We start from the raw sequence: 43,770 nt of genomic DNA on the forward strand, positions 1-43,770 counted from the left end.
CTACCTTCAAGCTTGTATGTGTCAACAAATCAGTTATGTTCATTGGATGGAAGATATTATGAGATGTTGACATTTTCACCTTTGATAGGACTACTATATCTAACTATGTAAAGTTTTGTAACGACATTCAACATTTCTGCATAAATTGTAAAAGTCAGGAAAAATTAATTCCATAAAAAATGATTGCTTAATAGCAAAACAACAGAATAATCTTAAGTTAAGATGATGATTAAAGTCCCAACAAATTTCTAGGCGGTTATTCATGGCACAACTCACAGGATTGACATTTGGAGGTAATACCTGGACACCGAAATTTGCCCAGGAAATTGACCAAGAAAAATGTATAGGATGTGGCAGATGCTTTAAGATATGTGGCCACAATGTACTGGAATTAAGAGCTCTCAATGAAGAAGGAGAATTTGTAGATGATGAAGATGATGATGAAATTGAGCGGAAAGTAATGGTTGTTTCTCACCCAGAAAACTGTATTGGTTGTGAGGCTTGTTCCAGAATATGTCCTAAGAATTGCTACACCCATACTGTATTAGACAATTAAGGTTTTTGGGTTTTGCTTAATGTTGTTTTGGTCATAAAGGTTACTCTGTAAATAAAGCGCGAAGCAAGGTAGTAAGAGGGGAATATTACATCATTGCTGTAACAAGCCACAAGTTTACAGTAAACAGAATTGTAAATCGTTAATTGTTATGATTTGCTAACCAATTCATACTTGCAGGGAAATTAGTCTGATGAATATTCAGATTAGGAGTGTGATTTTGGAGTGCCTGATTTGTGCATTAGAACACATTGACTCATAAAAGTTTCAATAAAATCTTAAGTCTTTGGGGGAAGGATATGAAAATATCTGGAAAATTCCCCCAATTTTTGTCAGGCTGAGATAGAAAGTTAATAAGTGAAAACAAAAAAATCCTTGCCTGTGGGAATGTAGCAACCAGTAGCCAGGAACATGCCAACAATCATAGAAAGGCAAAACCATGAAATTACATTATCTTCTTTGGCTATGGTCATACATCAAAACCTCAGGATGCAATTAATCAGGAGTAAGTAGTGAGGGGTAGGAAAGAGAGAAACTTTTTCCCATACATAGAACCTGATGCCCATGCACTGTTTTTTACATGTCCCAGAAAATTACACCTTTAATGTTAACTGAAAGAGCAGGTAGCCTATATGCAAAAAGTTCCTGTTTCACTGTGGACTTTGGTTGCTGGAATAGTAGTAACAGTAATCAGTATTTGGTTCGGACAAAATCACAATTTATTACCAGTACAAGCATCTGAGCAAGCTGCGGTGGTAGACAGATTTTTCAATGTTATGTTTACCATTGCCATAGCTCTATTTCTGGTAGTAGAAGGAACTATTCTGATTTTTTTATTCAAGTACCGTCGCCGTCAGGGTGATAATACCGATGGAGTACCCTTAGAAGGTAACGTTCCCTTAGAAATTTTTTGGACAGCAATCCCCGCAATGATTGTGATTGCTTTAGGTATCTACAGTGTAGATGTTTACAATCAAATCGGAGGATTTGAACCTGGGAGTCATTTCCATAGTGCTCCTCATGTTAACCATGTCAGTGGAACGGCTCTGGCCGCTACCCTCGATGACACTTTAACACCTGTAGCTACTCCAAACATTGGCATTGGTGGATCTCCCCACCTAGAGAATCAACCAGCAGACTTAGTGGTTGATGTCCAAGGAATGCAGTACGCTTGGATATTTAACTATCCCAATAGCGGAATTACCACTGGAGAATTACACATTCCCGTTGGTGCTGATGTGCAACTGAATCTTTCGGCCCTGGATGTAATTCATTCATTTTGGGTTCCACAATTTCGACTGAAACAAGATGCTATTCCCGGTATGGCTACCGAACTGCGATTTGTCCCTACTAAACCAGGTACATATCCAGTAATTTGTACAGAATTGTGTGGTGGCTATCACGGTTCCATGCGGACAGAGGTAATTGTGCATACTCCAGAAGATTTTGATAGCTGGTTAGCACAAAGCCAGATTGCTCAAAAGCAAGACCTTAATTCACTGGTTGCAGTCAATCCCACTGACTTATCAACATCAGAATTTCTTGCTCCCTATGTTCATGATTTGGGCATAAATGCAGCAACCCTCCTGCAACTTCCAAAACAGTCAAAGTAGTTTGTAACTCAATATTCGTAATGACAAGTAGAATTTCCCTTTACAAATTGCAAATTACAAATTACCCAAAATAGCTTATGACACAAGTAGAATTTCCCTCCAACGGTTCATCCGCAGCCAATCCAGTGGAATTAACCCAAGAGAGTCATCCCCCGGCGTGGAAATGGTACGACTACTTTACATTTAATGTTGACCACAAAGTGATTGGTATCCAATACTTAGTGACAGCATTTGTCTTCTATCTCATTGGTGGACTGATGGCGGTGGCTCTCCGTGTGGAACTAGCAACACCAGACTCAGATTTCCTCGATCCTAATTTGTATAACGCTTTCATGACCAACCACGGGACAATTATGATCTTCCTGTGGATTGTCCCTAGTGCTATTGGGGGATTTGGCAACTATCTGATTCCTTTGATGATTGGCGCTAGGGATATGGCTTTCCCAAAACTAAATGCCATCGCTTTTTGGTTAAACCCACCAGCTGGACTACTGCTTTTAGCTAGTTTTATTTTTGGTGGTTCCCAGTCGGGTTGGACAGCTTATCCACCATTGAGCTTAATTACAGCACCAATAGCTCAAAGCTTTTGGATACTAGCCATCGTTTTGGTGGGAACTTCTTCAATTTTGGGCTCGGTGAACTTTATTATTACCATCCTGATGATGAAGGTTCCCACCATGAAATGGGACCAATTACCCTTGTTTTGTTGGGCTATTTTAGCTACTTCTGTCCTGGCTTTACTGTCCACACCAGTGTTAGCTGCGGGGTTGGTGCTGTTGTTGTTTGACATCAATTTTGGCACATCTTTCTTTAAACCAGATGCAGGCGGTAACGTGGTGATTTACCAACATTTATTCTGGTTCTATTCCCACCCTGCGGTATATCTGATGATTTTGCCTATCTTCGGCATTATGTCAGAAGTAGTACCAGTTCACGCGCGTAAGCCAATTTTTGGTTATAAAGCCATCGCCTACTCTAGTTTAGCTATCTGCGTTGTCGGTTTATTCGTCTGGGTTCACCATATGTTTACTAGTGGTACACCTGGTTGGATGCGGATATTCTTCACCATTTCCACCCTCATCGTCGCCGTACCCACTGGCGTTAAGATTTTCGCCTGGGTTGCTACCCTTTGGGGTGGTAAGATTCGCTTCACCAGTGCCATGCTATTTGCCATTGGTTTGTTATCAATGTTTGTCATGGGTGGCTTGAGTGGCGTAACCTTGGGAACTGCTCCCTTTGATGTCCACGTTCACGACACATATTATGTAGTGGCACATTTCCACTACGTTCTGTTTGGTGGTTCTGTATTTGGTATCTACGCTGCTATTTATCACTGGTTCCCCAAAATGACCGGACGCAAGCTCAATGAAACCTGGGGACGCATTCACTTTGCCCTCACCTTCATCGGTACTAACTTAACTTTCTTACCTATGCACCAGTTAGGTTTACAAGGTATGCCCCGCAGAGTAGCCATGTATGATCCTCAATTTGTTAACCTCAATCAAATTTGTACCTTTGGAGCATTTGTTTTAGGACTTTCAGTTATTCCCTTCACTATTAACATTGTGCAAAGTTGGCGTAAAGGAGAATTAGCCGGTGACAATCCTTGGCAAGCTTTGAGTTTAGAGTGGACAACTAGTTCACCACCTCTAATTGAAAACTGGGATGTATTACCTGTTGTGAACCATGGCCCTTACGAGTACGGTCATAGTGAATTACAACCTGTTGGTACGCCAGAAATTAGCACTTAAGTCAAACAAGTTTAGATTTCTGTTTTTAGAGGGTAAAAACATGACCATAGCTACCACAGCTAAACATCACGAACAACATCACGCAGATTTACGCATCTGGGGATTGTTGACGTTTCTCTGTTCTGAATCATTAATGTTTGGCGGCTTTTTTGCCACTTATTTGTTCTTTCGAGGCATTACAGAAGTTTGGCCTCCAGAAGGAACAGAAGTAGAACTGTTTTTACCCACGATTAACACCATTATTCTGCTATCTAGTAGTTTCGTCATTCATTTAGGTGATGTGGCGATTAAGAAGAATAATGTCAAGGAAATGCGGTTTTGGTATTTTGTTACTGCACTGATGGGGGCAATCTTTTTAGTGGGTCAGGTTTATGAATACATGAATTTAGGGTATGGCCTGACTACTAACGTTTTCTCCAACTGCTTTTATATCATGACTGGTTTCCACGGTTTGCATGTATTTGTGGGGCTGTTATTGATTTTAGGTGTACTGTGGCGATCGCGTCGTCCCGGTCATTATTCTGCCACTAAACATACTGGTATTGCCATGGCAGAAATGTATTGGCACTTCGTAGACATTATCTGGATTGTTCTGTTCACTTTAGTGTACATTTTGACCCTGTTTTAAGGAATCAAGGAGTGGGAATGTTGTCATACATCTTTTACCCCACTCCTTATATTTCTTAATTACGAATTAAGAGTTACAAATTACGAATTATTATGGTTGAACGCAATGGATTTTCATGGTTTCCAGTTCCAGAAGATGTCAAAAATTTATTAATCTTGGCAGTAGAAAACTGGGAAAATACCGCAGCAGCAGAAAAATATATTCACCAAGCCTTAACTAAAGCCGGGGTAAATACAGATATTTTAGTATCAGCATATAGATTTTTTTATTATAAGAATAATTATCCCCTAGCGCTACAAACGGCAATTAAAGTTTTAGATAGGATTAAAGAAGTAGAAAAATTTCCAGATGATTGGGAACAACTCCAGCCCATATTATTACAACGGCAAGAGGAACCACAAATCAGATTGTACTTGAATGCTTATGCCGCCTCTGGATTGGTATTAGCAAAATTAGGGGAAATTGAGCAGGCTAAAGAAATCACTAGTAAAGTCAAACAAATTGACAAACACAATGATTTTGGAGCGGCAATCCTACTGGATATTTTGACACATCGACCCGAGGAAGACGATTAATCAATTCACTATCAAGCATCAACGGCCATGAATAATTTTCCTATTTACCAACCCATTTCGTTATCTGAAAATTCTACCTCCATTGCCCCTGTGCTACCCGCCATACCTATACCTTCTGCACCTAGTATTCTTCCTAATTTTACCCCTCCTAAATTAGTTTTAACCGAGTCTTACAAACTGATGATTTAATCATGAGCAAAGGTCAGGATTGGCTAGTCACTGGAGACGGTAAATATCAGCCTTGTAAATCCCTAAGAACATGGGATTTATTGAAAGAAAATTATCGACTATATCGGTTTTTAACTGAGGTAGAAGATGTCCTCCACGGAGTAGAAGATGAATCCAGTCGTCTACCAGAAATTCGTATGCTTGTCAGACGCTTGATTGTAAATTCCTACTGGGTACAAACTCAATACTTACAACCTTGTGCTCAAAAGGGAAACTCTGTTTTACTCCTATACGATGAATTGGGTTTTCCATTAACTGTGCAAACGGTAACATTTGCACCGGGAAGTCGTTCAACTATTCATAATCATGGAACCTGGGGAGTTGTCGCCGTGTTAAAAGGTCAAGAAAAAAACACTTTTTGGCGACGTATCCACAGCCCTGATTTTCTGGACCAAGTTGCACCTACAGGAGAAATAACTTTATTTCCAGGAGATATTATCAGCTTGACTCCTGATGCAATTCATAGCGTAGAAGCCATAGGTGAAGAACCAACTGTGACTTTTAATGTTTATGGAGAAACTGACCCGGATGAGAGGTTTGAATTTGACTTAGTTACCCATAAGGCTAAAAAGTTTTGATGAGGGGAATGAAGAAGAAAAATGACCATTGAGTAAATTGGGAGTAAGTGCAATGGCTAGAGTGATTTTTTACGAGAAACCTGGTTGTAAAGGTGGTGTTAAGCAAAAAGTCTTGCTAACAGCCGCTGGTCATGAAGTTGTAGTGTATGACCTTCTGAAAGAACCTTGGACTGTTGAGCGCTTGCGGTCATTTTTTGGCCATCGCCCTGTAGCTGAATGGTTTAATCGTTCTGCTCCTAAAATCAAATCTGGTGAGGTAGTTCCAGAAACAATTGATGCACAAACAGCCTTAGAACTAATGCTGCAAGACCCGCTTTTAATTCGCCGTCCTTTATTAGAAGTAGACACTCGGCGTGAGGTAGGTTTTGATGTGGAAACAATAGATGCTTGGATTGGCTTAAAGCCTGTGGATGAATCTTTAAAAGTACTAAGCGAAGGCTTGAGAAGTCAGAATTTACAAGGCTGCGCCCAAGGTCATGGCCATGACCACCATCATCATCAAGGTAGCTGTAACCACTAGAACACAGTAGTATTTTCCTTCACAATTAGCGAAACCCTGATTTAACTTGGTGTTGCTGTAAATCTCAGTTCTACTGCAATTGTTTCAGCAATGCCTTTTTATTATATCTGTTACTTGTGATGGAATCTTGCTAATTCAATGGTTAGATATATTGTTCATTAGTATTTATTGCATTAGTGAGAAGTAATTATACGCATCAAGTTTTAAGGTGAGTTTAGGGTGATTGACACCTCATTAATCAACTCAAAAATTCCAGGATTTACAATAATGTCCATAGAACAACTCACCTTAAACCAAGTAAACCGTGATCTGAAGAATTGTATTCAAAACTGCTTGGATTGCCATAGTATTTGCTTAAATACTGTAACATATTGCCTCAAAGAAGGTGGTGGTCATGCTGAACCCAATCATATCCGGCTCATGCTTGATTGCGCCGAAATTTGCAGTACCAGTGCTAATTTCATGCTCCGAACCTCAGATTTACACACTCGCACCTGCGATGTTTGCGCTCAACTGTGTGAACTTTGTGCCAATGACTGCGACACCATAGGTAGTGATGGTCAGATGAAAGCTTGCGCTGATATGTGCCGTCGTTGTGCTGAATCTTGTCGAAGATTAGCAATGACAACAGCTTAAATGATTGTAGGATAGAGTTAATCAATCATTGTTTCCAGACAAATCTTCAAACATTGGTGTGCTGAGATAACGTTCTCCAAAAGAAGGCTGAATCATGACGATTAATTTATCAGCATTTTCTCGACGTTTACCTACTTGAATTGCAGCACATAAAGCAGCCCCAGAGGATATACCAGATAATAGTCCTTCTTCTTTGGCTAAACGCCGCCCGTAACTCATCGCCTGTTCATCACTGATTTTGATTACTTCATCAATTAATTCCAGACGCAGAACATCTGGGATAAATCCAGCGCCAATACCTTGAATTTTATGAGGCCCGGCTGCACCACCGGAAAGGATAGGACTATTACTTGGTTCCACCGCGATGGCTTGACAACTCCCCTTATATTGTTTTATGACCTCTGCAATACCAGTAATCGTCCCACCAGTCCCCACCCCAGCAACAACAATATCTACTTTTCCATCGGTATCCAACCAAATTTCTTCGGCGGTGGTTTCCCTGTGAATTTTAGGATTGGCTGGGTTGCCAAACTGTTGCAGCATCAAAGCATTGGGGGTATTGGCCACGATAGCTTCAGCTCGATTAATTGCTCCCCGCATTCCCTGTGGCCCCGGTGTTAATTCTAAAGTTGCACCGTAGGCCCTGAGCATAGAGCGTCGTTCTTGGCTCATTGTCTCTGGCATTGTCAAAATTAAACCATAGCCACGGGCTGCTGCTACCATTGCTAAAGCAATGCCTGTATTCCCGGAAGTTGGTTCCACTAAAATAGTTTTTCCTGGCTGAATTAAACCTTCGGCTTCCGCAGCAAGTACCATACTCATGCCAATCCGGTCTTTAACTGACGCTGCTGGGTTCATGCTTTCGAGTTTGACAACTATCCTAGCTGCTACTCCTTCGGTTTGAGGAATTTTATTCAACTGTACTAACGGAGTTCTGCCAATAAGTTCTGTCACATCCTTAGCAATTCTCATAAATTAACTCCTATTTTTCCTGTAAATGTCGATACTATCTACTTTTACGAAATTAAAAAATTGTTTACCTAAATAATTTAGTTAATGCAATTTTCTCATCTATCCTTAACCCATAATGTTTCTGAATTACCATAATCTAGTTCAATAGCTTAAATTTACAGTTTTTGTCTCAGGTAAATTTATTTATCTGTTGTTTACTCAACCACAACCATTGTTAATGTCATTTTTAATAATTTATATTTGGTATAGTAAGCTGCATTTTCTATAAAAAATAATAGATTGTTCTGTTAGTTTAGTATATACTCCCCACATCATCCATTTTATTGAGTACAAGCTTTAAGGGTTAAAAACTAAAATAAAAACTGCCCTCCACCATTGCTCCACAAAGCTTTGACCTTGAGTGCAGAAACACTAATACCCTACCTGAAAAACACTAGTACCCTACCTAAAAAACACTAGTACCCATACTCCAAATAATTTATGTAAGTCTTATGAGATATAAGTTCTAGGCTTTGAGTACAAATTTAATAATTTTAATAATTCTAATTCAGTTAGGTTAAACTCGGATCAACAGGAAGAACTGCTATAAATTTTGTAGGATTTACGCAGAGATTCCCCTCTACCCCCCGAAGTTCCTAGGGTTTTACCCAAAGAACAAGGGGGGACTTCTTAACTCTTGTACTGCTAAAAGTTGTCAAATTTTCAGGTTAGTAAGATGTTAGTCCTAAGTTGATAGTTATAGCTTTTCTAGACCGCTTTTGTGGAAAAATGGATAATGTTTGAATATTTGGCCCTGGAGCTGAATAGTAAGCAATGGTTAATCTTTAGTATCAAACCTGTTATCAATCGAGAATCAAAAAGTAGTTAGGTAAACAGCAACAGAGGTTTCTCTGGGTGCATCATACCTAATGAAGGAGAGCAAATATGAAAGTTAAACTTATAAATGTTCTCGCAGTTTGTTTAGTAACCTTAGTAGTTTTTTCTCCAGTTTTAGTGGTATTTAGCATTGTTTGGGGAAGACATTTAGAGTTCGTTAAAATGCAGAATTTAGTTTGCGAAATCCACAAAGATGCTCTAAATAATTCTGCCTTAATTCTCCAACAAACAGATACAACTTTATCTCCAAATCAGACAATTCAGGAGAAATCTGACCGCAATCTTGTGAACCGATTATTAATTGCTGCCGAAGAATATAAACTTGTTACCATTTTACAATGGTTTGTCTTAATCACCCCAATTTTTGTCGGATTAGGGATTATTGTGTACGACAGATATCTTGTTTATCGTGCTGCAATATTAAAAGAACGAGTTGAAATGTTAGAAAGGCTTTGGCAGCAAAGTATCGAGTAATGAGCACTGCAAATTATACTCATCAACAAAGAAAATCATCATGACAGAACAACGCCAGATCCAATATTTCGATTTGATTGACCAGTTACTTAGATGTCCTAATGGTCAAGAACCAGAAGTTTTAGAAGCTCAACCAGAATTGATTGATGCTGGCTTCGTGGAGACAATGCTGCAAGTAGCCGCTAGTTTTGCACATGGAGGTAATCAAGATGGCGCTCAGTTTTTATTTTTTGTGGCTCGTGAATTAGCAAAGCAACTGGGCTTATATCCTGAACTTCCAAATTCTGATGTTGCAAGTAAGGAGTAAATATGCTGCTAACTGAAACCGACGCCGGACAAATTGCGTTAGAGTTCCTCATGGCAGATTGGAACATCTCAGAAGATCACAGAGAATGGTTTTTTGTCTTCAACTCTCGGCTGATTGGCCAAAGTTGGTACATTGTGGAATTGGGTGTAGAAGGATTTCCTGACCGTTGGTTTATTCAAGTCTATGATACAGGAATGTGTGACCCCAACTATACATTTGTTTCACCTATTCCTGCTTCAGAAGGATTTTTGGATTTTGTAGATGTGCCAGAAATGGTAGCTGAGGTTTTAGTGGCAGAGCGCAAAACTCGTTAATAATTAGGATGCAAAGTTCACAATGTACGTTAATTCAAAATGCAAATTTTGAGTTTCAAATTTAAAACTTTCTATGGAACAGAGAAACTTTCACTAATTGAAATAGCCCCGGTTAAATATGAGGTAATGCTCAAGTAAAGCAAACCTCATTTTTTAATAATAAAAACAAAAAAATCATTTAATTTGTCAGGCTTAAATAACAAATATATGTTATATTAAATAGCGTGATGAACGCTACAGAAATATCAGTTAAAATGATTGCTGAACATATCCTAGCTAAAGAATTCACACGAGTTGTCACTCACTATTACCCAAAACTTGGGGAGTTACTAGACGGATGCCATGTGAAAGTCATCACCTGTTTCTGGGGACGACCAGCTAGACGTTTGCAATATATAGCGATTTATTGCTCGGAAGAAATACTTCCTCATGTGCAAGCCCAAAAAAATGTACTCAGGGAATTAGCAGAAAATATGGGGCTAGTTCAAGTGGTCTGTATGAACGCGAAGCGATTGCTACGGGATCCCATGTCAAAGCTCAAGCATACCAATCCGCGCCTATGGTTGGAATTGCAATGGGTGACAACTTAAAATAGCCATCGCCACCAATGAAAACCGGAATTTTTTGCAATTACGAAAATCATCATCACAATAGCAGTCGCACAATCTTTGAACAAGTCGCTCTAGTACAGCAGGCGGAAACATTAGGTTTTGAGTCAGCTTGGGTGAGTGAACATCATTTCAATGAGTTCAATCTCAGCTCCTCTATGTTGCTGTTGATGGCACACCTAGCAGGGCTGACCTCAACTATTCAATTAGGTACGGCGGCGGTGTTACTGCCATTCCATAACCCAATTCGGACAGCAGAAGATATCGCCACCTTGGATAATTTGTGTAATGGCAGATTGTTATTTGGGGTTGGCAAAGGAGGGCCTTTTCCCCAACATAATAAGCATTTTGGCACACCAATGGCTGAATCTCGCGCCAAAATGTTAGAAGCCATCGCCTTGATTCAAAAGCTCTTATATGAAACTGATGTGTCATTTAAAGGGCAGTATTATCAATGTGATTGCTTGTCAATTTATCCCCAGCCTTTGCAAAATCAAATTCCAGTTTACATAGCCAGCGGTCATGATCAAAGCATAGAATTTGCAGCCCAAAATTCCTTCGGCTTAATGGGGGGACCTCCATTCTCCTTAGAGAGATTGAAAACTACCGTGGCTAAATATCGGGCTTTGAATGCTAGTGGCTCAGAAAAACTTGTATTGGCACGTTTCTTTTATCTTGGTAAAACCAACCATGAAGCAGTGAGTGAGGCATTGCCATTCATTCGCAAATTCAGTAAAAAAATGCAAGCTAACTCAGCTTACATAATGCAGAATAGCTCGAACTCCAATCAAAAGCCATTTGATCGGACAAATATTTGTTTCGATGAAGATTATTTGATTGAGAACTCAATTATTGGTGATGTGAGGACTTGTCGCGACAAAATCAAAAAATTTCAAGACGAGTTAAATCTCGCTACATTAGCACTCAAACCCTCATCTTTTGTTTTGCAAAAAAACTTAGATAGTTTGCAGCGCTACAACGAAGAGGTTCGGAATTATGTCTAAACTACACCTGCTTCCTCCTGATGACTTACCACCCACTGAGGTCACAAAACAGGATGGAATCCTGCATCTGGAGTTCGAGCGATCCACTGGGAGATACTTTTTTCAGGCTTGCGATCGCATTACCCAAGTCCTCTTATCTAAGTGTCAATGGTATCTCACTAAAAATAGCACAACCTTGATGCTAATTATTGATTGCCCTGACATAGTATCTTACTGGCACATAGTGAGTAACATTCCCCAGTTAGGGAATAGACTAGAGAGGTTTACGACTAACGCCAAAATCCGGGTTTATCCTCCATTTGGCAAAGGTACGCCATTTGAAATCAGCGTCAATGAAATTTCGGCTTATCGGGATTGGCTGTAATAGCAAACCCTAATGTCATGTTACCCTTTCCCGCCTTCGGGAAAGGAATTAAAACAGAAATATCTCTGGGAAAATTGCCGTTAAATTGTGCCTAGAAAGCATCAGCTTCATAAAATAGCCTTCATTCCCAATTTTCCCCGAATATCCCCAACTTGTAAATCCCAATATTGGTCCCATTTTTGAGCGATAAACTTATCTGGAGTTTGGCAACCTAAATTGTAACCACGACAAATTTCAGACATTAAATATTTCAAATTATGTGGTTCATAAAGGCTAATCATCACGATACCAAAACTGACAATCATAGCACTGATAGGAATAGGTGTTTGAGCCATAAAAAACGCTTGTAGTGCAATTTCACCAATTGCATCAGTATCAAACCCCGCCACCACATGATAAATATCATGAGTAGTTCTCCAGAGCATCTTGAGGTAGGAGATATCATCAACCACAGGAACTTTCTTGTAGAAATAGGGATTAAAGTCTTGGGACTTAATTTTATGAGCATAAACATGACCTAAAGTACCTTCTGGAAGTTGGCCTAAATCATCCAGATTAAAAGCAGCAGGAAGCCAACGTTCTTTAAACAAATTGCGTACTTCAGGAATTTTTTTCAGTTCATTAACCGCCAACTGTGCCATTTCAGTTTGATCAAGTGCGTCTTCAAAATCAAATACTGCATCAGTGCCACCAGCGTCAATTTTTAAGGTACTAGAGGCGAGAAATTGAATAATGTAAGTCAGGAGTCCTTTGTCGGTGTCACAATTAATTACATTGACCATGGTGATTCTCTGCGTTGCAATATAGTTTTGCTAATTAAAACCTAAAGTGCATTATTTAACCATTGTTTAACATTTATGCCTTCCCAGAAAAAGAACAATATGCACTACTTATTTTTGATAAAAAAAAATCATTTTTTCATGGATCTTAAGAGGGATTGCATAACCTAGTAACTTGTTGTTTATTGAAAGGTTAAATCTGAATAAAAACACTAAAAAATAAAATCAATGGATGAATTAGATACTTAATCAATTAGTAAAAACACGAAAAAACACAGACATATTCCTTTATCTGTGTTCATGTGAATTTAAATTTTATTACTGATATAATTTAGGCAGGTCACTTCAAGAAATTAAAAAGAAGCTGGAATTGACAATTGCGCTACTTTTAGAGATAGCCAACCATACCAACTTTCTAAACCCCTACCAGTAATAGCGGAAACTTGAAAAATTTGAATTAGGGGATTTACCTGTAGGGCATAATCTATACATTTTTGCACATCAAACTGCACGTAAGGCAGCAAATCAATTTTAGTAATAATCATGATGTCACTAGCCCGAAACATATGGGGATATTTAATAGGCTTATCTTCTCCCTCAGTTACAGACAGAATTACCACCTTAGCTTGTTCTCCCAAATCAAACAAAGCCGGACAAACCAAATTACCGACATTTTCAATCATCACCACCGAATTAAGGGGCGGGTTCAATTGCTGTAAACTCCTATCAATCATAGAAGCTTCTAAATGGCAACCAGTGCCTGTATTAATTTGCACAACCTTACAGCCAGTTTCCTTAATTTTTTGGGCATCATTAACTGTTTCTTGGTCTCCTTCAATCACACTAATAGGTAACTGACTGTTTAAATCATTAATAGTCCGGGTTAAAAGAGTTGTTTTTCCCGAACCAGGAGAACTCATTAAATTTAACGCTAAAATATTTCGTCCTTTAAACCAGCCTCGATTTTGGGCTGCTATCAAATTATTTTTCGCTAAAATATCCTCTTCTAAAGATATGGTTGTACGATGGATTTTAGCGTGAACATGAGACACTTCATAATGATTATCATCATGACCATGGGTAATTGCAGTACCATCAGCTAAAGAGTGAGTGTGCTCATGGTGATTATATTCAAGTTTACCTCTGTCTAAATTGGTAATTGTGCTGTCAGCATCATCATAACAACCGCAGGTTACACACATAATTACTCTATTTCTATTTCTTTAATTTTCAGTTCTTCACCAGCTATGAAGTCCAATTGCACACTACCACAGCTACATATACCAAAAGGTTTATCTAAAGGTATTTCTGCACTGCATTCACGACATCGTGCTAAACCAGGAATTTCTCTAATTTCTAATATTGCTCCCACTAAAACTGTACCCTGAGTACAGATATCAAAACAAAATTTGATAGCTTCAGGCAAAATCGCTGAAAGTTTGCCAATTTCTAACACTACACGTTGAACTTTTCCCCCTTGGGCTTGTTCACTAACAATAGCTACAATATTTTGTGTAATTCCTAGTTCGTGCATAGTTATTATGAACATTACTTCTGGTAGTAACCCCGACCATGTGCTGTCCACAGTCTGTAATTGCAACTTTAGTAATATTTCTCCCTTAAGCTGTACTTCACATCCTCGGTATTCAACTCACCCAAAAGCCCAAATGTGGAAAACTTTATTAACTGCATTGTTAAGGATAATTAGTATAAGCTAGCAAAAGTAGGTAATATCAAGACTTTGGTTTATTGCCAAAAAAATTAACAGATTCTAGGTAATTGTTCACCTACTAACATATCCAGAATTCTTTCAGTACCAAAACCTGTGTGTAGTAACACAATACCCGGAGGTGAATCGATAACCTCCCCAATTATACAAGCATCTTTCCCCGCTGCATGTGACTTCATGGCTGATAAAACATTTTCTGCATGGTCACGTGCTACCACTACCACTAATTTACCTTCATTTGCAAAATACAAGGGATCTAACCCCAGTATTTCACAAATTCCTTGGACTTCTGGGCGCACAGGGATAGATTGTTCGTGGACACGAATACCTACATGAGAACTCTGGGCGAATTCATTTAAAACCGTAGCTAAACCGCCTCGTGTAGCATCGCGCATGGCGTGAACTTCAGGACATATACTGAGGATATTAGCAACTAAACTGTGCAACGGTTGACAGTCACTTTGTATATTAGTTTCCAATGCTAACTCTCCACGGGCAATTAAAATTGCTGCTCCATGATTTCCCAATTCGCCATTAATAATTACTACATCTCCCACCTGGATATTATAAGCTGAAACGTTAATCCCTGGAGAAATTACGCCAATACCTGTAGTATTAATAAACAGTTTATCAGCAGCACCACGATGAACAACTTTAGTATCACCTGTAATAATTTGTACATCAGCTTTTTGCGCGGATAGTTTTATACTATTAACAACACGCCGCAAAGTATCCACAGCTAAACCTTCTTCTAAAATAACACTACAAGAGAGATATAAAGGTTTAGCACCACTGACAGCTAAATCATTAACAGTACCATTAACTGCTAATTCACCAATATCACTACCTGGAAAAAATAAAGGGTCTACAACATAAGAGTCTGTAGTAAATGCTAATCTGTCTCCCTGTTGTATGAGACTAGCTAAATTTAAACTCGCTTGGTCTTCCAATGGTGAGAGAATTGGATTATCAAAATTATTCACAAAAATATCTTGAATCAAATCGCGCATAGCTTTACCGCCGCTACCGTGGGCCAGGGTAATATGAGTATCTCTGAGTTTACTAGCCCTGGTTTGTGCGACTTTTTTAAAAAGAGGATTTTGTGTTTTGTGGTGGGAATAAAAAGTCATATTTAAATGAATTGGTAATAATTACAGCACTTTTCAAATAAATAAAGTAGAAACCTTAATATCATAAATCTTGTGGCGTGGCCATCCTGGCCGTCCTTCTGTACCTACTCAGATAAAATGCGCTGTAATATTTCCACTGGCTATTTCTACGGTGATGAATGGCATATATTTTTTCTCCTAATTTGTCTGAGGAAAGTTAGGCATTACTTAGTTTTATTTAGATGAGGCTAGTTCTTGGGCTTTTTTACTAGTTGTAGAATGTCTGCCATATTTGTAATAGGCTGCACATGCACCTTCTGAAGAAACCATGCAGGTTCCTATAGGTGTTTCCGGTGTGCAAGCTGTAGCAAATACTTGACATTGCCAAGGTTTTAACACTCCTTTGAGAATTTCTCCACACTGACAGGCCTTATGGTCAGCTACTTTTAAATTAGGGAGAGTAAATTTCAATTCAGCATCAAATTGAGCATATTCAGGACGGATTTTTAAACCTGAATTAGGTATTTCACCCAAACCACGCCAATCAAAGTTTTCTCGCACTGTAAAAACTTGGTTTATGGCTTGCAATGCTACTGTGTTTCCACCAGGCTCTACTAATCTAGTATATTGATTTTCCACTTCGCAGCGATTTTCTATGAGCTGCTGTAATAGCATCCAAATTGATTGAAGTATATCTAAGGGTTCAAAACCAGAAACCACTATGGGCTTATGATATTTTTGGCAAATAAATTTATATGGTTCTGTACCAATTACCATACTGACATGACCAGGCCCAATAAATCCATCTAGTGGTAAATCGGGATTTTGTAGTAGGGTTTGGAGGGCGGGTATCACCAAGACGTGGTTAGAAAACATACTAAAGTTAGTGATGTTTTCCGCCGCTGCTTGCAAAATGGTCAAAGCGGTACTGGGGGCGGTGGTTTCAAAACCCAAGGCGAAAAAAACAATTTCTTTGTCTGGGTTCTCTCTAGCAATTTGCAAACTATCCAATGGAGAGTAAACCATGCGAATATCTGCACTTGTGGCTTTGGCTTGCAAAAGGCTGGTGTGAGAACCGGGAACTCGCATCGCGTCCCCAAACGTGGCTAAGATAACGTTATGATTTTGGGATATAGCGATGGCATCGTCTAATTTTCCCTTTGGCATGACGCACACTGGACACCCAGGGCCGTGTATCAGTTCTACATTGTGGGGGAGGATTTCTTCGATACCGTATCGAAATATGGAATGGGTATGTCCGCCGCATACTTCCATAATTTTCAGGGGTTTTTTGAGCTGGTGACAAAGCTTGGTGATTTGGTTGCTTAGAGCTAGCGCTTTTTCAGGTACTCGAAATTCGTCAACATATTTCATGGCGGGATTTTGGCTGGGTCTTAAGGTTTTTTGTCAGGAACAGCAAAGAGCGCAAAGTTCACGAAGCCAGAAAAAAGTTTTCTTTATTCATTTTTTCTTTGGACTGTTGCTAGTTCTTTGAGTAGTTGTAATGTTTCCACTGCTTGTTGTTCGTTAATACGATTCATGGCGAAGCCGACGTGTACTAGTACCCAATTTCCAATACATTTTTCTGGGGGATATTCTTCGTTAACTATACAAGCAATATTTACTTGGCGTTTAACTCCAGCAATGTTAACTATAGCTAGTTTATGGTTAATGTCGCTGATTTCTATGATTTGACCGGGGATACCTAAACACATTTTTGTTTTTTTTTCGTAACAAAGAATCACCCAAGCGTAAAAAATCAAGAGCAAGTCAAGAATTAGCAATTACTTGTGCAGCTGTAATCACTGCTTGTCCCAGTGATATATTGCCATCATTAGCAGGAACTAAGTGATGAGTTATTACATTGATTGCTAACTTTTCTAAACCCTGTTTAACTTGTCCTAATAAAATACAGTTTTGAAATACTCCTCCTGTTAATACAACGTGATTAATCAGATTTTCGTGACAAAGATGTTTAACTAAGTTAACAATAGTTTGAGCCAAACTGTGATGAAATTTTGTAGCTATTTCTGATGGAGAAGTCTGTTTTTGCAAGTCCTGAAGCAAGGCTTGCCACATTGGTTTTGAGTCTATATAGTAAATACTATCTAAAAAATTGATTTGAAAAGGATAAATAAGCATTTCTTTATGATTATTTAAGCTCCTAGGTTCCACTAAGGCTTCTAATGCCATTGCAGCTTCTCCTTCATAGCTCAATTCCTCTGGACAAATGCCCATAGCCCCAGCTACCGCATCAAATAATCTCCCTACAGATGAAGCTGGGGGGGAGTTAATTCCTTGTTTTACCAGTTGATTGAGTAAGTTTAATGGTTGTCGCCGTAAAAATTTGATAATTTCTAAATCACTGTATTTTGGTTGGCAATCATCCCAAATATTAGCGCTGAGTAAGTGGGCGTAGGTGTTACGCCAAGGCTGGATAACAGCTTTTTGACCGCCAATTAAAGGTACCGGTTTAAATGTTGCCAATTGTTGAAATTGACGATAATCTGCTAACAGAAATTCTCCTCCCCAAAATTTACCATCTTCCCCATAACCTAATCCATCTAAAGCAATACCTAATATCGGTGGCGAATTAATAGGAATACCATTTTCTGCCATACAAGCAGCAATATGGGCGTGATGATGCTGGATATAATGAAGTTTAATTTTATTAACAGATGCCAGTTCTTTACCAAGTTTTGTAGAAAGATATTCGGGATGTTTATCAATAGCGATGGCATCTGGTTGATGCTCAAATAAATTTAAATATAGATTCAGTGTATCTTGATAACCATGAAAAGCCGCAGCATTTTGTAAATCACCCAAATGTTGAGAAAGAATTGCTTGATGATCCCGCAATAGACAAAAGGTATTTTTTAACTCACTACCCATTGCTAAAATTGGCGTTACTTTCTCAAACCCCACAGGTAACTTAATCGCTTCTGGTGCGTACCCTCTAGCCCGGCGAATCATTTGTACTTGATGATTAATAACTCGTACAACTGAATCATCTACGCGATTAACAATATCCCGATTGTGTAAAAGAAAATAATCCGCTATGTGACCTAATTTTTCTCTGGCTTCTCCATTATCAATACATTGTGGTTCATCAGCAATATTACCGCTGGTTAACACAATCGGGCGATTCATGCGCCGCAGAATTAAATGATGTAAAGGAGTGTAAGGTAACATGAAACCCAGGGTATTTTGCCCCAGTGAAACCGAAGGCGCAATAGCAGACAGAGGTATTATCTCTTCATCTTCCTTCCGTAGTTCCTTTTTTTGTAACAATACAATAGGCCCGGCTGGACTTGCTAATAATTCTTCTTCCCTGGCGTTAATATTACAGTATTGTGCAATTATTGTTATATCCCGCGCCATTAAAGCCAAGGGTTTATGATAACGGCCCTTACGCTGACGTAGCTTCTGCACAGCAGCTTCTTGAGTTGCATCACAAGCTAGATGAATACCACCTAACCCTTTAATAGCCACAATCTCGCCTTTTTGCAACAAAGTACAAACAGCATCCACATCATCCACCATAGAAAACATCGAAGCCGTCACAGGCTTACCATCAGCTCGTTCCAACCAAGCTCTTGGCCCGCAACTATGACAACCTACAGGTTGAGCATGAAAACGCCGATTTTCTATATCGTGATATTCCTGTTGACATTCAGGACAAATAGTAAACGCAGACATACTGGTATTACATCTGTCGTAAGGAATGGCACGAATAATACTGAAGCGGGGGCCGCAATGAGTACAATTAGTAAAAGGGTAACGATAAAAGCGACTAAAAGGGTCAAAAATTTCTTGTTTACACTGGGGACAAATCCCAGCATCAGGGGGAATTTCTGTTGTTACAGAGTTACTAACACTATCAGAAATAACAAAATTATTAAAGTTAAATTCCCCTTGATAACTAGTCCTTGTTAATTCTTGAATTTTTGCCAAAGGTGGACATTCTTTATATAGTTTCTTCACAAAATCTGTTACAGCCGCCCGACTTCCAGAAACGCGAATTAATACACCTTCCCCATCATTAAAAACATCACCATATAACCCGCAAGCCTTAGCCAGACGATAAACAGTAGGACGAAATCCCACACCTTGAACAGTACCACGGACTCTAATTTCTTCCTTTACCACATCTTCCATTCTTCTTTACGTCTCTGTGCCTTTGGGTGAAAAAAAGCTTCTACTTAAACCGCCATAGCAAAACCCGATTATTTCCAGAGTCAGCAATTACCGCAGTATTACCACAAACCTTTACTCCATAACACCAGTTCAAACTATCTCGTTTAGGTAAACCAAAATTACGATTTTCACCTTTACTTTTAAAATTTATTTGTCCAGCCACACCTGTAGCTGGCAATGAAAACATATCAGCCACCCCACCCTGCAATAATAATAGTAACTCTGGCTTTCTCCACCCTAACAAACGAGAATTAGCCGTATCAGCCACCAATAACCAATCCTCTGTAGCACTTACACCATAAGGCATACTCATAGTCCTAGCAGTAGGAAAATACAAACCTTGATTCATTTCTACGCAATCAAAACTTTTTTGTCCTAGAACTACCGCACAAGGAGTGTTATTTTCTGTGGGTATTCCCTTCCAAATCATCACCCGGTTATTTCCAGCATCAGCCACAACTAAATTATTTGCCCAAACCGTAATATCATGACACCAACGCATACTCCCAGCCCCAGGAAAATCACCTCCATTTTCATGGCGAGATATCATATCTCTTTGCCCCAAAACTAAATCCGCAGGTTCACCATTTTCTGTGGGTAACTGATGCCAAATTAATAAACGACGATTTCCTGTATCAGCTACAAATAGCCTTCCTTGATAATAGAAAATACCATAAGGCCAGTACATACTATTAGCAGCAGCTTGTTGAGTTCCCCTATTTGGTTCATTCTCACTAAAATTACCTTGTCCTAATACCAAATCCGCTGGAACATGACTATCTTCTGGTACAGTTTTCCAGATCAATACCCGATGATTCCAAGCATCAGCCACGGCTAAACCTTGACCACAAGCACAAATTACCGTCGGTACACTAAAAGTATTTGCTCTTGGTGTACCTTTAGCATTTTGTCCCTCATCATAAAAATTCTCTTGTCCAATTACCCAATCAGCAGGTTGACTATCTGTGGTGGGTAAATTTCGCCATCCTAATAATCGATGATGTCCTGTATCCGATACCCACAACAGCCCCGTTGCGTCCATTAAACAAGCACCACGAGGGGCAAACATATTTATAGGACTAGGTGCTATGGGTATAGCTAATATATCTGCTGCAATAATATTACCTAAAATAACTTCCGCACCATGAGATGATAAAGGTAATAACTCTGAAGCAGGACTCAAATTGATGGGGATATTCATTAATTACACATCAACATTGAAAACTATTTAAAGTTATTGGTAGGCAAATATTCAATTAAATTGAATATTTAGGGAGTTGGACAAAAACTTTCTCCTTTCTAATTTGTACTGCATAAGACTGCAATGTAACATCGGCAATAGTTAAACACTCTCCGGTTTCTAAGTTATACTCAAATTTATGAGATGCACAAGACAGAATAGTATGATTTAATTTCCCCATATCTAAAGGAGTTCCTAAGTGTGGACAAGCATTGAGGTAGCAATTAACATTTACACCTTGACGATATAAAATTAAAGAATTCTTACCTACTTTACCTGTCAATATTCCAAAATCAGGAATTTGATCAATTGTTGTCACTTTCACCCAAGTAGCAGTATCCTCGGGCAAAAATAAACTGTTCACACTAGAGTGGTCAGTAAAACTATGATTAAGTGCAATAACTTGAGTAATTTCCGGACAATAATTTTTTATCGCCTGTTCCACACTTTGACTTAACGTCAAATTAGACGTTGGACAACTGCTACAAGTTCCAATTAATTTAACTTGTACTGTATCTGGTGCTTTAATTGCCACAAATTCCACATCGCCGTTATGGCTCTTTAACCCTGGGCGGACTTCTGCAAGTGCTGCTTGGACTCGTTCTATTAGTGGTAGTTGTGGTGGTTTAATTAGTTCGTGATACAGCAAAACTGAATATACTACGTCATCATCCACAGCCTGACCCAAAGCTGACATTGATTGTTGCTTTAAGGTTTTAATTAAATGTGTCAATGCTGCTTTATGTAAATCTTCAATCGCTCTTTTTAGTCCTACTGCTACACACCTCTGGCTTTCATCCCATTGGGATATAATTGCCTCAAATCGATTTATTTCTTCAACTAATTCTTCCAGCTTTGTCATTAGTCATTAGTCATTAGTCATTGGACATTAAAAATGCGTCAGTAATTACCAACCTACTAACAGCTTAGTCATATGACCATAGGTGCTTTCTCAATGAGTACATTCAGGAATATTAAGAATTCTGTACTTTGACTAATTACTTCATTTTGAAATCTTTGAGCAGAAATGGCATAACTGTACCTGTAATTAAACTAGATATTGTGATTGGTAAACAAAAGGGCAATTCAGTTTGGGACAATGATAGAAAAATAACTGTTCCAATAGCTGTACCAATCATAACTTGTTTAAAAAAATATACGGGGTTGCGTATGAGCTTCCCTTTGAGAAACAATTTGACAGCAAGCCATCCAATTTCTAGCATAATATTTCCTAATGATTTGTGAATAAATTGAGCAAAGCAAAACTTAAAATTAGGGCAGGAATTATACCAGCAGGTCCAAATAATGCCCCCAATGTTGCTGAAAATTCATAACCTATATCCTTTCCCGCCAACAGCATTCCCCCTATAGCGCCACCAATCATTGATAAGGCTGTTGCTATGAATATCCAGGTGAATTCTGTTGCTATATTCAAATCCCCAGATCCTAAAGTTGTGAGAAAATCTTTCATCCTACTTCTTGTTTTTAACTCCTAAATCATGAGAACAATGGAAAAAATGTCAAGTTAACCCGTAACCCTTCCCATTTCTGCTTGTACATCTTGTATTGCTTGTCCCACAGCTTCCGCTTGTTCTATTTGCTGATTTTCGCTAAAAATTGCCCAAGCTTCTTGATAGTAAGAATTTGCTTGCAAAAGGTTTTGAGCATTACCCGCTTCTGGTTTTTTTGGGTTGTCCGGTAAGTTGAATAAAGCGTTAGCTTTGTTAGAAATGGTGTTAGCGTATTCTAAGGGTGTATCTCTGGGGTTACGCACTTTTAACGCTTCGTCGTAAGCTGCCATCGCTCGTAAGTTATTATCTACAGGATGGGAACTGACTAAATATTGCAAAGCATTACCCAAGTTGTTTTGTAACATCGCATATTCCCTGGGATGCTCAATTAAGTTAATATGCTTTAATGCCACTTCAAAGGATTGCACTGCTAAACCTTGGCGCAAGTATTCCCGTTCCGATGCCATAGGCATGGACAGATAAGCAATGGCAATATTATTGTATAAAATTGCGTATTCTTGTGGGTAATCTTTCCAGGTAAACACCTGCAAAGCCTCGTGATAAGCTTTGATGCTGTCCGTAATTCGTGCCAGATTAAATGGCACCAAACACTGCAACACCAACCCATAATTCATCTGTGCCTCTGCTAGTTCCTCTGGCAAGGCTAATTGTTGTAAAATTGGCAAAGCTTCTTCATAGCTGCCTTTGGCTTGCAGTAAAAGTTGGGAACCTTCTTCAGGTATAGTTTGTAACGTTCCTGCCATCCCCACCAAAGCCCGTGCTTGCAATAAGGGATAATCCTCACCGCACATTTGATACGCCCGATAGTATAGCCCCACTGCATACCGCAAATCTTGGCTAGTTTTGGGCTGCTTATGAAAGCCTTGAGCCATGTCTATCAGCATTTGAATTTTTTCTGCTGGCGTCGCTGACTCTGATGCTATTGCTGCTATAGCAGCTTTCACTGCTGAATCTGTAATGCTGGGGTTCATAACTGCCTTGATTTGGTCAACGCCCATAGGTGGGTTTATTAACTAAGTCGATTTACGCAGATGTTGAATCCCATTTCCCTATACCCTTGTCAAGACCTTATTGATCTCGTCTTGCCAAATTGTGTAAATCAGTTTCTTCACTATAGAACAATCTATTTATAAAATTCTAGGGGGAAATTGCTAATATTTATCTTACCTTTAAATACTTGCAAGATTTAATAGCTATTTTCGCCTTGTTAATTAGGAGTATAAATTGCGATTTGGACAAAGATACTATTAATAATTAATTTTTATTTAATAACTAAAAATCTATTAAAAAACTAGACTATACTATTTAATAAATATTGATAAACAGGTGATACCCTACAAGTAATATCACCTACATCAGACATAATTAACAATAGAAAACCCTGTAGGTAATGACTAACGTACTATGGCTACAAGGTGGTGCATGTTCAGGCAACACCATGTCATTTCTAAACGCTGAAGAGCCCACAGTCTGTGATTTAATTGCCGACTTTGGCATCAAGGTACTTTGGCATCCATCTTTGGGATTGGAAATCGGTAATAACTTGCAAACCATGCTGCGGGATTGTATTTCCGGTAAGATTTCCTTAGATATTTTAGTCTTTGAAGGCAGTGTAGTTAATGCCCCCAACGGCACTGGTCAATGGAATCGCTTCGCTGACCGCCCCATGAAAGATTGGTTAACTGACTTGTCCCAAGCGGCTAAATTCATTGTAGCCGTGGGAGACTGTGCCACATGGGGAGGAATCCCAGCAATGTCACCCAATCCCAGCGAGTCAAAGGGCTTACAATTTCTCAAGGGTGAAAAAGGCGGGTTTTTAGGCAAAGATTTTATCTCTAAAGGCGGATTACCCGTAATTAATATTCCCGGATGTCCCGCCCATCCCGATTGGATCACCCAGATATTAGTGGCCATCGCCACTGGACGCATAGTGGATATTGCCTTAGATGAATTGCATCGTCCTCAAACTTTTTTCAACACCTACACCCAAACAGGCTGTACCCGTAACGTTCACTTTGCCTACAAAGCATCAACTGGGGAATTTGGTCAACGTAAAGGTTGCTTATTTTATGACTTGGGTTGTCGTGGCCCCATGACACATTCATCCTGCAACCGCATTTTGTGGAACCGTGTTTCTTCCAAAACCCGCATTGGGATGCCTTGTTTAGGTTGTACAGAACCAGAGTTTCCCTTCTTTGACCTCCAACCAGGAACAGTATTTAAAACCCAAACAGTAATGGGGGTTCCCAAAGAATTACCCCCAGGAGTCAAACAAAAACACTATGCAGTATTGACAATGGCAGCCAAAGATGCTATGCCCCTTTGGGCAGAAGAAGACTTTTTCACAGTTTAGGGAATGGGAATTGGGGAACAGAAATTTGGTTTTTTCTATCCCTCTACTTCCCACTCCCCTAATTACTTAAAGGAGAGGAGAATGACTATTCAAACGCTGGATATTTCCCCTGTTGGTAGAGTTGAGGGCGATTTAGATGTTCGTGTCGATATCGAAGACGGCCGGGTAATTAACGCCTGGACACACGCGGAACTCTTCCGGGGATTTGAAATTATACTCCGAGGTAAAGACCCCCAAGCCGGATTAATTGTCACACCCCGCATTTGTGGTATATGCGGCGGTTCACATCTAACCAGTGCATCTTGGGCATTAGATACACTCTGGGGTACAGAAGTTCCTCGTAATGCGATTTTGGCCAGAAATTTAGGTCAAATTCTCGAAACAATGCAAAGTATTCCTCGGTACTTTTATGGATTGTTTGCCATTGATTTGACAAATAAAAATTATCGTAGTAGTCGCTTTTATGAAGAAGCCTGTCGCAGATTTGCTGCTTTTACCGGCAAGTCCTACGAAATCGGCATCACAATTTCCGCCAAACCTGTAGAAATTTATGCCCTCTTTGGCGGCCAGTGGCCTCATTCTAGTTACATGGTTCCTGGTGGTGTGATGTGCGCCCCCACCCTTACAGATATTACCCGGGCTTGGGCAATTTTGGAATACTTCCGCACCAATTGGTTAGAACCAGTGTGGTTGGGTTGTTCTCTAGAACGTTATGAACAAATTCGCACCTATAATGATTTTATGGCCTGGTTGGATGAACACCGCCATCATCGTGAATCAGATTTGGGTTTTTATTGGCGCATGGGTTTAGATATCGGTCTGGATAGATATGGAGCCGGTGTTGGTAAATACGTAACTTGGGGATATTTAGCCCATGAGGACAAATACCAAAACCCCACTATCCCAGGACGCAATGCTGCCATGATTATGAAAAGTGGTGTGTATGACAGTTTCACTGATACTCACACTTTGATGGATCAATCCTTACTCCGTGAGAATACAACTCATTCTTGGTACGATGAAGGTACAGCAGATATTCACCCAAGCCATCGCACCACTAAACCCACAGTGAATAATACTAAAGATTTTCAAAATGCCTATTCTTGGGCAACTGCTGTACTTCACAAAGACTTCGGACGCTTAGAAGCAGGCCCCTTAGCCCGGCAATTAGTAGCTGGTGGAAATCACGGAGAACCTTGGCAACACCACGATAGTTTGATTTTGGATGCTTTTAAGCACATGGCTGGTGCCAATGTTCACTTGCGTCAGCTCGCACGACTTCATGAAATTGTAAAACTATATCGCCAAGCTGAACACTGCTTGCGGGAGTTTAAATTAAATGACCCCTGGTATATAAAACCCACAGAAAAAGACGGTCAGGGTTGGGGTGCAACAGAAGCGGCACGGGGTGCCTTGTCTCATTGGATTGAGGTAGAGGGGGGTAAGATTAAAAATTACCAAGTCATCACTCCCGGTACTTGGAATATCGGCCCCCGTGACGGCGAGGGTAAACCCGGCCCCGTTGAACAAGCTTTAATAGGAACACCTATCTACGATTCCACTGACCCTGTGGAAGTTGGTCACGTGGCCCGCTCCTTTGATTCTTGTTTGGTGTGTACTGTTCACGCCCATGATGCCAAAACTGGTGAGGAATTGGCGCGTTTTCGTACTGCTTAATTTAGTGAACAGTTACAGCACTTTTCAAGTAAATAAAGTACAAACCTTAATATCACAAATCTTGTGGGGTGGGCAGCAAAGCCCGCCCTTCTGTACCTACTCAGATAAAATACACTGTATATGTGTGAGGGGTGGGGAAAAGGGAAAAGTCATCAGTCAATAAATCAACATCGTATCGCTGTAACATTGATTTATACACTTCATTTTTACCACACTATTTTGTAAATTTGTAGTCTGATTATTTGTTTTCAACTCGTAGCTTAACATACTAAAACTAAGATAAATAATGCATTAGGCTAGCTATGATGCACCTCAAAAAAAATCAATTTACACCGTAAGCCTGTGCCTGATATAGCCCTACATAAATATCTCCCTCGCCTTCCTGAAGCAGCACTGCAAGAATTTATAGAATGGTGTGTTTTAGAGCAGGCAAAAGCAGCAGAATGTAATTTTACTCCAGACCAAAGTAAGTTGAATAACTTGCCTCCGACCGAGTATATTCCTAAGCTGATTGATCAGTTTATGAAGGTTAAACCAGACCCCATTAAAGCAGGTTTAGTAGCTGCCATCGCTGGTAAAGAGGCTGACAAACACGGTTTATCTGGTTTAGCAGTTGTAGCCGACTTTGTAGCACTTTATGTCAAGTACTTAATTCCTAAAGATGGCAATACTCCAGAACAAGCAGAAATGATTTTAACCGACGCATCAAAAAAGCAGTGTGAAAAATTTATGGAAATTGCTCACAAATATGGTGTAAAGTTTTAGCCAGATACCAAGGTTTGTCTATTTAAATAGACAAACCCCCTACAAATAAGCTTATTAGTTAAACTCGCAATTCTTGGAATTTAAAAATCCTCCCCATGGGCTAACCTGATTATTCCAAAATTTCTTGATTGACTTCAAATAAATTTGGATTACGTGGATCAACAGTTACTCTTAACCAATGAACATTGGGAGATCCAAAAGTCTCAACACGGGTAAAATTGGGGATAATCCTGCCCAATGAATTGTTTAGAGGTTTATCAATACGAAAGTAATGACTATCTCCATGTACCAGCATCACTGGCTTGTTGTAGTCTTCTAATTCAACTTTTAAGGCATCAATAAAATCCTTAAAACCATTATTTTCAGCATTTGCAGCTACTCTAAAATCATCGGGGTTAGCATGGATAACAATCACCATACCTAAATTATCATTGTTTTTAGCAATGACAAATGATTCCCTTAACCAAGCTAAATTAGCATCGTTACGTTCGGCATACTCAACATCATTTTCTGCATTACGCCCCAGGTTGTTGTTACTACCAACAACATGAATACCAGTAAAGAAAACATCACCATGAGTCCAGTGAAGGTTTTCACGAAACTTACTGTAAACAGGATTATTACTTTGACGGTTGAGTGTAATTTTTCTGCGTCCAAAGCTGACATTTCCAGGTGTGAACATGGAGCGTAATTTTTCTAAGCGCTCAATAGGATCATATCCACCCGCAGCCGTACGATGACAATCTGTCCACTCATTATCACCAAATATATAAATCAGGGGATATCTAAATTCTTGGAACGACTCTAATCTATCTGCAAACAACTCATCCGAGCAAAGACTAGAACCGCTCTTAAAGTCCCCATCGTGAATGACAAAATGCACCCGAGATTTATTAATATCTGTAATGAGCTTTTCATACTCCACTTCTTGCCGCTCATCATAGGGTATATCCCCAATTAAAGCAAAGTCGAAGCGTTTGGGACTGTAAGTGCTAGTGTGAGACCCTATTTGTGCATTGGTGGGACTAACCAAACTGACAGAGACACCAAATAAACAAAAGGGAATCAGGGTGGTGAGTAGCTGTTTAAATTTCATATGGTGGGCTTTTCGTTTATAAACAATTGACTCCACACTAATAGCCCCGGATTAAGATCATCTTAAGCATATGTTTAGCAAATATTAAAATATTAAATTATACACCCATGCCATCATGCTAACTATAATTGGTTGCGGTAACCTCAACCGCAGTGACGACGCTGTGGGGGTAATTATTGCCCAAAGGCTACAACAATATCTAGCTCAAAATCCCCATCCTGACGTGCAAGTTTTTGACTGTGGAACCGCAGGGATGGAGGTAATGTTCCAAGCCAGAGGTAGTAAAGCTTTAATAATTATTGATGCCAGTTCCACAGGTTCGGAACCTGGTGCTATATTTAAAGTCCCAGGCAAAGAACTAGAAGCTTTACCAGAACCCAGTTATAACTTACATAATTTTCGCTGGGACCATGCTTTAGCCGCTGGACGGAAAATCTTTGCCAATAACTTTCCCCAACAGGTAACAGTCTACCTAATTGAAGCCGCAAGTCTTGATTTGGGGCTTCAACTAAGTCCCGTAGTTCAACATTCCGCCGATTTAGTTTTTAAACAATTAACCACACTCATTAGCCAGTAAACCCAATTACAAATCATCACGCCCAATCACGATAAACAGACAGTTCATCTACCCTCATTTCAAAGGGTACACCTTGACTATCTGGGGGACAAACACGGATTTTAGCACTGCTGATAATAGAGTTCAGCAAAGTTCCCATTGGTACAATTTGTTGTAAAACACGCCAATTAGTAACTTGGTCAGGACATTCAATTACCAATGTCATCCCATTAGCCCGGGTTGTGACGTACCAGCGACAGTTAGATAGTAAGTTTTGAATGGTACGATTGCACCCCTCATAAAAATACCTACTAATGGAATCTTCTAATTGTTGCCGCAGTATAATATCTGCTGATGTGGGTTGCATAGGATGAAAATCATCACTATTAAAATAAAACTTCTTGTTAGCCATCTGCCTTTATGATCCTAGTTATTTCCCAATAGCCATTCCATAGAGGATATCTTTGTTGGTTTGTAATAATTCTTGGGTTTCGTCATCGTAATAAGCACCAATTCCACTACAATTAATTCCCAAATAATTGCTCACCAAATAAATTCTTTGTCCTAGAAAACCAGCTAATTGCATAGCAGTTTGATAATTTACATAGTCAGAAACAAAGAACAAAGTTACAGCACAATCTCCAGCCATCCCTTGATTTACACATAAGTAACTTGTCTTTTCCGCGAAATTACCTGCTGTGAGCAGATGCGTACCTTTATATATTCCAGGTAATATCCCTTCAACTCGATGCACAACACAGTAAATTTGGATTTCCTCAAAATGCTGTGTTGGTATTGGTTGTTCTATTTGTCGCCAAATATATACATAATCTTCTTGAGAAATAAACTGTTTCCGGAAACGTCTAATTGAACGTCTATTCCAAACAGTTTGATAAAATTGATCTTTGTTGAAGTGAAACTGTGGCCGTTGTAGTGGCTGTGCTAGGCTTTGTTGCACAGCTGTTACTTGATAGCTATGCTCAATGAATTGGTTAGCTTCAAAATAATCAGTACCACAGACAAAAGGAACTTTGAGTCTTAAACCTCTTACAGGTTTGTCTAGCACCTCACCTGAAATTACCCCACCAGTGATAAACTCTTTATTTTCAAAGCCTAAAACTGTATTGAGGGCAAGTTTATCAAAGTCGAAGATCAGTTGTATATCTTGGTTATAGAGATAAGCTGATGCTGCAATCGCGCCTAAATGATGACCGCTATCTAAAAAGCAATATCTTAGGCTCCTATCCTGATATTTCCAGCTAGACCTATAATAAACACAACTAATTAAAAAAATGCATCCTCTGATACTTTTTCCCGGTATAATATGATTTTCTAATCCATCATCAATTAATTCATATATAAGAGTTAGACAATTATTCTCAACTTCTAGATGATAGATACCATCTACTATTTCTGATATCCCGCGAATTTGTACATAAAGTTCTGTAGGATATAAAGCACCTGCTGATGGATTTACCCGTAGTTTGTGGTGCACATCTTTATATACCTTTTCTAGGGTAACTGCACTGGTTAACCAAATAAACCCATGAAGAGAATTATTGAGATTTAATTTCACCCGACGGTAAAATTTTGGATAGACTTTAAATGCAGTTGGCTGTGTTCCATGGTCTACATAATTAGGGTTAATCTGTACAGAGAGATAAGAATGCTTGGTAGCATCGTGGTAAGCTACTTCTGAATTATTACGTTTCGGCATTTTTCAGCAACCTTAAAATTTCTATATTGCTAGCAAAATCTATTGCTCTATAATCATCTAAATTTCTGAGATTTAAGTTAGGTTTATGTTGTAGCAGTAATTTAGCAACACCTGTCTTTCCTGCTGAAGCTGCATACATTAAAACAGTTGTACCGTTATCATTTTGATTATCAATATTGATTTTGGCACCAAGCAACAAGCTAATTAACTCATAATGATTACCGAAACAGCCAAACCACAAGGCATTATTATTCTCATTATTTTTAGCATTAATATTTGCGCCTAAATCAATCAGTTCTTTGACAACTCCATAGACTCCCTCTCTAGTAGCCGTCATTAAAGCTGTGTCGCCATTTTTGCCTGGTTGATTTAAATTTTCGGGATTGTAGCCCTTTGCTATCAGCCATTCCTTGGTGATTTCACTCAACTTTTGCTTTTTGATCTGATTCATAACTAATCCTTAATACTCGTAAATTGACTCAACAAGATGAATAATAGGTTATACCCACTATTCATCAACTAAAGATTATCGACTTCGTAATGATTACAGTACTGACAATCCTCGCTATTAATTAGTAGCTTGAAACATTCCATTACAGAAGTAGGTTAATACTAAAATAATACTTACCCAGACCTTCGTTATTTTATCCTGGACCCTATCTTACCTTCTGCCTAATTTTGAGCATCACCAGAATAAAGATATAAATATCTTCCGTAACCCCATAACCGCTTTTTATTGGAGTTTAAGTTCACTGACAACAATTTAGCTTACTTATATATTATCATTCTGATAAGTTTAAATTATGAATCATTTATAAAGATGCCAACACATCTTAGTTGAATTGGCTAAATAAAAAATTAAAATGCAGCTAAAACTACAATTACAGCAGTTTTCAAGTAAATAAACTACAAACCTTAATATCATAAATCTTGTGGGGCGGGTAGGATGCCCGCCCTTCTGTACCTACTCAGATAAAATACGCTGTAAATTTCAAAAATATGCAGTTCTGCTGTAACTTGAATTTAAATATGGTTAACTAATGTTAAAAATTCCCTAAAAATATGTTAAATTTTATATGTTCGGTTCTAGTAGAAATCAACTATTAGAAGCAACAGGGAAAGTCCGGTGTAAGTCCAGCACTGTCCCGCAGCTGTAAACCAATTTTAATTTTTAATTTGAGATTGAAATTTAAAATTGTGTAAGTCAGAATCCCCACCCATAGAAAAGTAAATTTAGCCAAAATCTACGAGGTACAGATGACAGCAGAACATAGAATATTTGTTTGTACCACTTGTGCCAGTAAGTGGGAAAATGGTAAGCGTGTTGGTGAAAGTGGTGGAGAACAGCTTCTTAAACAATTGCAACTAGATTATTTTAATTGGGAGTTGAATACAGAATTTGTCATTCAACCAGTGCAATGTATGAGCGCTTGTAATCGTTCTTGTGTTGTTGCCTTTGCTTCACCCAACAAATCTACGTATCTTTTTGGCGACATTTCTTCTGATTTATCAACTACAGAACTTGCTGGTATATTCCAGTGTGCAGGTAAATATTATGCACACCCACAAGGTTCATTACCTTGGAGTGAACGTCCACAACCACTCAAAAAAGGAATTTTGGCAAGTATTCCACCAGTACCTGTGCCCTCCGCCATAAAATCTACTTAGTTAGGAGTCTGTAGCTAACACTACTATATTCTAACCACATTGTAGCAGTTGGCGGTAAATATTTTTAACATGGTGTCAAATGTTAACTTGTTAATTTTTCAAATCAATTTTGTTAGCAAGAAATTTTCCAGCAATTTTATCTGATTAAAATCAGCATAAAAGATGAAGGATATAATTGCTCCTTCATCCTTAATTAAAGATTGCTAAGAGTAGCGATGAAAATCAAATTTTACACAAGATATGGTTCTTGATGGGTTTTAATTGTGCAATTAGACCGGGGATAAGTAACGCAAAGGAGAGCGAATCCTTTAGACATTTGGTCGTCATCTAAAAAGATTTGATCAGATTGATCAACTTCACCTTCCACTACTTTTCCCACACAACTTGAGCAAGAACCTGAATGACAAGAGAAAGGCAATTCAATACCATTTTCTTCTGCTGCGTCTAAAATGGTAGTCTCTTCATCAACTTCAATTGTGGTGTCGATATCTTGCTTTTTGTTGATTAATCTAACTTGGTAGCTTGCCATTTTCCGATTCTCCTCAAAAATTATAATACAATTGGATCGGTTACTCGAAGTTTATTTAGTCAAATCAAAACTTCGAGAAGCAGCCCAGAAGACTATACTGCGTTGATAGATTTCTCCTGGCTGTAGGGTATGTCCCAATTACTATGGGCTTCATCAACTTGCCTCTGGGACAAAGGTTGTAGATGGGCAAATGTCCGTTATTTCCCAGGAAAGCAATGAAAGTCTATTTCTGACTAACAGAACTTCAGAAAAACTCCACACAAGTGTCTTTCTCAATCCTCCAAACATTCAACTACCTGCAAGGTACACCCGTGGGTGTGCCATCGTCTGTTTTGAAAGATTTTCCGCAACCGCAGGTATCACTTGCATTGGGGTTAGTGAACTTAAAGCCACTTTCCATCACACCCTCTACAAAGTCGATCACAACCCCATCTAATAACGGCGCACTTTTGGCATCAACGTAAATCAGCACATTACCTTGCTGAATTACCAAATCATCTGATTGTGGTTTGCTGGTGAACTCTAGTCCGTATTCATAGCCACTACAACCACCACTTTTTACAGATACACGGATACCTTTTTTAGCCTCATTATTATCAGAGGTTGAACCTCGTAAAAATGCCCGCAGACGAAATTCTGCTTTTTCTGTTAACTTAACAGCCATTAGGTCTCCTGATTTGTGGCGATGAAGTTCTGCTGATTTTGAGTGTGGGAATGTTTGTTAGTTAACTAGGTTGTACAATTGCTTGTAGCTTCTACAGAAGGAGATTGTCCGTACCTCCAGGGCGCTGTGTTACCGCATACAGGGCAAGCGCGATCGCGCTGAGAACGACGCTTGGCGAATTCCATCCGATTCAAGTCAATTGTCAACAACTGGGACAATAAAGGTTGACTGAACCCAGTAATCAGCTTAATTGCCTCCAACGCTGTCAAACAAGCTAGTGTCCCAGATACAGCCCCCAGAACTGCAAAAGCACGTCGATCCCATTCAGGCTTTTCTGGAAACAGACAAGATAAACAAGGAGTCACACCAGGAATAATCGTAGTCAGGTAAGCCTCCATCCCATCCATTGCAGCTTCCACCATTGGTTTACGCCAACGCACACAAGCTTCATTCAGCAAGTTACGTTCCGTAAAATTGTGGGCGCAGTCCAGGGCCATATCAGCCGGTTGTACCAGGGAGTCTACATTTTCCGGGGTGATGTAATCATGAACTACTTCCACTTGGATATCAGGATTGATACCTTGGAGAGTTTCTTTAGCCTTGAATACCCTTGGTTTACCCACCCAATCATCAGTCATTAAAATCTGACGATTCATATCATCTAACCGCAAGTTACCACCCCGCACTAGGATTAGTCGCCCAACGCCCGCTACTGCTAAGTAAAGCGCCGCCGTACCACCTAATCCCCCCACACCCGTTACCAGAACCGTCGCTGACTTCAGGCGTTTTTGAGCTAGTTCGCCAAAGCTTGGCAGCATCATTTGGCGACTATAGCGTTCTAATTCGGTAGGCGTTAGGTTGATCACTTTTTACCTCCTAATCAGAAGTGATTTCTGTCAGCGTAACTACATTCTTCGGTTTCTCTTTAAATACCTTGAACAGCTTTTGTTCATGGGGTGTTGATTCCAGAAAAACATCATAAGCTTTTTGCAAAGCCAATGCATATTGAGCAAGTTTTTCTTCTGGAGTTAAATGAAGAGACATTTCATCAATTTCTGCCATATTTTGAGAAAACTTCTTCAAAATATGCAAACGATTGACATTCACAATTTGTTGGTCGTAGGGTAAATTAAAAAAATCAAAAAACTCTTCTGCATCTACGAGGTTTTTGAACTCATTAATATTTGTACTCATTGGGAACTCTCCATTATTTTTAGCTGTTGCTTCAGTTCATCCAGCTGTTGATAAACTTGATAAGTCCCAGCTGCCACATCCATAAGTGTTTTGTAATCTGTGGGCAAACCTTCTGCTAAATCATGCAGATCCATTTTCATTTGACCTGCTTTACTATTGAGCCGCTTGATCTTGTTTTTAAGTTCTTCAATATCTGTTGTACTCACTTGCCTCATTGACTACTCCTTGTTATGTGCAGAAAAATTCCAACAAACACCTTTGTGTCTATTACTTATTGTTGACAAAATCATTCTGACCACAAAGACACTAAGACACAAATCTAAATTAACTTTTGCAGCGAGTTTAAAGTTTGCCTACTTCAGGATAAGTTTTGCCCAACTCAACACCTTTTGTAACATAACTTTCTCCCTCTTCTGCTAATTTTTCGAGGGAGTCAAAACCAAATCGATGAGCATCACGTAAGGTTTTTTTAGTAAGCAAGAGACGACCAGAAAAAATCAATGCCCAGCCAAATCCTTCATGGCTTAAGTCTAATACTACCTGAGAAATTAAACCTGTTTCTTGTTCTATCCGAGCAGCTACAGCCCGAAAAAATGACATAATCCGTGCTTGAGTAATTGCATCAACTTCACCCTCCAGAGAAATTTCCCGTTTCTTTTGTTTGGTAACTACAAATGGTTTCAGTATTAGTTCATCAGACCAATTCCGATAAACTCCATAGGTATCTTGTCCGCGAATTTGTTGTACTAATGTCTTGAGAAAAGGAAAGTTCAAGACTACTGTATCTGTGCTGCCGTTCACACTATTATTTGTACTCATACCGTGGCTTAAAGTTAAAATCAATCTGCAAAGTTGGGAGTAGTTTGTCTTAATGCTTTCCGTAACCAAGGTGGAGGATTACCTTTGAGAGTTTGCACAAGTTTAGTGAGAACTTCACTAATTTCTTCAGCTTCTGATTTAGCTTTAACCGGAGTTACACCTTTCTTAATTAAACGGGCGGCGGCGCTACCACCAATTGCGGCCACATAAACGATGGTACAATCAACTAAAGCATCAAGTTTGGGAGTGATTTTATCTTCATTCCCATCTTCTTTAAGGTCACCGTCAAACTTCAAAGTTTCTAGAAATTGATATCCCTCGTCAGAGATTTCATAAACATCAATTTCTCTTGCCCAGCCGAAGTGAGCATTAATATGAACTCGGTCACTTGTGGTAAAGGCAATTTTCATTCTGTTTTCCTGGATGGGGAATTGAGTATTAGGTATGGAGAAAAAATTGATTCTGATTACTCAGATACCAGTTGCCATAAATGTTTAACTCTCTTTTCTTCCGCTTCTAAAAAGAGGTTACCGATACCAAATAGAAGTTCCATTGTGCCTCGATAGCCAACTTTAGTGAAGTATCCATTACCTAAACGGTCGTAAATGGGAATACCCAAACGATAAAGAGGAATACAAAGACCTTTGGCCATGGCACGTAAATTAGAATTACCAATCAATAAATCAGACCCAACTGCTAGTTGCTCAAAGTCATCTAAATCACCAATGGTGACACTTTTAACAGGGAGTTTTTCTAACAGAGGCGATCGCGTGGTAGTCACAGCCCCATGAATTTGAGTCCCCATGGATTGCAAAAAGTTAACCATTGACCATAACAAATCAGGTTCTAAGGCCAAAGAAACTCGCTTTGCACTAAAGTAAAAATGAGTATCTAGCATGGCATCTTGCAACTGGCGACGTTGGTGGCAATATTTTTGCGGTACGCTGTTGCTGCTGAGAATGGATAATGCTTGCAAAAACTCATCTACAGGTTCCAAGCCAGTTAGTTCCCCAAACACTTCATAGGGGATGTTAAATCGGTCTTCTAGGATTTTGGCTGCGGGGCGCATACTTTCCCCCAAAGCGATGGTAAAGGCGGAACTACCTATGTCTCGTAGCTGTTTTAAGGTGGTACCACTGGCTGTAATGGCACTATAGCCATCTTCTAAATGACCATCCAGGGAAGCGCCTAGGTCAGGTAAAACAATTGGTACCAAGCCAAAGGCACTCACCATCTCCCTGATTTCCTGTACATCCCCCGGAGTCAGAGAGGAACCAGCCAAAATTGTGACTTGCTCGGTTCTAATACCACCAGGTTTAGGAATTTCCCTGACTATACTTTCCACAGCCGTAGCAAAGCCATCTTGCAGCGCACCTTTAAAATCCGGGGTAGGAGCAAATACAATGGGTAAGTGATTTAATTCAGGATGGCGATGGCGGATATCCTTGAGAAAACCCTCAAGATCATCTCCTCTAGTTTCCGTTAGCCCCGTGCTACATAGACCAATAATTTCCGGTTGTACCTTCTCCACTAGGGTGAGAATAGCCTGTTCCACATTATCTTCACCACCCAAAATAGTGGTGACTTCAGTCATGGCTGTAGTGGCTAAGGGAATAGCTTCCCGAAAATGCCGTACAAGCACGACTTTGGCGAAGGCAGTACAACCTTGGGAACCGTGGAACAGGGGTATCATCCCCTTTAATCCCAAAAAGGCTAAAGATGCCCCCAAAGCCTGACTTTGCTTGAGAGGATTAACTGTAAGTGCTTTATTGGGAAGATTAACAATGGCCATTGCATTAATACCTATGTGTATCGGGATTGGGGATTTGGGAATAGGCAGTGGGTAGTAGGGAGTTGGGAGTAACTATTCTTCCTCATCCTCCTCATATTTGTTGTCTCCCCTAAACCTCAGTGTCTTCCCAAGGAGCAGGCCTACGTATTTGTTCCCAAATTGGGCTATAAAGAGCTTCATACAATTCCCGTGCCATCTCCACCATACCCAGATAACCTGCATAAGGATGGTGGCGTTCTTGGTTAATATCCAGGAAAGGAATCCGGGCTTTCAGGGCAGTATATTGGTTACGACCACCAGCAATCAACATATCAGCGCCGGTGTCCTTGACCAGCTTTAACAATTCTTTGGCGTTGCCCTTCTCCATCATGATGCCCTCCTGACCAATCAATTTCTTGATGCGGGCTTTATCTTCCTCTGTACTTTTTCTCGTACTGGTAGCAACAACTTCTATTCCCAAATCCTTAGCTGCGGAGATAATCGACCAACTCTTAACACCACCAGTATACAACACAACCCGCTTACCTTTCAGTCGAGCGCGATAGGGAGCCAACGCTAAATCAAGAACCGCAGTTTCTTCGGCAATCAACTTTTCTGTGCGTTCTTGTAAATCAGCATCACCCAATTGAGCAGCAATGTTCCGTAGACAACGATTCATATCATCGATGCCATAAAAAGACTCTTCAATGTAAGGAATGTTGTAGCGTTCCTCCATCTTTCTTGCCATGTTCAGCAAAGCTCGTGAGCAGATCATGACATTGAGCTTGGCACGGTGGGCGTAACGAACCTCGTTATAGCGAGCATCCCCTGTTATTTTGGATAAAACACGAATGCCTAATTTTTCTAGCAGTGGTGTAACTCCCCACATTTCTCCGGCGATGTTGTACTCACCGATTAAGTTAATATCATAAGGCGTAGTTGTTTCGGGTTCTGCTGTACCAACTACATATTCTAGTAAAGCTTCTCCACCAAAACGGTTGCCTAAATTCTTACTGCCAATAAATCCCGGAGCAATGACAGGAATCACCGGAGTGGCAATTATTTCAGCGGCCGCCTTGCACACAGCCTCCATATCATCGCCAATCAAAGCAGTTACACAGGTAGCATAGACAAAAATTGCCGTCGGCTTGTAACGTTCTTGCAGTTCTAGAATTGCCTTATAGAGCTTTTTTTCACCCCCAAAAATGACATCATTCTCACTTAAGTCCGTAGTAAACCCCATCTTGTAGAGTTGGGGGCCAGAGGATAGACTACCACGACTACCCCAAGAATTGCCAGCACAAGCAATGGGTCCGTGGACTAAGTGAGCTGCATCAGTAATTGGCACTAGGGCAATCATTGCACCATCAAAAGCACAGCCTCCTTGAGCAGCTCCTGGTTGAGCTTGTTGGGTGCAAGATTTATTTTTCTTTTCCCCCTGTTTTTGTTGATTATGTTCACATCCTGACTCACTGAGCAGCTCGTTGATTTTACCTTGGGTACTTTTCATCTCTCTTCTCTTGCTGGATCGACAGTGTTCATATCATTTATCAGCTATTAGCCTATTGACTATTCACTGAGCAATACACTTCCTGCAAAAATCTTATTTATTCCACATTCACAGAGAGAATTCATCAATGTAATTCTGTGGTTAATTTTTTATAAAATTGACTTTTGCAAGATAGTTTATGTGTAATAAATAGAGACAACTCTCTAACAAATGTATTTCGTAATATCCTCTCCACACTCATCAGCTAGATAAGATAAAGCACGAAAACGCATCCCCACAAATTCGTCATATAAGGGATTGAGTTTACACAGTGCTGGAATATGAAAATTCCGCCCAAATAAACTGATGTTGCGCTCAAAGGGACAACAACAGGGAATTAATTGACAAATTACATGAGCAAGGCGGGCATCTTTAATTGAAATTCTATTCAGCCAACTACGCAAAGGATTGAGCCAATTATTCCAGCAACCTGATTTTCGATTGTTAGGTGGATGATAACCAGGATGAGAGTGAGTATGATTGATAGTTTCCATAGTAGATACTTCAAATCAATAGAAAGAAAAAGAAAGGTAAGTTAGGATTAAGTATCGGGTACTGAGGATTGAGTGTTAGGGATTGAGAATAAATTTATTCTTAGTCCCCACTCCCCAGTCCTCAGTCCCTATTCGCCCTTCTTACCCTTGATTAGCACACTGCGTAAGACAATTCTTAACGAATCAAGTCGTAAGAAATATCGGTCTTAGAAGGAATATTGGTGTTGCGGTCGATTTCCTCGAAGATTGTGTTGACAATCCAGTTGAGTAAGTTGATCACACCTTGGTAACCAATGGTGCTGTAGCGGTGTAAGTGGTGGCGATCCATGATAGGATAACCAATTCTGACTAAAGGAACCTTACAATCGCGCCATAGGTACTTACCGTAGGAGTTACCGATGAGGAAGTCTACGGGTTCGGTGAACAACAAAGAACGCATATGCCATAGGTCCTTACCACCCCAAATGGTTGCATTCTGACCAAAAGGACTAGAATTTAGCAACTCTCGGAGTTCCTTCTCAAATACTTCGTTGCTGTTGTGAACTAAGATATGCACGGGTTCAGCACCCATCTCTAGCATGAAGCCCACCATGCTGTAAACTAAATCTGGCTCACCATAGATAGCAAAGCGCTTACCGTGAACCCAAGCGTGGGAGTCGGTCATAGCATCAACTGCACGACCCCGTTCAATTTCTAATTCTTCGGGAATGGGCTTACCACTTAATTCGCTGAGTTTCATCAAGAACTCGTCAGTGGCCTTAATACCCCAGGGACGGCAAACTACAGTTGGTTGTTTCCACTCTTTTTCAATGTACTCACGGGTTTTGACGGTGGAATGTGCTTGCAGAGCAACTGTAACTTTACCGTTGATGGAATCCGCAGCATCTTCTAACTTAGTACCACCTGGATACATATCGAACTCACCAGTGTTAGGTGAATCCAAGTAGTCGCTGTTTTCGGCTAAAATAGTGTAGTCAAAGCCGAACAAAGAAGCAATCCGCTTGAGTTCGCGGTTGTTGCCTACATAGGTGTCAAAACCTGGGATAAAGTTAATTTTGCCATTGCTAGTTTCTTTCTTCTTACCTGTGGTCAAGCAAGAAAGAATACCCTTCATCATGTTGTCGTAACCAGTGATGTGGGAACCAACAAAGCTAGGTGTGTGAGCATAGGGAACTGGGAAACTCTTAGGAACTGAACCAGCATCCTTGGCGTTGTTGATGAAAGCTTGTAAGTCATCACCAATTACCTCAGCCATACAGGTGGTGCAAACAGCAATCATTTTAGGCTTGTAGAGTTGGTAAGAGTTGGCCAACCCGTCAATCATATTTTGCATACCACCGAACACAGCCGCGTCTTCAGTCATTGAGGAAGACACACCAGAAAATGGTTCTTTGTAGTGACGGGTTAAGTGAGTACGGAAGTATGCAACGCAACCTTGGGAACCTTGTACAAAGGGTAAAGTACCTTCAAAACCCACAGCAGCAAAAATTGCACCTAAAGGTTGACAGCCCTTAGCAGGGTTGATTGTTAGTGCTTCACGAGCAAAGTTCTTTTCACGGTATTCCCAACTTTTTGTCCACTCTGCAACCCGTGCAACTTCTTCGGGACTGTGACCGTTTTCAAATTCCCTTTTGTTTTGGAATAGTTGTTGGTATTCTGGTTGGTGGAATAACTCAACGTGGTCTTGAATTTTTTCTGGATTTTGAGGCATTTCTGGTTCTCCAAGTTTACTGAAATCGTTCGTTACTATTTGAGGAAGTTTGTGGTGGGAGTGGGAATGTTACTCAAAATTCAGAATGCAAAAATCAAAAGATGCTTTTAACTTTTGAATTTTGAACCTTGAATTCCCGACTCCCCCCTGGGGCTAAAACCCCAGGCCATCTCTACCTATCGGTTTCGTTTTCCCTAAGCAATAGCTTTAGCTTTAGCCTTAACTTCAGCTTTCTTGCTCCAGGGAGCGCCAATTAATCCCCAAGTTGGGCTGTTGAGTGCTAAATCCATATCACGAGCGAAGATCGCAAAGCCGTCATAACCGTGATAAGGACCGGAGTAATCCCAGGAGTGCATTTGACGGAAAGGTAGACCCATCTTTTGGAAGACGTACTTCTCTTTCACACCAGAAGCAATTAAGTCTGGCTTAAGTGCTTTAACAAACTCTTCAAACTCGTAAGCAGTTACGTCGTCGTAAACGATGGTGCCATTTTCAATGTAGTGAGTGGTACGTTTGTAGTCGTCGTTATGAGCGAACTCATAACCAGTACCAATCATTTTCATGCCCAAGTCTTGGAAAGCTGGGACAACGTGGCGAGGACGCAGACCACCAACCATCATGGCGACGGTCTTGCCTTCCAAACGGGGGCGATACTTGTTAACGATAGCATCCATGGTAGGCTGATACTTAGCAATAACTTTCTCAGCATTTTCTTGGATCTTAGCGTCAAACTTAGAAGCAATTTCCCGTAGGGATTCAGCAATCTTGGTAGGACCAAAGAAGTTGTATTCTAACCAGGGAATACCATATTTTTCTTCCATGTGACGGCTGATGTAGTTCATCGAGCGGTAACAGTGGATGAGGTTCATCTTGACGTTGGGGGTCATCAACATTTCGTTGATGGTACCATCACCAGACCATTGAGCAACCACACGCAAGCCGATTTCTTCTAGTAAGATGCGGCTAGCCCAAGCATCACCACCGATGTTATAGTCACCGATGATTGCTACGTCGTAAGGGGTGGATTCAAAGTTAAGTGTACCGTCAGCCTTAGCTTTGTCGGCTCTGGGGAATACCCAGTCACGAATCATGTCGTTAGCGATGTGGTGACCCAAGGACTGGGAAACACCCCGGAAACCTTCGCAACGTACAGGAACAACAGGCTTGTCAATCTCTTTTGCTGCTTTCTTAGCTACAGCTTCGATGTCATCCCCAATTAGACCGATGGGACATTCAGACTGAATAGAAACACCACGGTTAAGAGGGAATAATTCTTCCAACTCTTGGATTAATTTCAGTAGTTTTTTGTCACCACCAAAAACGATATCCCGTTCTTGGAAGTCAGAGGTAAAGTGCATAGTACCAAAGGTATCAACACCTGTAGTACCGATGTAGTAGTTACGACGACCAGACCAAGACCAGTAACCGCAACCTACAGGCCCGTGGCTAATGTGGATCATGTCCTTAATAGGACCCCAAACCACACCTTTGGAACCTGCGTAAGCACAACCACGAGCGGTCATTACACCAGGAAGAGATTTGATGTTAGACTTAACGCCGCAGTCGGTCTTACCTTCTTCAAATACGTTTAAGTGCTTTTCGCGCTTTTTTTTAGCTTTATCTGGATAAGCTTCGAGAACTTCTTTAATTAGTTCTTTTCTTTGTTCAACAATGTTGTTGTTTTCAGGAGGTGTCATCTTAGCCTCTCAAGTTTGTAAGAATTAGGGAATAGGATCAGGTAGATGTGAGTCCCCTATCACTAGGGGGGGAGAAGAGGGTCAAAGGTCAAAGGTAAGATATAAGTTCTTGCCTTCTTCCTTTTTCCTTTTTCTGATTACTTACCAGCTGCTGCTTTAGCTGCTGCGTCTGCTGCAAGTAGTTTTTCTGCTTCTTCGTCGCTTTCGAGAATACCGAATTCGATCAACAGAGCTTCCAATTCATCCATTTCGATGGGTGTGGGGATGGTGAGCTTGTCGTTGTTGATGATTTTCTTAGCTAATGCACGGTATTCATGAGCTTGGTTGCTATCGGGTGCATACTCGTTAACTGTCATCCGACGCAATTCAGCGTGTTGAACGATGTTGTCCCGAGGTACAAAGTGAATCATCTGGGTGTTCAAACGTTCAGCCAGAGTTTCAATCAACTCGATTTCGCGGTCAACTTTACGGCTGTTACAAATTAAACCACCTAAGCGTACACCGCCAGTGTGAGCATATTTCAAAACACCACGAGCAATGTTGTTAGCAGCATACATCGCCATCATTTCACCGGAGGTAACGATGTAGATTTCTTGAGCTTTACCTTCACGGCAAGGAGCAGTGATATTATTCTTTTAGCCTGTAATTGTTTATTTTTAACAATGTTTGCTGTGACCATTGTTAATGGTGAACAACTTTTTTTACTAAGGCTACTAAGGCTAGTAAAGTAACAAGGAACAGGGAAGTTTCACCTTTATTTAGTAAATTCCAATTACCAATTAGTCAGAAATGTTGAATGTCGTTACAAAACTTTACATAGTTAGATATAGTAGTCCTATCAAAGGTGAAAATGTCAACATCTCATAATATCTTCCATCCAATGAACATAACTGATTTGTTGACACATACAAGCTTGAAGGTAG

The 43,770-nt window shown here is 40.0% G+C and carries 49 protein-coding genes, 1 pseudogene and 1 riboswitch; of the genes and pseudogenes, 20 read left to right on the plus strand and 30 right to left on the minus strand.

Annotated elements, in window-relative coordinates; translation table 11 throughout:
- The first annotated feature begins 262 nt into the window (after window positions 1–262).
- From fdxB to NWP25_RS13775, 9 genes are all read left to right on the plus strand, one after another.
- Window positions 263–556, plus strand: coding sequence for a ferredoxin III, nif-specific (fdxB, locus tag NWP25_RS13735; RefSeq protein ID WP_280652328.1), 294 nt, complete (start codon window positions 263–265; stop codon window positions 554–556).
- Window positions 557–1,185: 629 nt separating this feature from the next.
- Window positions 1,186–2,166, plus strand: coding sequence for a cytochrome c oxidase subunit II (locus NWP25_RS13740; RefSeq protein WP_280652329.1), 981 nt, complete (start codon window positions 1,186–1,188; stop codon window positions 2,164–2,166).
- A 77-nt stretch (window positions 2,167–2,243) separates the two neighbouring features.
- A complete protein-coding gene (gene ctaD, locus NWP25_RS13745) occupies window positions 2,244–3,917 on the plus strand; it encodes a cytochrome c oxidase subunit I (protein WP_280652330.1) in 1,674 nt (557 codons plus the stop codon).
- A 40-nt stretch (window positions 3,918–3,957) separates the two neighbouring features.
- On the plus strand, window positions 3,958–4,545 hold the full coding sequence (locus NWP25_RS13750; protein ID WP_280652331.1) for a cytochrome c oxidase subunit 3: 588 nt from the start codon (window positions 3,958–3,960) through the stop codon (window positions 4,543–4,545).
- A 92-nt stretch (window positions 4,546–4,637) separates the two neighbouring features.
- On the plus strand, window positions 4,638–5,120 hold the full coding sequence (locus NWP25_RS13755; RefSeq protein ID WP_280652332.1) for a hypothetical protein: 483 nt from the start codon (window positions 4,638–4,640) through the stop codon (window positions 5,118–5,120).
- Window positions 5,121–5,147: 27 nt separating this feature from the next.
- On the plus strand, window positions 5,148–5,309 hold the full coding sequence (locus NWP25_RS13760) for a hypothetical protein (protein WP_280699607.1): 162 nt from the start codon (window positions 5,148–5,150) through the stop codon (window positions 5,307–5,309).
- A gap of 2 nt (window positions 5,310–5,311) precedes the next feature.
- Window positions 5,312–5,926: a cysteine dioxygenase family protein gene (locus tag NWP25_RS13765; RefSeq protein WP_280652334.1), complete on the plus strand. Its 615-nt coding sequence runs from the start codon at window positions 5,312–5,314 to the stop codon at window positions 5,924–5,926.
- 52 nt (window positions 5,927–5,978) lie between these two features.
- Window positions 5,979–6,446 carry an ArsC/Spx/MgsR family protein gene (locus tag NWP25_RS13770; protein WP_280652335.1) on the plus strand — a complete coding sequence of 156 codons (468 nt, stop codon included), beginning with the start codon at window positions 5,979–5,981 and terminating at the stop codon, window positions 6,444–6,446.
- A gap of 267 nt (window positions 6,447–6,713) precedes the next feature.
- Entirely contained in the window at window positions 6,714–7,082 is a 369-nt protein-coding gene (locus NWP25_RS13775; protein WP_280652336.1) for a four-helix bundle copper-binding protein, read from the plus strand.
- Between the two features lie 21 nt (window positions 7,083–7,103).
- Here the strand turns inward: NWP25_RS13775 and cysK are convergent, their stop codons facing one another.
- A complete protein-coding gene (gene cysK / locus NWP25_RS13780; protein ID WP_280652337.1) occupies window positions 7,104–8,054 on the minus strand; it encodes a cysteine synthase A in 951 nt (316 codons plus the stop codon).
- 924 nt (window positions 8,055–8,978) lie between these two features.
- Here cysK and NWP25_RS13785 point away from each other — a divergent pair.
- From NWP25_RS13785 to NWP25_RS13810, 6 genes are all read left to right on the plus strand, one after another.
- Entirely contained in the window at window positions 8,979–9,404 is a 426-nt protein-coding gene (locus tag NWP25_RS13785; RefSeq protein ID WP_280657205.1) for a hypothetical protein, read from the plus strand.
- Between the two features lie 40 nt (window positions 9,405–9,444).
- Window positions 9,445–9,711: a hypothetical protein gene (locus NWP25_RS13790; RefSeq protein WP_280652339.1), complete on the plus strand. Its 267-nt coding sequence runs from the start codon at window positions 9,445–9,447 to the stop codon at window positions 9,709–9,711.
- Between the two features lie 2 nt (window positions 9,712–9,713).
- Complete coding sequence (locus tag NWP25_RS13795) at window positions 9,714–10,025, plus strand: hypothetical protein (RefSeq protein WP_280652340.1); 312 nt, start codon at window positions 9,714–9,716, stop codon at window positions 10,023–10,025.
- A gap of 227 nt (window positions 10,026–10,252) precedes the next feature.
- Window positions 10,253–10,615, plus strand: coding sequence for a hypothetical protein (locus NWP25_RS13800; protein ID WP_280652341.1), 363 nt, complete (start codon window positions 10,253–10,255; stop codon window positions 10,613–10,615).
- Window positions 10,616–10,632: 17 nt separating this feature from the next.
- Window positions 10,633–11,637 carry an LLM class flavin-dependent oxidoreductase gene (locus tag NWP25_RS13805; protein ID WP_280652342.1) on the plus strand — a complete coding sequence of 335 codons (1,005 nt, stop codon included), beginning with the start codon at window positions 10,633–10,635 and terminating at the stop codon, window positions 11,635–11,637.
- Entirely contained in the window at window positions 11,630–12,001 is a 372-nt protein-coding gene (locus tag NWP25_RS13810; protein ID WP_280652343.1) for a hypothetical protein, read from the plus strand. The genes NWP25_RS13805 and NWP25_RS13810 overlap by 8 nt, the downstream gene beginning before the upstream one ends.
- A 107-nt stretch (window positions 12,002–12,108) precedes the next feature.
- On the opposite strand, the gene NWP25_RS13815 is transcribed toward NWP25_RS13810, so the two are convergent.
- The 12 genes from NWP25_RS13815 to NWP25_RS13870 all read right to left on the minus strand — a co-directional run bounded on the left by NWP25_RS13815 (window position 12,109) and on the right by NWP25_RS13870 (window position 23,558).
- Window positions 12,109–12,783: a Coq4 family protein gene (locus NWP25_RS13815; protein ID WP_280652344.1), complete on the minus strand. Its 675-nt coding sequence runs from the start codon at window positions 12,781–12,783 to the stop codon at window positions 12,109–12,111.
- 350 nt (window positions 12,784–13,133) lie between these two features.
- Window positions 13,134–13,982, minus strand: a complete 849-nt coding sequence (hypB, locus tag NWP25_RS13820; protein ID WP_280699609.1) for a hydrogenase nickel incorporation protein HypB — start codon at window positions 13,980–13,982, stop codon at window positions 13,134–13,136.
- Window positions 13,983–13,984: 2 nt separating this feature from the next.
- Entirely contained in the window at window positions 13,985–14,314 is a 330-nt protein-coding gene (hypA, locus tag NWP25_RS13825) for a hydrogenase maturation nickel metallochaperone HypA (protein ID WP_280652346.1), read from the minus strand.
- Window positions 14,315–14,541: 227 nt separating this feature from the next.
- Window positions 14,542–15,639: a hydrogenase expression/formation protein HypE gene (hypE, locus tag NWP25_RS13830; protein ID WP_280652347.1), complete on the minus strand. Its 1,098-nt coding sequence runs from the start codon at window positions 15,637–15,639 to the stop codon at window positions 14,542–14,544.
- 213 nt (window positions 15,640–15,852) lie between these two features.
- Window positions 15,853–16,992 (minus strand): hydrogenase formation protein HypD, encoded by a 1,140-nt coding sequence (hypD, locus tag NWP25_RS13835; RefSeq protein WP_280652348.1) that lies wholly within the window; start codon window positions 16,990–16,992, stop codon window positions 15,853–15,855.
- Between the two features lie 83 nt (window positions 16,993–17,075).
- The gene (locus NWP25_RS13840; RefSeq protein ID WP_280652349.1) at window positions 17,076–17,333 is read right to left on the minus strand and encodes a HypC/HybG/HupF family hydrogenase formation chaperone; all 258 of its coding nucleotides are present in this window, start codon (window positions 17,331–17,333) and stop codon (window positions 17,076–17,078) included.
- Window positions 17,334–17,388: 55 nt separating this feature from the next.
- Entirely contained in the window at window positions 17,389–19,776 is a 2,388-nt protein-coding gene (gene hypF / locus NWP25_RS13845; RefSeq protein WP_390904314.1) for a carbamoyltransferase HypF, read from the minus strand.
- Between the two features lie 40 nt (window positions 19,777–19,816).
- Window positions 19,817–21,016: an NHL repeat-containing protein gene (locus tag NWP25_RS13850; protein WP_280652350.1), complete on the minus strand. Its 1,200-nt coding sequence runs from the start codon at window positions 21,014–21,016 to the stop codon at window positions 19,817–19,819.
- A gap of 55 nt (window positions 21,017–21,071) precedes the next feature.
- Window positions 21,072–21,917, minus strand: a complete 846-nt coding sequence (locus NWP25_RS13855; RefSeq protein ID WP_280652351.1) for a NifU family protein — start codon at window positions 21,915–21,917, stop codon at window positions 21,072–21,074.
- Window positions 21,918–22,053: 136 nt separating this feature from the next.
- Window positions 22,054–22,278, minus strand: a complete 225-nt coding sequence (locus NWP25_RS13860; protein ID WP_280652352.1) for a hypothetical protein — start codon at window positions 22,276–22,278, stop codon at window positions 22,054–22,056.
- An 8-nt stretch (window positions 22,279–22,286) separates the two neighbouring features.
- Window positions 22,287–22,526 (minus strand): hypothetical protein, encoded by a 240-nt coding sequence (locus tag NWP25_RS13865; protein WP_280652353.1) that lies wholly within the window; start codon window positions 22,524–22,526, stop codon window positions 22,287–22,289.
- A 54-nt stretch (window positions 22,527–22,580) separates the two neighbouring features.
- Window positions 22,581–23,558, minus strand: coding sequence for a hypothetical protein (locus tag NWP25_RS13870; protein WP_280652381.1), 978 nt, complete (start codon window positions 23,556–23,558; stop codon window positions 22,581–22,583).
- 419 nt (window positions 23,559–23,977) lie between these two features.
- On the opposite strand from NWP25_RS13870, the gene NWP25_RS13875 reads away from it, so the two are divergent.
- From NWP25_RS13875 to NWP25_RS13885, 3 genes are all read left to right on the plus strand, one after another.
- Window positions 23,978–24,940 (plus strand): hydrogenase small subunit, encoded by a 963-nt coding sequence (locus NWP25_RS13875; RefSeq protein ID WP_280657202.1) that lies wholly within the window; start codon window positions 23,978–23,980, stop codon window positions 24,938–24,940.
- A gap of 81 nt (window positions 24,941–25,021) precedes the next feature.
- Window positions 25,022–26,617, plus strand: a complete 1,596-nt coding sequence (locus NWP25_RS13880; RefSeq protein ID WP_280657201.1) for a nickel-dependent hydrogenase large subunit — start codon at window positions 25,022–25,024, stop codon at window positions 26,615–26,617.
- A gap of 342 nt (window positions 26,618–26,959) precedes the next feature.
- Window positions 26,960–27,382 carry a hypothetical protein gene (locus NWP25_RS13885; RefSeq protein WP_280652356.1) on the plus strand — a complete coding sequence of 141 codons (423 nt, stop codon included), beginning with the start codon at window positions 26,960–26,962 and terminating at the stop codon, window positions 27,380–27,382.
- 109 nt (window positions 27,383–27,491) lie between these two features.
- Here NWP25_RS13885 and NWP25_RS13890 read toward each other — a convergent pair whose 3' ends face one another.
- On the minus strand, window positions 27,492–28,478 hold the full coding sequence (locus NWP25_RS13890; RefSeq protein WP_280652357.1) for a metallophosphoesterase: 987 nt from the start codon (window positions 28,476–28,478) through the stop codon (window positions 27,492–27,494).
- 115 nt (window positions 28,479–28,593) lie between these two features.
- Here NWP25_RS13890 and NWP25_RS13895 point away from each other — a divergent pair, with 115 nt between their 5' ends.
- Window positions 28,594–29,055: a hydrogenase maturation protease gene (locus tag NWP25_RS13895; protein WP_280652358.1), complete on the plus strand. Its 462-nt coding sequence runs from the start codon at window positions 28,594–28,596 to the stop codon at window positions 29,053–29,055.
- Between the two features lie 16 nt (window positions 29,056–29,071).
- On the opposite strand, the gene NWP25_RS13900 is transcribed toward NWP25_RS13895, so the two are convergent.
- The 3 genes from NWP25_RS13900 to NWP25_RS13910 are packed head-to-tail and all read right to left on the minus strand — an operon-like array spanning window position 29,072 to window position 31,202.
- Window positions 29,072–29,446, minus strand: coding sequence for a hypothetical protein (locus NWP25_RS13900; RefSeq protein WP_280652359.1), 375 nt, complete (start codon window positions 29,444–29,446; stop codon window positions 29,072–29,074).
- Between the two features lie 18 nt (window positions 29,447–29,464).
- Window positions 29,465–30,751, minus strand: a complete 1,287-nt coding sequence (locus tag NWP25_RS13905) for a SagB family peptide dehydrogenase (RefSeq protein ID WP_280657200.1) — start codon at window positions 30,749–30,751, stop codon at window positions 29,465–29,467.
- The gene (locus NWP25_RS13910) at window positions 30,738–31,202 is read right to left on the minus strand and encodes an ankyrin repeat domain-containing protein (RefSeq protein WP_280652361.1); all 465 of its coding nucleotides are present in this window, start codon (window positions 31,200–31,202) and stop codon (window positions 30,738–30,740) included. Before NWP25_RS13910 ends, NWP25_RS13905 begins: the two co-directional genes overlap by 14 nt.
- Before the next feature lie 613 nt (window positions 31,203–31,815).
- Window positions 31,816–31,986, plus strand: a riboswitch (cobalamin riboswitch).
- 22 nt (window positions 31,987–32,008) lie between these two features.
- On the opposite strand from NWP25_RS13910, the gene NWP25_RS13915 reads away from it, so the two are divergent.
- Complete coding sequence (locus tag NWP25_RS13915) at window positions 32,009–32,419, plus strand: DUF1636 domain-containing protein (protein ID WP_280657199.1); 411 nt, start codon at window positions 32,009–32,011, stop codon at window positions 32,417–32,419.
- Between the two features lie 229 nt (window positions 32,420–32,648).
- On the opposite strand, the gene NWP25_RS13920 is transcribed toward NWP25_RS13915, so the two are convergent.
- The 13 genes and pseudogenes from NWP25_RS13920 to nifH form a co-directional block, all read right to left on the minus strand.
- Entirely contained in the window at window positions 32,649–32,948 is a 300-nt protein-coding gene (locus NWP25_RS13920; protein ID WP_280652363.1) for a 2Fe-2S iron-sulfur cluster-binding protein, read from the minus strand.
- 292 nt (window positions 32,949–33,240) lie between these two features.
- On the minus strand, window positions 33,241–33,612 hold the full coding sequence (locus NWP25_RS13925) for a HesB/IscA family protein (RefSeq protein ID WP_280652364.1): 372 nt from the start codon (window positions 33,610–33,612) through the stop codon (window positions 33,241–33,243).
- Window positions 33,613–33,677: 65 nt separating this feature from the next.
- Complete coding sequence (locus NWP25_RS13930) at window positions 33,678–34,478, minus strand: HesA/MoeB/ThiF family protein (protein WP_280652365.1); 801 nt, start codon at window positions 34,476–34,478, stop codon at window positions 33,678–33,680.
- Window positions 34,479–34,488: 10 nt separating this feature from the next.
- A complete protein-coding gene (gene nifW, locus NWP25_RS13935; RefSeq protein WP_280652366.1) occupies window positions 34,489–34,806 on the minus strand; it encodes a nitrogenase-stabilizing/protective protein NifW in 318 nt (105 codons plus the stop codon).
- Window positions 34,803–35,021 carry a CCE_0567 family metalloprotein gene (locus tag NWP25_RS13940; protein ID WP_280699611.1) on the minus strand — a complete coding sequence of 73 codons (219 nt, stop codon included), beginning with the start codon at window positions 35,019–35,021 and terminating at the stop codon, window positions 34,803–34,805. Before NWP25_RS13940 ends, nifW begins: the two co-directional genes overlap by 4 nt.
- Before the next feature lie 127 nt (window positions 35,022–35,148).
- The gene (locus NWP25_RS13945) at window positions 35,149–35,625 is read right to left on the minus strand and encodes a NifX-associated nitrogen fixation protein (protein WP_280652368.1); all 477 of its coding nucleotides are present in this window, start codon (window positions 35,623–35,625) and stop codon (window positions 35,149–35,151) included.
- 20 nt (window positions 35,626–35,645) lie between these two features.
- Entirely contained in the window at window positions 35,646–36,035 is a 390-nt protein-coding gene (gene nifX, locus NWP25_RS13950; RefSeq protein ID WP_280652369.1) for a nitrogen fixation protein NifX, read from the minus strand.
- Window positions 36,036–36,091: 56 nt separating this feature from the next.
- Window positions 36,092–37,417: a nitrogenase iron-molybdenum cofactor biosynthesis protein NifN gene (nifN, locus tag NWP25_RS13955; protein WP_280652370.1), complete on the minus strand. Its 1,326-nt coding sequence runs from the start codon at window positions 37,415–37,417 to the stop codon at window positions 36,092–36,094.
- A gap of 109 nt (window positions 37,418–37,526) precedes the next feature.
- The gene (gene nifE / locus NWP25_RS13960) at window positions 37,527–38,906 is read right to left on the minus strand and encodes a nitrogenase iron-molybdenum cofactor biosynthesis protein NifE (protein ID WP_280657196.1); all 1,380 of its coding nucleotides are present in this window, start codon (window positions 38,904–38,906) and stop codon (window positions 37,527–37,529) included.
- A 203-nt stretch (window positions 38,907–39,109) separates the two neighbouring features.
- Window positions 39,110–39,439, minus strand: a complete 330-nt coding sequence (locus NWP25_RS13965; protein ID WP_280652372.1) for a Mo-dependent nitrogenase C-terminal domain-containing protein — start codon at window positions 39,437–39,439, stop codon at window positions 39,110–39,112.
- Between the two features lie 175 nt (window positions 39,440–39,614).
- Window positions 39,615–41,150: a nitrogenase molybdenum-iron protein subunit beta gene (nifK, locus tag NWP25_RS13970; RefSeq protein ID WP_280652373.1), complete on the minus strand. Its 1,536-nt coding sequence runs from the start codon at window positions 41,148–41,150 to the stop codon at window positions 39,615–39,617.
- Window positions 41,151–41,344: 194 nt separating this feature from the next.
- Window positions 41,345–42,847: a nitrogenase molybdenum-iron protein alpha chain gene (gene nifD / locus NWP25_RS13975; protein ID WP_280652374.1), complete on the minus strand. Its 1,503-nt coding sequence runs from the start codon at window positions 42,845–42,847 to the stop codon at window positions 41,345–41,347.
- 137 nt (window positions 42,848–42,984) lie between these two features.
- Window positions 42,985–43,464, minus strand: a pseudogene (gene nifH / locus NWP25_RS13980) (nitrogenase reductase); the annotation flags it as partial.
- Between the last annotated feature and the right edge of the window lie 306 nt (window positions 43,465–43,770).

Source organism: Umezakia ovalisporum Ak1311, assembly GCF_029891685.1.
Taxonomy (GTDB): Bacteria; Cyanobacteriota; Cyanobacteriia; order Cyanobacteriales; family Nostocaceae; genus Umezakia; species Umezakia ovalisporum.

Excerpts from the sequence above, each read along its gene's own strand:
- fdxB (WP_280652328.1), top strand. The coding sequence starts at position 263 with ATGGCACAACTCACAGGATTGACATTTGGAGGTAATACCTGGACACCG.
- NWP25_RS13740 (WP_280652329.1), top strand. The coding sequence starts at position 1,186 with ATGCAAAAAGTTCCTGTTTCACTGTGGACTTTGGTTGCTGGAATAGTA.
- ctaD (WP_280652330.1), top strand. The coding sequence starts at position 2,244 with ATGACACAAGTAGAATTTCCCTCCAACGGTTCATCCGCAGCCAATCCA.
- NWP25_RS13750 (WP_280652331.1), top strand. The coding sequence starts at position 3,958 with ATGACCATAGCTACCACAGCTAAACATCACGAACAACATCACGCAGAT.
- NWP25_RS13755 (WP_280652332.1), top strand. The coding sequence starts at position 4,638 with ATGGTTGAACGCAATGGATTTTCATGGTTTCCAGTTCCAGAAGATGTC.
- NWP25_RS13760 (WP_280699607.1), top strand. The coding sequence starts at position 5,148 with ATGAATAATTTTCCTATTTACCAACCCATTTCGTTATCTGAAAATTCT.
- NWP25_RS13765 (WP_280652334.1), top strand. The coding sequence starts at position 5,312 with ATGAGCAAAGGTCAGGATTGGCTAGTCACTGGAGACGGTAAATATCAG.
- NWP25_RS13770 (WP_280652335.1), top strand. The coding sequence starts at position 5,979 with ATGGCTAGAGTGATTTTTTACGAGAAACCTGGTTGTAAAGGTGGTGTT.
- NWP25_RS13775 (WP_280652336.1), top strand. The coding sequence starts at position 6,714 with ATGTCCATAGAACAACTCACCTTAAACCAAGTAAACCGTGATCTGAAG.
- cysK (WP_280652337.1), bottom strand. The coding sequence starts at position 8,054 with ATGAGAATTGCTAAGGATGTGACAGAACTTATTGGCAGAACTCCGTTA.
- NWP25_RS13785 (WP_280657205.1), top strand. The coding sequence starts at position 8,979 with ATGAAAGTTAAACTTATAAATGTTCTCGCAGTTTGTTTAGTAACCTTA.
- NWP25_RS13790 (WP_280652339.1), top strand. The coding sequence starts at position 9,445 with ATGACAGAACAACGCCAGATCCAATATTTCGATTTGATTGACCAGTTA.
- NWP25_RS13795 (WP_280652340.1), top strand. The coding sequence starts at position 9,714 with ATGCTGCTAACTGAAACCGACGCCGGACAAATTGCGTTAGAGTTCCTC.
- NWP25_RS13800 (WP_280652341.1), top strand. The coding sequence starts at position 10,253 with ATGAACGCTACAGAAATATCAGTTAAAATGATTGCTGAACATATCCTA.
- NWP25_RS13805 (WP_280652342.1), top strand. The coding sequence starts at position 10,633 with ATGAAAACCGGAATTTTTTGCAATTACGAAAATCATCATCACAATAGC.
- NWP25_RS13810 (WP_280652343.1), top strand. The coding sequence starts at position 11,630 with ATGTCTAAACTACACCTGCTTCCTCCTGATGACTTACCACCCACTGAG.
- NWP25_RS13815 (WP_280652344.1), bottom strand. The coding sequence starts at position 12,783 with ATGGTCAATGTAATTAATTGTGACACCGACAAAGGACTCCTGACTTAC.
- hypB (WP_280699609.1), bottom strand. The coding sequence starts at position 13,982 with ATGTGTGTAACCTGCGGTTGTTATGATGATGCTGACAGCACAATTACC.
- hypA (WP_280652346.1), bottom strand. The coding sequence starts at position 14,314 with ATGCACGAACTAGGAATTACACAAAATATTGTAGCTATTGTTAGTGAA.
- hypE (WP_280652347.1), bottom strand. The coding sequence starts at position 15,639 with ATGACTTTTTATTCCCACCACAAAACACAAAATCCTCTTTTTAAAAAA.
- hypD (WP_280652348.1), bottom strand. The coding sequence starts at position 16,992 with ATGAAATATGTTGACGAATTTCGAGTACCTGAAAAAGCGCTAGCTCTA.
- NWP25_RS13840 (WP_280652349.1), bottom strand. The coding sequence starts at position 17,333 with ATGTGTTTAGGTATCCCCGGTCAAATCATAGAAATCAGCGACATTAAC.
- hypF (WP_390904314.1), bottom strand. The coding sequence starts at position 19,776 with ATGGAAGATGTGGTAAAGGAAGAAATTAGAGTCCGTGGTACTGTTCAA.
- NWP25_RS13850 (WP_280652350.1), bottom strand. The coding sequence starts at position 21,016 with ATGAATATCCCCATCAATTTGAGTCCTGCTTCAGAGTTATTACCTTTA.
- NWP25_RS13855 (WP_280652351.1), bottom strand. The coding sequence starts at position 21,917 with ATGACAAAGCTGGAAGAATTAGTTGAAGAAATAAATCGATTTGAGGCA.
- NWP25_RS13860 (WP_280652352.1), bottom strand. The coding sequence starts at position 22,278 with ATGCTAGAAATTGGATGGCTTGCTGTCAAATTGTTTCTCAAAGGGAAG.
- NWP25_RS13865 (WP_280652353.1), bottom strand. The coding sequence starts at position 22,526 with ATGAAAGATTTTCTCACAACTTTAGGATCTGGGGATTTGAATATAGCA.
- NWP25_RS13870 (WP_280652381.1), bottom strand. The coding sequence starts at position 23,558 with ATGAACCCCAGCATTACAGATTCAGCAGTGAAAGCTGCTATAGCAGCA.
- NWP25_RS13875 (WP_280657202.1), top strand. The coding sequence starts at position 23,978 with ATGACTAACGTACTATGGCTACAAGGTGGTGCATGTTCAGGCAACACC.
- NWP25_RS13880 (WP_280657201.1), top strand. The coding sequence starts at position 25,022 with ATGACTATTCAAACGCTGGATATTTCCCCTGTTGGTAGAGTTGAGGGC.
- NWP25_RS13890 (WP_280652357.1), bottom strand. The coding sequence starts at position 28,478 with ATGAAATTTAAACAGCTACTCACCACCCTGATTCCCTTTTGTTTATTT.
- NWP25_RS13895 (WP_280652358.1), top strand. The coding sequence starts at position 28,594 with ATGCTAACTATAATTGGTTGCGGTAACCTCAACCGCAGTGACGACGCT.
- NWP25_RS13900 (WP_280652359.1), bottom strand. The coding sequence starts at position 29,446 with ATGGCTAACAAGAAGTTTTATTTTAATAGTGATGATTTTCATCCTATG.
- NWP25_RS13905 (WP_280657200.1), bottom strand. The coding sequence starts at position 30,751 with ATGCCGAAACGTAATAATTCAGAAGTAGCTTACCACGATGCTACCAAG.
- NWP25_RS13910 (WP_280652361.1), bottom strand. The coding sequence starts at position 31,202 with ATGAATCAGATCAAAAAGCAAAAGTTGAGTGAAATCACCAAGGAATGG.
- NWP25_RS13915 (WP_280657199.1), top strand. The coding sequence starts at position 32,009 with ATGACAGCAGAACATAGAATATTTGTTTGTACCACTTGTGCCAGTAAG.
- NWP25_RS13920 (WP_280652363.1), bottom strand. The coding sequence starts at position 32,948 with ATGGCAAGCTACCAAGTTAGATTAATCAACAAAAAGCAAGATATCGAC.
- NWP25_RS13925 (WP_280652364.1), bottom strand. The coding sequence starts at position 33,612 with ATGGCTGTTAAGTTAACAGAAAAAGCAGAATTTCGTCTGCGGGCATTT.
- nifW (WP_280652366.1), bottom strand. The coding sequence starts at position 34,806 with ATGAGTACAAATATTAATGAGTTCAAAAACCTCGTAGATGCAGAAGAG.
- NWP25_RS13940 (WP_280699611.1), bottom strand. The coding sequence starts at position 35,021 with ATGAGGCAAGTGAGTACAACAGATATTGAAGAACTTAAAAACAAGATC.
- NWP25_RS13945 (WP_280652368.1), bottom strand. The coding sequence starts at position 35,625 with ATGAGTACAAATAATAGTGTGAACGGCAGCACAGATACAGTAGTCTTG.
- nifX (WP_280652369.1), bottom strand. The coding sequence starts at position 36,035 with ATGAAAATTGCCTTTACCACAAGTGACCGAGTTCATATTAATGCTCAC.
- nifN (WP_280652370.1), bottom strand. The coding sequence starts at position 37,417 with ATGGCCATTGTTAATCTTCCCAATAAAGCACTTACAGTTAATCCTCTC.
- nifE (WP_280657196.1), bottom strand. The coding sequence starts at position 38,906 with ATGAAAAGTACCCAAGGTAAAATCAACGAGCTGCTCAGTGAGTCAGGA.
- NWP25_RS13965 (WP_280652372.1), bottom strand. The coding sequence starts at position 39,439 with ATGGAAACTATCAATCATACTCACTCTCATCCTGGTTATCATCCACCT.
- nifK (WP_280652373.1), bottom strand. The coding sequence starts at position 41,150 with ATGCCTCAAAATCCAGAAAAAATTCAAGACCACGTTGAGTTATTCCAC.
- nifD (WP_280652374.1), bottom strand. The coding sequence starts at position 42,847 with ATGACACCTCCTGAAAACAACAACATTGTTGAACAAAGAAAAGAACTA.